This is a genomic window from Rhizobium aureum (assembly GCF_030182495.1).
Taxonomy (GTDB): Bacteria; Pseudomonadota; Alphaproteobacteria; order Rhizobiales; family Rhizobiaceae; genus Rhizobium; species Rhizobium tropici_C.
Genome location: NZ_JAQJCI010000007.1, coordinates 168,374 through 224,136, shown reverse-complemented (window position 1 = coordinate 224,136; position 55,763 = coordinate 168,374). Strand labels below are relative to the sequence as shown.

Genomic DNA, 55,763 nt, shown 5'->3' with positions numbered 1-55,763 from the left:
CTGCGGCGGGCGCAGCCGCCGATATCGGACGATATCGCGCTGATGTCGGGCATCGTACTCGAACTGCTGCGCATCGTCGTTGCCGTCGCCGCCGAGCCTGATGCCGCCGAGGACCGCCGCGTCGCCGGCGAATTGCGGCTGATGCTGCGCAAACGTCTTGAAGAAGCTGCGGCAAAGGGCTGATTCCTGGAGATGGTCTTCGGCGTCTTTGCAAAGAGATGAGTTGTTGCGTCCTGCTTTTTGCCCTCATTTGCCTTATGCTGATTCTCGGAAAACATCAGGAGATCATGAATGGCATTGTCGCGGTTGAAAGCAGGCTTGGTCGTTTCTCTTCTTTGCCTGCTGGCAATGCCTCTATCCTCGCAAGCCGAAGAGCCGCAATTCCGCATCGGTACGGCCATTCTCGGCGACCTGAAATATCAGCCCGGCTTCAAGCATTTCGACTATGTCAATCCGGATGCGCCGAAGGGCGGTGAGGTGAAGCTGTCTGCCAGCGGCACGTTCGATACCCTCAATCCGGTGCTATCGAAGGGCAATATCGTCGATGGTACCGAACTGATCTACGATACGCTGCTGAAGAAGGCCGATGATGAGGCCAATTCCTCCTACGGCCTGCTTGCCGAGGGCGTTTCCTATCCCGATGACGTCTCGAGCGCCACCTTCCGGCTGCGTGCCGAGGCAAAGTGGGCCGATGGAACACCGGTGACGCCCGAGGATGTCATCTTCAGCTTCGAGAAAACCAAAGAACTCAATCTATTGGTGACAGGATATTACACCCATGTCGTGAGCGCCGAAAAGACAGGCGAGCGCGACGTTACCTTCCACTTCGATGAGAAAGGTAACCGCGAGCTGCCCTCGATCCTGGGTCAGCTTACGATCCTGCCAAAACATTGGTGGGAAGCAAATGGCCCTGATGGCAAGCCCCGCGATATCTCGCGCACCACACTTGAGCCGGTCATGGGATCAGGTCCCTACAAGATCGCATCAATGCAACCGGGGTCCTCGATCCGCTATGAACTGCGTGATGATTACTGGGGCAAAAACCTGCCGGTCAATATCGGCGAGAACAATTTCGGCGCGATAAACTATGTCTATTTTTCCGATTATGACGTCGCCTTCGAGGCGTTTCGCAGCGGCGTCATCGATTACTGGCAGGACAATTCGACAAGCCATTGGGTGACCGGATACGATTTTCCGGCCGCCAAGGATGGGCGCATCAAGCGTGAGGAATTGCCCAACACACTGCGCTCGGTCGGCGTCATGCAGGCGCTCGTTCCCAATATGCGCCGCGAACAGTTCAAGGACGAACGTGTGCGCGAGGCGCTGAACTACGCTTACGATTTCGAGGAACTGAATCGGACCCTTTCCTTTGGCAAGTTGACGCGCGTCGACAGCTTCTTTTTCGGTACGAAATTCGCTTCCTCTGGCCTGCCGCAAGGGGAGGAGCTCAATGTCCTGAATAGTGTCAAGGACAAGGTACCTGCCGAGGTCTTTACCACGCCTTATGCCAATCCGGTCGCCGGCGATCCGCAGAAGGCGCGCGATAATTTCCGTAAGGCGATTGCCCTGTTCAAGGAGGCCGGCTGGGTCCTCAAGGGCAATAAGATGGTGAACGCGCAGACCGGTCAGCCGTTTTCGCTGGAGCTCCTCTTGAACAATCCTTCACTGGAAAGGTCGGTGCTGCCGTATATTCAGAATCTGAAGCGCATCGGCATCGATGCCAGCATCAGGACTGTCGATCCCTCGCAGTACGTCAACCGCGTTCGCAGCTTCGATTACGATATGATCTGGGTCGTCTGGGCGGAGACGTTGAATCCCGGCAACGAGCAGCTTGATTTCTGGGGTTCGGCCGCCGCCGGCCGCCAGGGATCCCGCAACTATGCGGGTATTTCCGATCCGGGCGTCGACGCGCTTATTCAGAAGGTGATCTTCGCAAAGGACGTGGCGGAAAAGGAAGCGACGGTCAAAGCGCTCGATCGTGTACTGCTTGCCCATCATTATGTCCTGCCGACCTTCTACGGGACGACGACACGAATCGCTTACTGGGACAAGTTCGAGCATCTGCCCGAATTGCCCTATTATTCGATCGGCTTCCCTGAAGTCTGGTGGTCGAAAAGCGCCAGAAAGTGAGCTTCTCTTGCCATAAGGGGCCTGCTGGCTCCAAATGCTCAGGGCTGATTCGGATAGTTTCAAACTGATATGACTGCGCCGGTCTCGATCCGGCGGAAGGGAATGTGATTTGATCGACAGTTGGATTGAGGCAAGGCGGAGCATACCCCTCTTTGAGGGAGCGGCGGGCTGATGGGCGCCTATATCCTGCGACGCCTCCTGCTGATGATCCCGACCATAGTCGGCATCATGGCCATTTCCTTCACCATCGTGCAGTTTGCGCCCGGCGGTCCGGTCGAACAGGTCATCGCGCAGCTGACCGGGCAGGGCGACAATGCCACCGGCCGCCTGTCCGGCGGCACCGATATGCTGGCTCAGCAATCCCTAGATGACAGCAACTCGAAATATCGCGGCGCGCAGGGTCTTGATCCGGAACTGATCGCCAAGCTCGACAAGCAGTTCGGCTTCGACAAGCCGCCGCTCGAGCGCTTCGGCCAGATGATGTGGAATTATATCCGCTTCGACTTCGGCGAGAGCTTCTTCCGCAACACCACGGTCATCGATCTTATCGGCCAGAAGCTGCCGGTATCGATCTCGCTCGGCATCTGGATCCTGATCTTCTCCTACGCCATCTCCATCCCGCTCGGCATTCGCAAGGCGGTGCAGGACGGCTCGACCTTCGATGTCTGGACGTCGGGCATCATCATCATCGGCTATGCGGTCCCGAGCTTCCTGTTCGGCATCATGCTGATCGTGCTGTTTGCCGGCGGATCCTTCTTCGACTGGTTCCCCCTGCGCGGCCTCGTTTCGGATAATTTCGCCGACCTCAGCTGGTGGCAGAAGATCCTCGACTATCTCTGGCATCTGGTGCTGCCGCTGATTTCGCTCTCGCTCGCCGCCTTTGCCACCACGACGCTGCTCACCAAGAATTCCTTCATTGAAGAGATCAAGAAGCAATATGTCATCACCGCCCGCGCCAAGGGTCTTTCCGAGCGGCGCGTGCTCTATGGCCATGTCTTCCGCAACGCCATGCTCATCGTCATTGCCGGCTTCCCCGGCGCTTTCATCTCCGCCTTCTTCACCGGCTCGCTTTTGATCGAGAATATCTTCTCGCTCGATGGCTTGGGGCGCCTGAGCTATCTCTCCGTTGTCCAGCGCGACTATCCGGTGGTGTTTGCCACGCTCTTCATCTTTTCGCTGCTTGGCCTCGTCGTCAGCCTTATCTCCGACCTGATCTACACCTGGATCGATCCGCGCATCGACTTCGAGCGGAGGGAGGTGTGATGGACGCGACCAATCAGCAGACGCTATCGACTACGGTGAAGCCGCCACGTAAGGGACTGTTCTCGCCGACCAACCTGCGCCGCTGGGAGAATTTCAAGGCCAACCGCCGCGGCTACTGGTCGCTCTGGATCTTCCTCGTTCTGTTCGTTCTCAGCCTTGGAGCCGAGTTCATCACGAATGACCGGCCGATCCTCGTCTCCTACAAGGGCGAGATCCTGACGCCGGTCTTTGTCGATTATCCGGAAGAAAAATTCGGCGGCTTCCTGGCGCAGACGGATTACCGCGCCCAGGATATCCAGGACGAGATCAATGCCAATGGCTGGATGATCTGGCCACCGATCCACTATTCCTATCAGACCGCCAATTCCAACCTGCCGAAGGGATTGTCGGCGCCGACGCCGCCATTCTGGGCGATGAGCAAGGAGACGCGCTGTTCGGGCTATCCCGGCGGTGTTGCCGACCCGAACTGCAACTGGAGCAATTTCAACTGGCTCGGCACCGATGACCAGGCGCGTGATGTGCTCGCCCGCCTGATCTACGGCTTCCGCATCTCGGTGCTGTTTGGACTCGCCCTCACCATCTGCTCGGCCGTCGTCGGCGTCTGCGCCGGCGCGATACAGGGCTATTTCGGCGGCTGGACCGATCTTCTGATGCAGCGTTTCATCGAAATCTGGTCGTCCATGCCAGTGCTCTATATCCTGCTGATCATCGCTTCGGTGCTGCCGCCGGGCTTCTTCATCCTGCTCGGGATTTTGCTCTTGTTTTCCTGGGTGGGGCTCGTCGGCGTCGTGCGCGCCGAATTCCTCAGAGCGCGCAATTTCGAATATGTGCGCGCCGCCCGCGCGCTCGGCGTCAACAACCGCACCATCATGTATCGCCACCTGCTGCCGAACGCGATGGTCGCGACCCTGACCTTCGTTCCCTTCATCCTGTCGGGCTCGATCACCACCCTGACCTCGCTGGATTTCTTAGGTTTCGGCATGCCGCCGGGCTCGCCGTCGCTCGGTGAGATGATCGCTCAGGGCAAATCCAATCTGCAGGCTCCCTGGCTGGGGCTCTCGGCCTTCTTCACCATGTCGATCATGCTGTCGCTGCTGATTTTCATCGGCGAGGCCGTGCGCGACGCCTTCGATCCGAGGAAAACGTTCCGATGAGCGAAAACTACACTCCGTTGCTGTCAGTCCGCAATCTCTCTGTCGCCTTTCATCAGGGCGGGCAGACATCGACCGCGGTCGATGGCGTTTCCTTCGATATCGCCAAGGGCGAAGTCTTGGCGCTGGTCGGCGAATCCGGCTCCGGCAAGTCGGTTTCGGCCAATTCGATCCTGAAGCTCTTGCCCTATCCGGCCGCAAGCCACCCTTCCGGCGAAATCCTGTTCAAGGGCAAGGACCTGCTGAAGGCATCCGACAACGAGCTGCGCGCCGTGCGCGGCAACGACATCACGATGATCTTCCAGGAGCCGATGACCTCGCTCAATCCGCTCCACTCGATCGAAAAGCAGATCAGCGAGATCCTGGCCTTACATCAGGGCATGACCGGCGAGGCTGCCCGCAACCGCACGCTGGAGCTTTTGAACCAGGTCGGCATCCGCGAACCGGAAAAGCGCCTAAAGGCCTATCCGCATGAACTATCGGGTGGTCAGCGTCAGCGCGTGATGATCGCCATGGCGCTTGCCAATCGTCCCGAACTGCTGATCGCCGACGAGCCGACGACGGCGCTCGACGTGACCGTGCAGGCGCAGATCCTCGAACTGCTGCGCGACCTCAAGGGCACGCACGGCATGTCGATGCTGTTCATCACCCACGATCTCGGCATCGTCCGCAAGTTCGCCGACCGTGTCTGCGTGATGACCAAGGGGCGTATCGTCGAGACCGGCACGGTGGAGGAGGTTTTCACCAATCCGCAGCATGACTATACCCGCCATCTGCTGGCCGCCGAGCCGCGCGGCGAGCCGCCGGCGAGCGATGCGAACAAGCCTGTCGTCATGGAAGGCAGCGATATCCGTGTGTGGTTCCCGATCAAGGCGGGCTTCATGCGCAAGGTCGTCGATCATGTGAAGGCGGTCGACGGCATCGATCTGAAGCTCAGGGCCGGCCAGACGCTCGGCGTCGTCGGCGAATCTGGCTCGGGCAAGACGACGCTCGGTCTGGCGCTCGCCCGGCTTATTTCCTCCAAAGGACGCATCGCCTTCGTCGGCAAGGATATAGCCGGCTATTCGTTCCGGGAAATGCGGCCGCTGCGCAACCAGCTGCAGGTGGTTTTTCAGGATCCTTATGGATCGTTGAGCCCGCGCATGTCGGTCGGCGAGATCATCGCCGAGGGGTTGAAGGTGCATGAGCGATCGCTTTCGGCCGATGAGCGCGACAAGCGCGTCTGCTGGGCGCTGGAGGAAGTAGGCCTCGACCCTTCCACCCGCTGGCGTTTCCCGCATGAATTTTCCGGCGGCCAGCGCCAGCGCATTGCAATCGCTCGCGCCATGGTGCTGAAGCCGCGTTTCGTCATGCTGGACGAGCCAACCTCGGCGCTCGATATGAGCGTGCAGGCACAGGTCGTGGATTTGCTGCGCGACCTGCAGAAGAAGCATGATCTTGCCTATCTCTTCATCAGCCACGACCTGAAGGTGGTGAAGGCGCTCGCCAACGAACTGATCGTCATGCGCTTCGGTAAGGTCGTCGAGCAGGGCGCATCCACCGATATTTTCCGGGCGCCGAAAGAGGACTACACCAGGGCGCTGCTTGCCGCTGCCTTCAATATCGAAGCGGTGCCGACCGCCGCCATCCAGCAATAGAGACCACCATCATGCCGGCCAAAAGCCCCGTTCTCGTCGACCTCAAATTCGATCCGGCAACCGTCGCCAGGGCACTCGAAACCGCTTTTGCCGATCGCGGCAGCATCAATCTCGCCGACCCCGCCAGCAAGGGGCTGGATCTGAGGCATGTCGACTATGCGCTGCTGTGGAAGCCGGATGCCGATCTTTTTGAGCGCGCGCCCAATCTCAAGGTGATCTTCTCGGGCGGCGCCGGCGTCGATTCGATGATGTCCATTGCCGGCCTGCCCGATATTCCGATCGTCCGCTTCGTCGATCGCAGCCTGACGGTGCGCATGAGCGAATGGGTCGTGATGCAGTGCCTGATGCATCTGCGCGATGTGCAGGGGCATATGCGCAATCAGCGACAGCATGTATGGGCGCCGCAGCATGGCCCCGAGGCGGCGGATGTTACCATCGGCGTCATGGGACTCGGCGTTCTCGGTTGCGATGCCGCCGCCAAGCTGAAGGTGATGGGTTTCAACGTCATCGGCTGGTCGCGTGGGAAGAAAGAAATCGACGGCATGGAAACCTTCGATGCCGGCGGGCTCGATACGTTTCTGGCGCGTACCGACATTCTTGTCGGCCTCCTGCCGCTGACACCGGAAACGACCGGGATTTACAACATCTCGCTTTTCTCCAGGCTGCACCGCAACGGCCCGCTCGGCAAGCCGGTCTTCATCAATGCCGGCCGTGGCAAGAGCCAGGTTGCGGCCGATATCGCCTTGGCCGTTCGCACTGGCATTCTCGGCGGCGCCTCGCTCGATGTTTTTGCCGTCGAACCGCTCTCGGCTGATGATCCGCTCTGGGACCTGGAAAATGTCATCATTACGCCGCATGATTCCGCCGTGTCTGACGAAAAGGCGTTGATGCGCCATGTCGAGGAGCAGATCGCCCGTTTTGAACGCGGCGAGCCGCTGCAGCATCTGGTGGATCGCGACCGGGGTTACTAAATCCGGTAGGATGCGGAAGTTACGGCGCTTCGCTTTCGCGGGTTGAATGCGGCGCGTTTGCCCTGACATCAATTTTCTTTCAGTGACTGGACTTTCGCTCCACATTTTTTGATAACAAGGCGCGACAATCGCATGCCCGCAGGATAGTTGGCGGCGAGCATGACGTCCGTAGGGCAGGAGACGGGGCAGGAACGACATGACCAAGACGGATATCGCCACCCGTGTCTATAACCACACCTGGAAGCTTGATCCGATCATCCGCAGCCTGATCGATACGGATTTCTATAAGCTTCTCATGCTGCAGATGATCTGGAAACTCTATCCGGAGGTCGACGCCACCTTCTCGCTCATCAACCGCACCAAAAGCGTTCGCCTTGCCGAGGTGATCGACGAAAAGGAATTGCGCGAGCAGCTCGATCACGCCCGCACGCTCCGCCTCTCCAAGAAGGAGATGATCTGGCTCGCGGGTAATACCTTCTATGGCCGCGCGCAGATCTTCGAGCCGGAATTCCTCGCCTGGCTGTCGAATTTCCAACTGCCCGAATATGAGCTTTCGAAGCGCGACGGCCAGTATATTCTCGATTTCCACGGCTCGTGGAAGGAAACGACGATGTGGGAGATCCCCGCACTCGCCATCATCAACGAGCTTCGTTCGCGCACGGCGCTGAAGGCGCTCGGTCCCTTCACGCTCGATGTGCTCTACGCCCGCGCCAAGGCCAAGATGTGGGAGAAGGTGGAGCGTCTGAGGGAACTGCCGGGCCTGCGCATTTCCGATTTCGGCACCCGCCGCCGCCACAGCTTCCTCTGGCAGCGCTGGTGCGTCGAGGCGCTGAAGGAAGGCGTGCCGCACGCTTTCACCGGCACGAGCAACGTGCTGCTCGCCATGGATTCCGATCTCGAAGCCGTTGGCACCAATGCGCATGAACTGCCGATGGTCGCCGCGGCACTTGCGAAAAACGACGAAGAACTCGGCAAGGCGCCTTACAAGGTGCTGCGCGACTGGAACCGCCTCTATGGCGGCAATCTGCTCGTCGTGCTGCCCGATGCCTTCGGAACGGCTTCCTTCCTGCGCAACGCGCCGGAATGGGTGGCCGACTGGACCGGCTTCCGCCCCGACAGCGCGCCTCCCATCGAAGGCGGCGAGAAGATCATCGACTGGTGGAAGAAGATGGGCCGCGATCCGCGCCAGAAGCTGCTGATCTTCTCTGACGGCCTCGATGTCGATGCCATCATCGACACCTACAAGCATTTCGACGGTCGCGTCCGCATGAGCTTCGGCTGGGGCACCAATCTGACCAATGATTTCGCCGGCTGCGCGCCCACCGAACTCAAGGGGCTCAGCCCGATTTCGATCGTCTGCAAGGTGATCGAGGCAAATGGCCGCCCGGCCGTCAAGCTTTCGGACAATCCGCAGAAGGCAACCGGCGAGCCGGCAGAGGTCGAGCGCTATCTGAAATTCTTCGGCGCGGAAGATCGCATCGATCAGGACGTACTTGTCTGATGCTGCTATAGACAAGCCCCGCATGGGGGTTAATGACGGATCGCCGCCTCCATCCGCGCGACGCGGCGAAATAGCGTCCAGCGGCCGTTTTCCCAGCGATATTGATCCGGCGAAATGACGTAGGGCACGTCGCTGAGATCGGCGCTGATCAGCTCCAGCAGCTGCAGGCCCTGGGTATCGTTTTCATGCGTGAAGAACACCTTGTCGCGCGACAGGAAGGCGGCGATCGGCGCGGCGCCGCCGGATTGCTCCTGCACCTGCGCCCAGAAATTCGGCAGGAAAGCGATGCTGGATTCGAACTGGCCGTCCACCTCGACATATTGGAACCGGCTGCGTTTGGCGATCTGAACGCCGGTCTTGGCGAGGAATTTTTGCAGGTTGGCCTGCGCCGTCTCGGCAAGCTCCCGGGCGTCGATGCCCCAATCGTCCAGCGCGGTGGACATGACGTAGCTGACGGTCGTCTCGCCATTGACGACGAAAAGCTTGATCAGGTTTTCCGCTTCGTCGAGATAGACGAATTGCGGCGGGCTGGGTTCATCCCTGACAGCCTGCATCATCTGCTGGCGGGCAACCTCGACGAAATCGCGCGTTTTCAGCACCGGCAGGACCTTGGAGAGCTCGCTATTGTCCTCCGTGGCTTCTGTCATGTTGAGATAGTTGAGCAGCGCTTGGGCGCGCGCCGGCCCTTTCTTTTCGCGCAATGCCAGCAGGGCATTGCTGAGGAATTTCGTCATCCGATCGCCGTTGCGGCTATGCAGCGTCAGGCTTCCGGCGGCGGGATCGTAATCGACGCGGATCAGGTCGCCGAAGAATGGCAGGCGCTCCTGCAGATAGGCCGCAAAGGTTGCCTCGTTCCGCAAGGCGTCATCCGGAATGTTCAGATCGAGCGTCTTGACGGCCGTCGTGGCTTCGGGTTCGGGCAGTCTCGGCCCGCTGCGCGTGTCGGACCGACTGCCCTTACCGAAGAGCCTTTTCAGGAAATTGAACACGCGCGTCCCCGAATACCGACCGGCATGTGTCAGAACCTAGCGCGGCCACCGCTCCGGGGCAATGCCAGGCGGGCGATGGATTTGTCCCGTTAAGCGCCTGCTTGCCCGGACAAAAAACGCGTATAGTCTGCGGGAACGGACCGGATGGTCCGATTGCAGGAAGGGCAGCGCATATGAGAAACTTCGGGGGCGGCAGGCTGTGGATCGGGACCCTGCTATTATGTCTTCTTGCTTTGGCCGCGCCTGTCACATCGCTTGCGCAGAATGCAGCCGCACCCCAGCCGGCGGCACCGCCGCCCGACAAGGTCCGTGAACTGATTCAGTTGATGAATGAGCCCGACGTCAAGCAATGGCTTGCCGCGCAGCTCAACAATCAGCCTCAGCCCAGCTCCATTCCAACCTCCACTGCCGGCGATCCGGAAGCGCCGGGAAGTGACCAGATGTCGGTTTTGTCCGGTCTGCTTGGTCATACGCGCCGCCACCTGGAAGTCGTATCAGGCGCGGCGATGACGCTGCCCTCCGAAGTCATGACGGCATCGGAAAAGCTCGAGGGCGAGGGCAAGGCGGTCGGTCTGCTGCGCATCACCATCCAGATCGTGATCCTTTTCTTCCTCGGGCTCGTGGCCGAGCTCGCGGCCGCGCGCTTCATCAATACCAAGCATATGCAGCGCACCGAACGGGCAGCCGGCGTCGAGACCGAGCTGCAGGCGGCACGATTCCAGTTCCTGGGCGGCGTCGTGCCCGCCATCATTCACGGTCTGGTGACGCTCGTTCCGCTTCTCGCTTTCGACTGGCCGCCGGCCATCGAAAATTTCGCCATTGCCTGCGTCATCGCGATCGTGTCCATCCGATTGGCGATTTCCATCGGCAGGCTTTTGACGGAACTGATCTCCATGCGCCGGACGGATGACGTTCTGGACGAGGATGGTGGTGCTGCCCGCATTGCGGAACGGCGGCTTGTCGCAAAATACTGGTATCGGCGATGCACGCTGTTCACTATCTATTTTGCTTGCGGGTGGGCCGTCATACAGGCTGTCGCGTCGCTCGGCTTTTCCGCCGGCGCGCGAGACCTGATCGGCTACGCGCTCGGCATCGGCCTGTTTGTGATCGCCGTGGAAGCTGTGTGGTCGAGGCCCGCCGTGCCGGGAAAGCGTGGAAGGCGGGCAGTCTCCTGGCTGCTGATGATCTACTTCGCAGCGCTTTGGGGCCTGTGGGTGGCGGGCTTCAACGGCCTGCTTTGGGTGGGCATCTATGCGATATTGCTGCCGCGTGTCCTGTCGGTGTCCACCCGCGCGATCGAGGCGCTGCATGAGGCGGCCGAGGGGATCTTCGGTGCCGGAAAATTGGCGACCGTCCTTCTCGATCGCGGCGTCCGCGCGCTGATCATTACATTCGCAGCCCTCTGGCTCGGCCGGATGCTGGGGGTCGAAGCGCACGCGATGATGAGCGGCAGTGAATCGAATATTGGCCGTATCGCGCGCGGCATTCTCGGCGGCATCGTCATCCTTCTGGTCGCCGATCTCGTCTGGCAGCTGGCGAAAACCTATATCGACGCCAAGCTGATGCAATCGTTGCCAGCCGTCAGCGATTCCGAGGAGATGAGAGCGAGCCGCGCCCGGCTGCAGACGCTGCTGCCGATCTTCCGCAATATCCTGGCCGTCATCATCGGCATCATCGCCGTGATGATGGTGCTGTCCGGCCTCGGCGTTCAGATCGGGCCCTTGATCGCCGGTGCCGGCGTTGTCGGCGTCGCCGTCGGCTTCGGTGCGCAGACGATCGTCAAGGATGTCATCAGCGGCATCTTCTATCTCTGGGACGATGCGTTCCGCATCGGCGAATATATCGAAAGCGGCAGCCATAAAGGCGTGGTGGAATCCTTCAGCCTGCGCTCAGTGAAGCTGCGACACCAGCGCGGCCCGCTGGCGACGATACCCTTCGGCTCCCTCGGCGCAGTCAACAACATGAACCGCGACTGGGCGATCGACAAGATCATCGTCAAGGTCACCTACGATACTGACCTCGTGAAGCTGAAGCGCATCGTCAAGGATATCGGCCAGCGCCTGCTTGAAGACGAGGAGCTGAAACCGAGCATCATCCAGACGCTGAAGATGAAGGGTGTCGAGCAGTTCGGCGATTTTGCGATCGAGATCAGGCTGGCAATCACCGCCAAGCCCGACGAGCTCTCCGTCATCCGCCGCAGTGCGCTCGCCCTGATCAAGCAGTCCTTCGACGAGAACGGTATCCAGTTCGCCTTCCCCACCGTACAGGTGGCGAGCGACAAGGATGCCGCCGCCGCCGCTGCCCGGCAGCTCATCGAGATGCGGGCTGCAAACGTGGATGGCGCACAGCAGGCGAGCTAGAGCAATTCCAGCAAAAGTGCGAAGCGGTTTTGCGTCCGGAATTGCATGAAAACAAAAAGATAGAGCGGTTAAGAGACTCCGTGAAAAGCTAAATCGCTGTAGATCCGATCATGATTTCGGAGCCGCTGTACTGCCGCGCACGATCAGCGTGACGCCGATCATCTCGCGCTCAGCCGGTACGGCATCGTGGAGGACGGCCTGCACCGCGCGTTCCGCGATTTCGGCAAAGGGCTGGGCCATCGTCGTCAGTCCCGGCTCCACCATGCCGCCTTCCGGCACGCCATCGAAGCCTATGACGGAGACGTCTTGCGGCACTGAGAGGCCTCGCGCCCGCAGCCAGTTGATCGCCAGAAGCGCGATGTTGTCGGACATGGCAAGGATCGCCGTCGGCGGCTCGGGTGCAGAAAACAGGTAGTCGAGCCCGGCTTCGACACTCGGCTTGTCGTTGAGCGTCTCATAGATCGGCACGTCCTCGCGCCGAATGCCGAACGCTTCAAGGGCCTGCCAATAACCGAACGCGCGATTGCGCGAGGTGGAATAGATCGCCCGTTCGATCTCGGCGATGCCGACCGGCCCGATATGGTCGTCCGAGAGTTCTGTCGCGAGCACGCCGAAACGCCTGTGGCCGAGTTCCGCCAGATGCCGGGCCGCAACGGCCGCACCTCCGACATTATCGACGCTGATCGAGGGGATGGCGGGATCCTCGTCATTCAAAGCGAGAGCGATGAAGGGCAATTGCCGCTCGCGCGTCAACTGCACCAGTTTCTCGCCGCCTTCCACGCAGAGCAGGATGAAGCCGTCCACCAATGCGCTCTTGATGTTCCAGTCTACCGTCTGCCGGTCCTTGGCCGAAACCAGCGCGAGGCCCGTGCCGCTGGCATCGCAGACCCTGGAAACGGCGGCCAGCAGAGCCCTGGCCCACGGATCGTTGAAGAAATAGGCAATCGGCTCGACCGCGGCGACGCCGATGGCATTGACCTTTCCCGCCCGCAGCAGACGGCCCGTCAGGCTCGGCCCGGCATAGCCGAGCCGCTTGGCTGTCTCGAGCACATGCTCGCGCACCTCTTCACGCACCACTTCGGGTCGGCTGAAAACATTGGAGGCGGTTCCTTGTGATACGCCGGCCGCCTTGGCGACATCCGCGAGCCTGATGGTGCCCTTGGCCAATGAAATCCTCCTTGTGTTTCTGGCGGATACTAGCAATGAAGTTGTATCGGTTCAATTCTTCTTGACAGCAGAGTTTTGAAGCGTACGATTGAACCGATTCAAGAACGCACTGTATGTTCAAATTGAATCGATTCAAAATGAAAGGCAAGCCAATGCTGACCAATTATCTCTTCAAGGATCTTTATGATGAGCGGTGGGGTGATCCCCGCAATCCGAATGCCGTCGACCCCCCTTTAGAACATAAGGGTGAGGCTGATAAGCAGAGCGTGCTGAGCCGGCTGGCGCGGTTTCTCCGCCGCCGGAAACGGCCGTCTGCATGGTCCTTCACCATTCCGAGCGAGACATCAGACGCGGAGAGCGATGCCGAGATCCGGCATCGCCCCTGTGATGAAGACCCGAAATTCCTTGCGATCGCCAAGGCCCTGTCGCGGAATTGCTAGTGCAATGCCGGCCGATACTCGATCACCCTTTCGATGGGCCTCAAAAGTTTTCCTTGTAGGGACGCAGATCGAGCTCCTGCGTCCAGGCCGAAGGATGCTGGCGATGAATGTGCCAGTAGCTCTCGGCAATGGCGTCGATATTCAGCAGCCCATCGGCATCCACATCCGGCCGGCGCGAGCGCAGCCGCTCGCCGTCTATGCCGCCATCGATGATGGTGTGAGCGACATGCAGGCCAAGTGGTCCGAATTCCCGCGCCATGCTCTGGCTGATCATTCGAAGGCCCGCCTTGGCAGCGGCGAATTGCGCAAAGCCGGCCTTGCCGCGCAGGCTGGCGGAGGCGCCGGTGAAAATCACGGTGCCGCGGCCGAGCGGCGCCAGATGCCGCGCCGCCTCGCGGCCAACGAGGAAGCCGCCGAAACAGCAGATGCGCCAGAATTCCTCGAACTGAGCGGCTGTTAGATTACGAAAGCCGATCTGGCGGTTGATGCCGGCGTTGAAGACGACGAAGTCAGGCGCGGCAATATCGTCGCGAGCGGTAAAGGCATGATCGAACAGCCGGACGACGGCGGCTTCATCCGTCGCGTCCGTTTCGATCGCCTCGGCACTGCCGCCGGACGCCTGGATGGTAGCGGCCACCTCATCGATCTTCGCCGCCGTCCGGCCGGCGATGACGACGTGATAGCCCTTGTCTGCGAGAAGCCGGCAGAGTGCCGCACCCAAACCCTGCTCGGCACCTACGCCGACAATAATTGCGCTTGGCGTGCTCATTCAGCGGCCTCCCTGGCATCGAGCGTCGGATAGTCGGTATAGCCCTCAGCGCCGCCGCCGTAGAAGGTGGGGCGATGATAGGGGTTGAGGGGTGCACCGCGCCGGATGCGCTCCGGCAGATCGGGATTGGCGATGAACAGCCGACCGAAGGCGATGGCATTGGCATGGCCGGCGGCGAGCATGGCTTCGGCCGTGTCGGGCCGAAAATTGCCCGCGGCGATCAGCGTGCCTGACCATGCCGGCCTGAACAATTCCGCGGCCGACGGTACGTTCTTGTGGTCGACCTCGGCCTGTCCGGCACCGCTGGCGCGCGGCTCGATCAGATGCAGATAGGCAAGGTTCAGCCGGTCCAGCTCACGAATGACATGGCCGTAGAGACGCAAGGGATCGTCCTCGCCGCTGTCATTGGCAATGCCGAAGGGCGAGAGGCGGACCCCGACGCGATCCGAACCCCAAACTTCGGAAACTGCCTCGACCACTTCGAGCAGCAGCCGCGTACGATTCTCGATCGAGCCGCCATATTGGTCAGAGCGCCGGTTCGTGCGGGCCTGCAGGAACTGTTCGATCAGATAGCCGTTGGCGCCATGGATTTCGACGCCGTCGAAGCCGGCCCGCTTGGCATTGGCGGCGGCCTCGGCATAGACGTCGATCAGGAGCGGCATCAGGTCGATATCGATCGCCTGTGGCGTCTCGAAGGGCACGCGCTGGAAGGAGGCCGTGAAGGCCTCGCCCTTGGCGGCGATGGCGGAAGGAGCAATCGGTGGAGCTCCATCAGGCTGGTGAGAAGAATGGGAGATGCGACCGACATGCCAGAGCTGCAGGAAGATCTTGCCGCCCTTGCCATGAACGGCGTCGGTCACCGCCTTCCAGCCGGAGACCTGCTCGGCCGTGTGGATGCCCGGGGTTGCCGGCATGCCCTGTCCGGCGCGGGAAATCTGCGAGCCCTCGGAAATGATGAGACCGCCCTCGCTGGCGCGCTGGGCATAATATTCTGCATTCAAAGCCGAGGGTACATTGCCCGGCTGGCTCGCCCGCATGCGGGTCAGCGGCGCCATGACGACACGATGTGCAAATTCATAAGGGCCAATGGAAAGCGGCGAAAACAAAGTGGCTGTCATAAAATTCTCCTGCCTGGAGCCAAATTGCTCCCCGGGGCGGAAGGGCCTGTCAGCGGCGATTCGGTCTCGGGAGTTCGAATAAGATGATGATCATCATTTATTCGAACAATCGGACGTGCGCAACTGAATCTGCTGTCAGGCCGGAAGTTTGGAAAGAAAGCGGAGCAGGGCGGCATTGAACTGCGCCGGCCGCTGCACCGGCGCGAAATGGCTGACGCCGGGCAGAAGGATCAACTCTGCGCCGGGAATGTGCCGCACGAGATAATCGGCATGTTCGCGCTTGATGAACTCATCGTGCTCGCTGTGCACGATGGCGACAGGCACATCGATCTCGGCGAGATCTTTGACCGTGTAGTTCGGCTCGGTCCGCTGCATCAGGCCGACCGCTTCGATGAAAGCATCGAACTTGTCCGGTGTAGCGGAAAGGGCTGCGTAATCCTTCGTATGGCGTGAGAAGCAGCGTTCGATAATCGGCGTCGCCACGAATTCCTTGGTGCCGCTCGGGTCCATATTGCAGGCAAAGAAGAAGACGCCGGACACACGTTCCGGATGGGTTTTTCCAAGCACCATGCCGATGCAGGCGCCGTCGCTCCAGCCGGCCATGGCCGCCTTGTCGATCTTCAGCCTATCCATGACGGCGAGAACGTCGGAGGCCATGAGTTCGTAGGTGTATGGCCGCTCGTCGCGCGTGCTGCGGCCATGGCCGCGGCTGTCGATGACGACAACCTGATGGCCTGCGTCGATGAGCGCGGGCACTTGGTAGCCCCAATTGCCGCTGTTTCCGAGCCCGCCATGCAGGAGGATCACCGGAGCTCCGCTGCCGTAGGAGGCATACCAGATATGCGCGCCATCATGATCGACATGCCCTTCCACCTCGGTATGCGGCAGGGGTGCGGCCCCTTCCGCTTCGAAGCGATGAAGCTCGTCGTCGCGAAATTCCATACCCATCTCCCATTGCGCCGTCTCTCCCCGACAGCCACGTGGCGAGACTAGTCGATCCCAATGCGTCTTTTCAACAGGCCACGGTCATATCGTTGCCAGATGCTCGAAAAGATCGCGGGCCGGCGACGGAAGCTCTTCGAGGGAGCGAGCGCAGATCGAAAGCCGGCGCGTCGCCCACCGGTCCGTGAGACGGAGGGCTGCAATTTTCGCGGATCGGCTGCAGCGCCTTGCCGCCTTTTCGGGCACGATGCCGAGACCGATACCCTGGCCTGCCATGTCGCAGATGGCCTCAAATGTCCGCATCCGCACGCGCATTTTCAACCGGGTGCCGAGCCGGGCGGCCTGTGCGTCGATATGATCCTGCAGCGCTCCGCCTGCGAGCCCGACGAAATGCTCATGCAGGATTTCTGCAAAAGCGATCTGCTTTGCCGCCGCCAGCGCATGATCGCTGGATATCACCACCACCAACCGGTCGATCGCGAAGGGCCGCAATATCAGGCCGGAGGTATCGGTCGCGTCCGACAGGATGCCGATCTCGGCCAGCCCCGCCGAAACAGCCCGCACGATCTCGATGCTCTGGCGCTCCTTGAGGTCGATATCCGTCCGTGGGTGTTTTGCCATCCATCCGGCAAGGCGCGGCGGCAGGTATTCGACAATCGCGGCAGTGTTGGCGAGAAGCCGGACTGTCGCGCGCAGGCCGCTTGCGTGCTCGCCAAGCTCGCCGCGCATCTGCATGAGCTGCCGCTGGATCAGCCGGGCATGATGCGCCAGTGCTTCGCCGGCAAGCGTCGGGCTCACGCCGCGCCGCCCACGCTCCAGAAGCTGTACGCCGCCACTTACCTCCATGTCGCGCAGACGCTCGCTGGCGGCCGGCAGCGAAAGACCGGCATCGGTGGCCCCATGCGTGATGCTGCCGGCATCGACGACGGCGAGGAAAAGGCGAAGGTCGGTTAGATCGAAGCGCATGGAGTGGAGATTACCGCATATCCAGCCTTCGGAATAGCCGAAGGCTGGCCTCGCATCATCCGTATTGTGCCCGGCCTCGCGTCTGTTAGGGAAAGGGCATGATGGATCATTCGATATGGCTCGTCGCGGCGATCTTCGCGACTTTCTTTATGGCCGGCATGGTCAAGGGCATCACCGGCATGGGGCTGCCGACCGTGGCGATGGGCGTCTTGGGTACGTTGATCTCGCCGCTGATGGCAGCGAGCCTGCTGATCGTGCCCTCTTTCGTCACCAATGTCTGGCAGCTGCTGGCAGGCCCGAGCTTTGGCGCGCTTGCCCGTCGTTTCCTTCTCTTGGTTCTTGCCATAATCATCGGAACCTTCGCCGGCTCATATCTGCTGGCCGCCGGCGATACCCGCAGGACCGCGGCAGCGCTGGGCATCGCCCTCATCCTCTATGCCGGCCATGCTTTGCTCGCCCGTCAACTGCATGTGCCCGCAAGGTTCGAGCCGCTGCTATCGCCGCTCGCCGGCGCCGTTACTGGCCTGCTCACTGGGGCAACTGGCGTCTTCGTCGTGCCGGCGGTGCCCTATCTGCAGGCGCTTGGCCTGGAGAAGGAAGAGCTGGTTCAGGCGCTCGGCCTTTCCTTCACCGTCTCCACGGTGGCGCTTGCCGGCGCACTCGCCTGGCATGGCGCATTTCGCGTCGACAATCTCGCGCTATCTGCCCTTGCGATCATCCCGGCGCTCGCCGGCATGTGGTTCGGCCAGATCATCCGCAATCGCGTCAGCCCGGCCACGTTCCGCCGCTGGTTCCTGATCTGTCTCCTCGCGCTCGGCGCCGAGATGCTCGTCAAAGCCTCTTTCTGAGGCAGTCTTGCTCGCCTGCGGCTTTGGCCTCGCGGGCAACGGAATGGTCGCTCGGCGACGAGATCGGGATCTGCGCCTCTGCTCAGGAGGTTCGTTTCAAAGAGAGGGCTTGGCCGCGGCCCTGCCTTGTCTATTCCCCTTCCGGCACCTTCAAGATAATTGTTTCATCTGGGCCGATCGGCCTGCCGTCCTGCGCCCGGATGTCGAGCTGCACGGGCTGTCCGCTTGCGCGATCCACCAGCAGTGAATGTTCCTCGGCCGGCGCGAAGAGATGGCGCTCGCCGAACTTCCGCAGCGCCACCATGACCGGGAAGAGATCCTTTCCCATCGCCGTCAGCCGGTATTCCATGCGCGTACCGCCTTCGCTTGTCGGTACAAGCTCCAGAATGCCGCTTGCGACAAGCGTCCGCAGTCGCTCGGTCAAAATATTCTTGGCAATGCCGAGGCTCTTTTGAAACTCGCCAAAGCGCGTCAGCCCGTCGAAGGCGTCGCGCACGATCAGGAGCGACCACCAGTCGCCGATCACGTCGAGCGACCGTGCGCTCGGGCAATAATCACCCTTCAGGCTTTTCCGCGCGACCATCGCCCTAGTCTTTCCGGTCTTTTGTCAGCATAAATAGTTGCATGATTAAACCAACAATGTTACTCGATTTTTGGTTTCATTATTAAACCGAAAAATCGGGAGTTTTGCAATGACGATCGATCAGGACGCGCCGCCGGTCGGCAGCGCGAAGGACATTCTGCGCCCTCATTCCTCACGAGAAGGTTCGTTTGAGGGCGCCGAATACTCGGGAGAGGCCAATTCGCAGCTGACACGGGCAACGATTTTCCTCTTTGCCGTCGCGAGCGGCCTCGCTGTGGCCAATGCCTATTTCGCCCATCCGCTTCTCGATGTCATGGCCGATGATCTCAAGCTGTCGCGCACCGTTGCCGGCCTCATCGTCGGTGCGACGCAACTCGGCTATGGCCTCGGCCTGATCCTGCTAGTGCCGCTCGGCGATCTCGTCGACCGGCGCAAGCTCATCATCGTGCAATCGCTGCTGAGCGTTGCGGCGCTCCTCTGCGTCGGCTTCTCCTCCAGTGCCGCGATGCTGCTCGCTTCCATGGCTGCGGTCGGCTTTCTGGCCGTGGTCACACAGGCGCTGGTTGCCTATGCGGCGAGCCTTGCGCACCCCGCCAAGCGAGGCCATACCGTCGGCATGGTCACGAGCGGCATCGTCCTCGGCATCCTGCTGGCGCGCAGCGCTGCGGGAACGCTGACTGATCTCTCCGGTTGGCGGACCGTCTACATCGTCTCGGCCGTGCTGACGACGGTGATAGCGCTTCTTCTTTGGCGCGCGCTGCCGCGACAGGAGAAGCCGAGAAGCGGCCTCTCCTATGTCGGTCTCATCGGCTCGCTGGGCACTCTGCTGATTGAAGAACCGGTCCTGCGCATCCGCGTCGTGATCGCCATGCTGATCTTCGCCAATATCACCACGCTGCTCGCCCCGCTTGTGCTGCCGCTGACCGCGCCGCCTTACTTCCTGTCCCACACCGAAGTCGGCCTGTTCGGCCTTGCCGGCGCGGCAGGCGCACTCGGCGCCATCAGGGCAGGGCGCTGGGCCGACCGCGGCCATGGCCAGCGCACGACGGGCATCGCACTGGCACTGATGCTCGCTGCCTGGCTGCCGATCTCCATGCTGGATCGCTCGATCTATTGGCTGATATTCGGCGTCCTCGTCATCGACTTCGGCCTGCAGGCAACGCACGTCACCAATCAGGGCATGATCTATCGTGTTCGACCGGACGCGCAGAACAGGCTGACCGCCGCCTACATGGTTTTCTACTCGATCGGTAGCGCCGTCGGCTCTTCGACATCGACGATCATCTATGCCCATGCAGGCTGGACCGGCGTCTGCATATCGGGTGCCGTCATAAGCCTTGTGACGCTGCTCTTCTGGGCGCTGACCTTGCGGGCAACACCTGAGGTGGCGACGCAGAGCGTCGATCGCAGATCCATGGCATGACCTGCTGGGGATGAATGCGGGGCAGGCCCGCGCCGCACACTTTGGCGCTAGAGTTTGGGCAGCAGCGATCTGATCCGCTCGGCATCGTCAGGCGTTGCCGGATTGTAGACGATCATGCTGAGATCCGTCCGGCCGTCGACCGAAAAGGCCGAATACTCGAATGCCAGCGGGCCGAGGATGGGATGGCGTATATGTTTGACGGCTTCGGTATGGGTGCCAGGAACGTCATTTTCGCGCCACATGGCCCTGAATTCCGGGCTGATGCGGCAAAGTTCTGCCACGAAAGGCTCTATCTCACTCGATGCGCCTGCGCGCGCCGCATCGACACGGAATGCGCCCAGGGCGAAACGGGCGACGCTTTCCCAATCGTATTGCACGGCGCGCGCACGCGGATCGAGAAAGATATAGCGCAGAATATTGCGTTCTTCCGGCGGCAGCGATCCGTAATCGATCAGCATCACGGGCGCTGCCCGGTTCCAGGCGATGACGTCCCAGGTGGCGGTCCGGATAATAGCGGGGCTCGGCTCCAGCGCATCGAGCACGCGCTGCAGCCGCGGCGTAACGCCATCATTTTTGCGGTAACGCGCTTCTGGCGGACGCCCAAGGCCAAGCAGGAACAGGTGCTCGCGCTCCACTTCCGTCAGCATCAGCGCGCGGGCGATCCGGTCGAGCACGTCGGCGGAAGGCGCACCGCCACGGCCCTGCTCCAGCCACGTGTACCAGGTCGGGCTGATATTGGCGCGCTGCGCCACTTCCTCGCGCCGAAGCCCGGGCGTGCGCCGCCGTTCGCCGGCAAATCCCAGGGCGGATGGGTCGAGTTTCGCGCGGCGGTCCCTCAAATAGGTCCCGAGCACGTTTTCAGTTTCGATAAGATCGGTCATCCTGTTAGTGTCTTTACCATGATAAGGTCACTACTTTACCAGAATAAACGATGGGCACAGATTTGTCTCCGACGAAAAAAGGAGACAGTGCTTATGCGTGTATTCGTTACCGGCGCGACTGGAAATGTCGGCTCGAATGTCGTCAGGGAATTGATCGGTGCGGGCCATCAGGTGCTTGGTCTTTCACGTTCCCAGGAAAAGGCCGTAGCGCTTGCCGCCGCCGGCGCGGAAGTTCTTCACGGCACGATCGAGGATGCGGAAATCCTGAAACGCGGCGCTTCGCAATCGGATGGCGTCATCCATCTTGCCTTCAACCACGACTTCTCGAGATTCGCGCAGAATTGCGAAGATGACCGGCGCGTCATCGCAACGCTTGCCTCGGCGCTCGCCCGCTCGGCCCGGCCGCTGGTCATTACATCAGGCACGCCGATCGCCAACACGGTGCCGGGCGAGCCCGCCAAGGAAGACAATCCGATCGTCCACTCCGACAGGCATCCGCGTGCCGCCACCGAGGAGGCGGGGATATTGGCCAGCGAAATCGGCGTCAATGTCTCGTTCGTGCGGCTGCCGCAGGTGCATGATCCGGTCAGCCAGGGGCTCATTACTCCCCTGATCGAAATATTCAGGCAAAAGGGCGCCTGCGCCTATGTCGGAGACGGGCTCAATCGCTGGCCAGCGGCCCATTTTTCCGATGTCGCTCGCCTTTATCGCCTCGTCGTCGAACGCGCCGAACCGAATGCCAGATATCATGCGGTTGCCGAGGAAGGCGTGCCGATGCGCGATATCGCCGAGACGATCGGCCGGCGCCTGAAGCTGCCGGTCAAATCCATCGACAAGGCGGAGGCGCAGGACTATTTCGGCTGGCTCTCTATGTTCACCACGTACGACATGCCGGCCTCCAGCGCCAAGACCCGACAGAAACTGGGTTGGGAACCCAACGGCCCGACGCTGCTTCAGGATCTTGCCGAGCTGCAGGTTTCCGCGGCTTGATGTTGATGCTGTCTGCCACGATCTGAAGATGGCCGATGGCCTGACGGACCACGCATTCGAAAACCCGGCCGATCCTTCAGCCGGGTTTTCGTCGATTTCAGACTGCGACCGGAAATTTCCAGGGTCAGATATAGGGCGTCCCGACAAGCGCGGCGTTGATGCCGATAAAGCCGCGGTCGATGATGTCTAGCAGGGCGGCTTCGGGCTTTCCATTCTCGCGAAAGACACGCAGTGCCTCGCCATAGGCGGCCACCAGCGTCGCCATCAGCATTGCGCCCGCGAGATGTGCATCCGCATCGGAGCGCGGCCGTCCCACCGCATCGGATAGAATTCTCGAGAGATCGTCGGCAAGTGTCACCTGCAGCCCGCGCGCATGCGCCGTCAGCGTCGGGCTCTCTGCGACCATGCGCCAGAACTGGATGGGCCGTTCTGTAATCCTGAACAGGGGATGCTGTGCTTCCACCAGTTCCCGCATCAGCGCCTGGAAGGCGCGGACTGGTGGCACGCGGCCGCGATCGGCAATTGCCTTCTGCACCAGTTCCCGCACTTCGTCCTCGCGATCGAAGACGAGATCCTCCTTGCGGCGGAAGTAGTTGAACACAGTCTTCCTGGCGACTTCCGCTTCGTCAGCGATGTCGGTGACGGAAACCTTGTCGAAGCCACGTTCGACGAACAGGCGCGTTGCGACGTTGGAGATCGCCTGACGCGTCATCTCCTTCTTGCGGTCCCGGAGTTTGATTCGGTTTGACATAAAGATAATTATACCATAAGTAAACTTATACTGAGTGTAAAAATTTCACTACCATGACGAAATTCGTGAAATCGGCACGGGTTTTATCGCCGTTCTTGTGACCGGACCGTCACCTGCCCGAATGGGTGCGCATTTTCCAACAACTCGCGCCGGCTGAGACTGCCCAAAGCCGGAATGTCTGACGCCCTTGCAGCGCCGTTCGCTTGAGGAGTTCTGCCTTGATTTATGATGCTCTGATTGCCGGCGGTGGACCCGTCGGCTTATTTCTCGCCTGCGAGCTGCGTCTCGCCGGTCTCTCCGTATTGGTGCTGGAGCAGGCCGAGGATCCGCGCTCGCCCTTGAAGCGCCTTCCCTTCGGCATGCGCGGCCTTTCCTCCCCAACCATCGAAGCCTTCTATCGTCGCGGCCTGCTAGACGATGTCGCTGCGCCCAAACCCGCAAAGGACGGTTCGGGCGATCGTGCCTCGCCTGCTGCGCACTGGATGCACCAGCCGCGTCGGCCGGGCGGCCATTTCGCCGGCATCCAGTTCTTTTGCGATAAAATCGACGCCTCCAAGTGGCCCTATCGTCTGCCGAGCCCGGCTGGCACCAGCATGATGGTCGAGATGGAAGCCCTTGAAGCTGTCCTCGCCGCTCGCGCCGAGGCGATGGGGGTCGAAATCAAGCGCGGTTTCGGCGTCGAGGAGTTGGATCAGTTCGACGGGGACGTCACTGTTCGAGCCGGCGGCGAGACCTTTCGCGGATCCTGGCTCGTCGGCTGCGACGGCGGCCGCAGCACCGTCCGCAAGGCCGGCGGCTTCGAATTCGTCGGCACCGATCCCGAATTCACCGGCTATTCCGCCGAGATCGAGATGGCGGACCCTGACAAGCTTCGTCCCGGCCGCCATTACACCGCGATGGGCATGTACACCTATACGCCGCCCGGGACGATCACGATGGTCGACTTCGATGGCGGTGCCTTCCACCGGACCCAGCCGATTACGCTTGAGCATGTGCAGAAGGTGCTGCGCCGCATCTCCGTCACCGACGCCACTCTAACGGCGCTCAAGCTTGCCACCACGTGGACGGACCGCGCCTACCAGGCGACGGCTTACCGTAAAGGGCGAGTCTTGCTCGCCGGCGATGCCGCACACATCCATTCCCCTCTGGGCGGTCAGGGCCTTAACCTCGGGCTCGGCGATGCGATGAATCTGGGATGGAAGCTTGCCGCGACCATCCGCGGCGAAGCGCCGGACGGCCTGCTCGATACCTATTCGAGCGAGCGGCATCCGATCGGAGCCCAGGTGCTCGACTGGTCGCGCGCGCAGGTCGGGCTCATGCGGCCAAGCCGGAGTTCACGCGCGCTTGAAGCCATCATCCGCGATCTGATCGATACGCGCGACGGCGCCACCTATTTCGCCGAACGCGTCTGGGGCATTTCCCTCCGCTACGAACTTGGCGGCAGCCACCCGCTCGTCGGCCGCAGCGCTCCTGATTTCGAATTGGCCGACGGCAGAAGGCTCGGCGATCTCCTGAGAGCGGGTAGGGGCCTGCTGCTGTATTTCGATGCCTGCGCACCGTTCGAGGCGCTGGCAAGCCGCTGGGCAGACCGGATCACCTATATCGCCAGCGACGCCAAGGATCGGCTCGGCTTGAGCGCCCTGCTCGTCCGGCCGGACGGTGTCGTCGCCTGGGCTGGCGAAACTGCTCCCAATCCAGAAGACGTCGCCCGGGCGGCATCGCAATGGTTCGGCGAACCCGGCAAGGAGCCTGCATCTGTCTGAGGAGAGCGGTGTCTGATTGAAGCATAAGACAAGGCTGTGCGGCGGCCAGAGGCTGCAGCCTCGCGTTTATGTCTTGGGGACAGACTGCGACCTATGTCTTCGGTATGGACACAAGGAAAATGGCGGACAGGGAGGGATTCGAACCCTCGGTACGCTTTCACGTACACACGCGTTCCAGGCGTGCGCCTTAAACCACTCGGCCACCTGTCCTTTGGCGTTTCGCACCCGGTCAGGAAGCAAATCGTCGGAACGGCCGCGATATATACCGATGAATTCCCGGCAATCAACCCGAATCTGACAGATTTTTGACTTGTCGGCGCAAAACTCTGCATCTCATCCCCATTGCGCTTATTTCGCGGTCAACTTATCTAAGAAAGAGACGAGGCGGCGTAAGACTGGCTGGCCTGAAAAGGCTGGGCGTAGTTGAGTATCCGGAGGAGGTTCATGCGTTTCCTGTTGCGTTTTGCCAGCCTTGTTGCGCTTGTGGTGGCGGTCATCGCCGGCACCATCGATTCCATTCAATCCGTTGCTGCTTCCACTGTCGTGCTGACCCCGATGGGCGACGCATGGAACGATGTCAGCCCTTCGTCGCTGGCAAGCGTTCGCTCGGCAATTGCCTATTACCTCCATCCCCGCTTCTACGATCTGGCGATGCAGTGGCTGCTGTTTCAGCCGGCTTTCGCCGTCTTCCTGGTCCTCTCGCTGCTGCTGTGGATGGTCGCCTACAAGCGCCGGCCGGCCGCCGGCCGCTTCAGCGCATGAGGGGATCGAGAGGCGGTCTTCGGCCTGTGCCATTCAGGGAATTCGGCATTGTCTGAGGGTGTTCGGCAACGGGCCGATAGCATCGTCGCAAGGGGCAAAGTTCGCGATTGCGCAGCGCCGGATTGCCATCCTTCTGATCAATAAAATTGCAGTTTCAGGCCGAAATTGTTTAAAAAACGGGTCGTTTGGATCGGATTTCACCAATTCCCACAAATCTTTACCAACTGAAAAATTTCTCGTGAATTTTTCGTGCAGCCATGCAAGGATGCGCGCCAGCTTGGCCTCGGGGGAGGCCGGCAGTTCCGCAGACATGCCCGGTCAACGGGCTTGCGGGAGGACCCAACAAGATAGAAACAATAGGGCTGCAACTCATGAAAAAATCCCTTTTGACCCTTTTCGCACTGGCTGCCATGTCGGCAACGGCGCTTGCGGCCGATATCAAGCCGGCAATCGTCTATGGAACCGGCGGCAAGTTCGACAAGTCCTTCAATGAGGCTGCCTATAACGGCGCCGAAAAGTTCAAGAAGGAAACCGGTATCGCTTATCGCGACTTCGAGCCGACGGGTGACACCCAGGGCGAACAGGCACTGCGCAACTTCGCCAGCAAGGGCTTCAATCCGGTCATCGCCGTCTCCTTCGCCTGGACCTCCGCGCTTCAGAAGGTTGCTGCCGAATATCCGAAGACCCAATTCGTCCTGATCGACGACAGCCTCGACCTGCCGAACGTCCGCTCGGTCAAGTTCAAGGAAAACGAAGGCTCCTATCTCGCTGGCGTCATGGCCGCCATGGCTTCGAAGACCGGCAAGGTCGGCTTTGTCGGCGGCATGGATATCCCGCTGATCCGCAAGTTCGAATGCGGTTATGAGTTGGGCGCCCGCGCCACCAACGCGAAGATCGAAGTCTTCCAGAACATGACCGGTACCACGGGTGCGGCCTGGAATGACCCGGTTCGCGGCGGCGAACTCACCAAGAACCAGATCGACCAGGGCGCTGATGTCGTTTACGCTGCTGCCGGCGCTACTGGTCTCGGCGTGCTGCAGACGGCTGCCGACAACAAGAAGCTCTCGATCGGCGTCGACAGCAACCAGAACTACCTGCATCCGGGCTCCGTTCTGACCTCCGTCGTCAAGCGCGTCGATCTCGCAGTCTACAATGCCTTCAGCGATGCCAAGAACGGCAAGTTCACGCCCGGCACCCAGGAGCTTGGCTTGAAGGAAGATGGCGTGGGCGTTGCCATGGATGACAACAACAAGCCGCTCGTCACCCCGGAAATCAAGGCTGCCGTCGACAAGGCAAAGGCTGATATCGTTGCTGGTACCGTCAAGGTCCACGACTACACGACCGACAACGCCTGCCCGAAGAGCTGATATGAAACAAGGGCGTATGACGTAGCAAACCGTCATACGCCCTTTTCTTATCCGGAATCCGGTTTCTGGAGCCCCCTATAGTGAGCCAATCACCCGCCATCGAACTCGTGGGCATCGACAAAAAGTTCGGTGCCGTTCACGCAAACAAAGATATCAACCTGACCGTCGCCAAAGGCTCGATCCACGGGATCATCGGCGAAAACGGAGCAGGGAAATCGACACTCATGTCGATCATCTACGGTTTTTATCATGCCGACGCCGGCGAGATCCGCGTCAACGGCACGCCGATCTCGATCCGCGACAGCCAGACGGCGATATCGGCCGGCATCGGCATGGTGCACCAGCACTTCATGCTGGTCGATAATTTCACCGTCCTCGAAAACGTCATGCTGGGCGCCGAAGGCGGCGCATTGCTTGCCAAGGGCGTCGCCTCCGCGCGCGCCGAACTCAACCGGCTGGAGAAGGATTACGGCCTCGAGGTCGATCCGGACGCGCTCATCGAAGAGCTGCCCGTCGGCCAGCAGCAGCGCGTCGAGATCCTGAAGGCAATGTATCGGGGCGCCGAGATCCTCATCCTCGATGAACCCACCGGCGTTCTGACACCTGCCGAAGCCGACAATCTGTTTCGTATTCTCCGGGTCCTGCGCGACCAGGGCAAGACGATCATCCTGATCACCCATAAGCTGCGCGAAATCATGGCGATCACCGATACGGTGTCGGTCATGCGCCGCGGCGAGATGGTGGCGACCCGCAAGACGGCGGAAACCACCGTCGAGGAACTGGCCGAGCTGATGGTCGGCCGCCGCGTGTTGCTGCGCGTCGAAAAGGGCGCTCCCAATCCCGGCGAAATCCTGCTCTCGGTGCGCAATCTCACCGTCAAGGACGGCCGCGGCGTCACCATGGTCGACAATGTCTCCTTCGATGTCCGCGCCGGCGAGATCGTCGGCATTGCCGGCGTCGCCGGCAACGGCCAGTCCGAATTGCTGGAGGCGATCGCCGGTATCCGCAAGCCGGCCTCAGGCGAGATCCTTCTGCACGGCAAGCCGATCGGCAATGCCGATCCTGCTGCACTGCGCGACCTGGGCCTTGCCCATATTCCGGAAGATCGCCATCACATGGGCCTCGTCCTCAAGTTCGAGGAATATGAGAACTCGATGCTCGGCTACCACCGCGACAGCAAATACGGACGCGGTGGCATGCTCGATCTCGATGCCATGCGCAAGGATGCGATCGAAAAGATCGAGAAATACGATATCCGCCCGCCAAACGCCCGGCTGAAGACCGCTAATTTCTCCGGCGGTAACCAGCAGAAGATCGTCGTCGCCCGCGAGATCGAGCGCGATCCGAAGGCGCTGCTGATCGGCCAGCCGACGCGCGGCGTCGATATCGGCGCCATCGAATTCATCCATCGCCGCATCATCGAGATGCGCGATGCTGGCAAGGCGATCCTGCTGGTATCGGTGGAGCTGGATGAGATCCGCGCGCTTTCGGACCGTATCCTCGTCATGTTCGCCGGCCATATCGTCGGTGAGAAGTCGGCTGAAGCCGGTGAACAAACACTCGGCCTGATGATGGCCGGCATTGCCGCGTGAGGCGTATATGAGCACGGCTTCCGTTCCGCTCCCCAATTGGATTACCTACGGCCTGATCCCCCTTCTCAATCTGATCGTCGCTTTCCTGATCTCGGGCCTTGTCGTCTGGTTCATCGGCGAGAGCCCGCTCGATGCGCTTGTCCTGCTTCTGCAGGGTGCGCTCGGCAGCGGCGAGGGCATCGGCTTCACCCTCTATTATGCCACGAGCTTCATCTTCACCGGCCTTTCGGTCGCCGTTGCCATTCATGCCGGTCTGTTCAACATCGGCTCGGAAGGCCAGGCCTATGTCGGCGGTCTCGGCTGTGCTCTCGTGGCGCTGGCGCTCGACAACTATGTGCCCTGGTACGTGACGATGCCGTTTGCGGTCATCGGTGCGGCGATCTTCGGGGCTCTCTGGGCCTTCATCCCGGCCTGGCTGCAGGCCAAGCGCGGCAGCCACGTCGTCATCACGACAATCATGTTCAACTTCATCGCGTCGGCGATGATGAATTTCCTGCTGGTGCATGTGCTGATCGTGCCGGGCAAGATGGCGCCTGAAACCCGTACCTTCCTGCCGGGCGGTCAGTTGCCCAAGCTCGATTGGCTGATGGACGTTTTCGGCTCGACCATCGGTGCCGCTCCGCTCAACGTGTCCTTCCTGATCGCGCTGGTGATGTGCTTCCTCGTCTGGGTGCTCGTCTGGCGCACCAAGCTCGGCTATGAGATGCGCACGCTCGGCTTGAGCCCGACGGCCGCGGTTTATGCCGGCATTCCCTATGCCCGCACCGTCATCATCGCCATGCTGATTTCGGGCGGCCTCGCCGGCATGATGGCGCTCAATCCGGTCATGGGCGCGTCCGCGCGCTTGCAGGTGGAGTTCGTGCTCGGTGCTGGCTTCGTCGGCATCGCCGTATCGCTGATGGGACGCAACCATCCGCTCGGCATCATCCTGGCGGCAATCCTGTTCGGCATTCTCTATCAAGGTGGCGATGCGCTGTCCTTCGATATGCCGAACATCACGCGCGACATGATCGTGGTGATCCAGGGCCTCGTCATCCTGTTTGCCGGTGCACTTGAATATATGTTCCGGCCGGCACTCGTGCGCATCTACCAGACATTCGCCAGGGCGTGAGGATCAGACCATGGAATATTACGATCTTCTCATCAGCATTCTTGGCTCGACCATCCGCCTGTCGATCCCGCTGATCTTCACCGCGCTTGCCGGCCTCTTTTCCGAGCGCGCCGGCATCTTCGATATCGGCCTCGAGGGCAAGATGCTGGCTTCCGCCTTTGCGGCCGCCTGCGTCGCCTCGATCAGCGGCTCGCCCTGGGCCGGCCTCGGCGCCGGTATCGTCGTCTCGGTCATTCTCGGTCTGCTGCATGGCTTCGCATCGATCACCAATCGCGGCAACCAGATCGTCTCGGGTGTTGCGATCAACTTCCTGACGGCCGGCTTGACCATCGTTCTCGGTCAGGCCTGGTTCGGGCAGGGCGGCCGTACGCCGACCTTGCCCGGCACGGCTCGTTTTTCCGGCATTACCCTTCCCGGTGTCGATGCCATCCGCGATATTCCGTTCATCGGGCCGCTCTATGCCAATGTCATCTCCGGCAACAATATCCTGACCTATCTCGCCTTCCTTACCGTGCCGATTTCCTGGTGGATTCTCTATCGCACCCGCTTCGGTCTGCGGCTGCGTGCTGTCGGTGAAAATCCCGGCGCCGTCGATACCGCCGGCATATCGGTCGAATGGCTGCGCTATCGTTCGCTGATCGTGGCCGGCATTCTCTGCGGCTTCTCCGGTACCTATCTCGCCATCGCCCAGTCGGCCGCCTTCATCAACAACATGTCGGCGGGCAAGGGTTATATCGCTCTCGCGGCGCTGATCTTTGCCAAGTGGAAGCCGGTGCCGGTCATGTTCACCTGCTTGCTCTTCGGCTTCCTCGATGCCTTCGCCAATTTCATGCAGGGCAAGGCGGTTCCGGGCATCGGCGAGGTGCCGGTGCAGATTTTCCAGGCGCTGCCCTATATCCTCACCTGCATCCTGCTTGCAGGCTTTATCGGCGTCGCCAAGCCCCCGAAGGCCGGTGGCGTGCCCTATACCAAGGAGCGCTGAACCATGTCGCATGATCTGTTCGAGGCCGCACGCGGAGCGATGGCCTTTGCGCATGCTCCCTATTCCAAATTCCCCGTCGGCGCGGCAATCCGTGCTGAGGACGGCAAGATCTATACTGGCGCCAATATCGAGAACCTATCTTTCCCGCAGGGCTGGTGCGCCGAACCGACAGCGATCAGCCAGATGATCATGGGCGGCGCCAAGAAGATCGTCGAGATCGCCGTCATCGCCGAGAAGCTGCCGCTCTGCCCGCCCTGCGGCGGCTGCCGCCAGAAGATTGCCGAATTTGCCAGCAAGGAGACACGCATCTATCTTTGCGACGAAACCGGTGTGAAGAAGACCATGACCATGGACGAGATGCTCCCCTTCAGCTTTGAAACCGAGATACTCGGATGAGCGCGGCCGTCGAGATCCTCACCGAAAAGCTCGGCGACCTGAAGCCGCGCTACGGCATCATTCTCGGCTCCGGCCTGGGCGCTCTCGTCGATCAGGTCACTGACGCCCTGCGAATCCCCTATGCCGACCTGCCCGGCTTTCCGGTCAGCGCCGTCTCCGGCCATGCCGGCACGCTGGTCGCGGGCAAGCTCGGTGATGTGCCTGTCGTCATGCTGTCCGGCCGGGTGCATTACTACGAAAAGGGCGATGCCAATGCCATGCGCGCGCCGATCGAGACCCTGAAGGCCCTCGGCGTCGACACGCTGATCCTGACGAATTCGGCCGGATCGCTGCGGGAAGAAATGCCGCCGGGGTCGGTGATGCAGATCACCGATCACATCAACTATTCCGGTATGAACCCGCTGATCGGCGAAGAGAGCGACAGGCGTTTCGTCGGCATGACGAGCGCCTATGATACAGACCTCATCATGCGCATGCGCAAGGCGGCGGAAAAGGCCGAGATCAAGCTGTCACACGGCGTCTACATGTGGTTTTCCGGACCGAGCTTCGAAACGCCGGCAGAAATCCGCATGGCGCGCATCCTGGGTGCCGATGCCGTCGGTATGTCGACGGTGCCGGAAGTCATCCTGGCGCGTCTTTTCGGTTTGAGGGTTGCCGCTGCCTCCGTCATCACTAACTATGGTGCTGGCATGACCGGCGGCGAGCTCTCGCATGAGGAGACAAAGGACATGGCTCCGGTCGGCGGCGCACGCCTTGCTGCCATTTTGAAAGAAATGATCGCTGACGAAGGAGATCCACAATGACGGGCCATTCCCTCAGAGAAACGGCAGCTGTTGCGCTTTCCCTTCTCGATCTCACCAATCTCAAGGATGACTGCACGCCGGCGCAGATCGAGGCACTCTGCGCCCGTGCGCAATCGCCTTATGGCAATACGGCCGCCATCTGCATCTGGCCGCGTTTTGTCGCGCAGGCGCGTGGCATTCTCGGAACCGATCATGTCGTGAAGATCGCGACCGTCGTGAATTTCCCCGGTGGCGATATGGAGGTGGCCGATGTTGCTGCCGAAGCGCGCGAAGCGATTGCCGATGGTGCCGACGAAATTGACCTGGTCATTCCCTATCACGCGTTTCTGGCGGGTAATGAGCGGGCCGTCACCGAGATGGTTGCCGCTGTGCGAGCCGAATGCAAGGGACCAATTCTCCTGAAGACCATTCTCGAAACCGGCGAAATCAAGGATAGCGCGCTGATCCGGCGTGCCTCCGAACTGGCGATCGAGGCTGGCTCCGATTTCATCAAGACCTCGACGGGCAAGGTTGCTGTCAATGCAACGCTTGAGGCTGCCGATATCATGCTGAGGGCAATCCGTGCCAGCGGCCGCAAGGTCGGCTTCAAGCCGGCGGGTGGCATCGGCTCCGTTGCCGACGCAGCGCTTTATTTGAGCCTTGCCGAAACCATCATGACACCCGATTGGGCCATGCCCTCGACTTTCCGCTTCGGTGCATCGAGCCTCCTCGATGATATTCTGAACGTGCTGGCCGGCGGAGAGTCCAAGGTGGCTTCGTCGGGCTACTGATCCATGATCCCGCAGGAGATCATCCGGCAGAAGCGCAACGGCGCCACTCTTTCGCCCGCCGATATCGACGCATTTATCGGCGCGTTGGGCCGTGGCGAACTGGCCGAAAGCCAGATCGGCGCCTTCGCCATGGCCGTTTGGTTTCGCGGCATGACGCGGGAAGAAACGGTGGCGCTGACGCTCGCCATGGCCCGCTCCGGCGATACGCTCTCCTGGGACGGCATCGGCAGGCCGGTCGCCGACAAGCACTCGACGGGCGGCGTCGGTGACAATGTCTCGCTGATGCTCGCACCCATCGCCGCCGCCTGCGGCCTCGCCGTGCCGATGATCTCGGGCCGCGGTCTCGGCCACACCGGCGGCACGCTCGACAAGCTGGAATCCATTTCCGGCTATGGAATTACCCCGGATGCCGCCCGTTTTCGCAAGGTGGTCGAAGAAGTCGGCTGCGCCATCATCGGCCAGACCGGCGCGCTGGCGCCCGCTGACGGCAAGCTCTATGCGGTGCGCGATGTCACCGCGACCGTCGATTCCGTACCGTTGATTACCGCCTCCATCCTGTCGAAGAAACTGGCGGCCGGGCTGGAAACGCTGGTGCTCGACGTCAAGATCGGCAGCGGCGCCTTCATGACTTCGCAGGAAGAGGCCGAGACGCTGGCGCGCTCGCTGGTGGAAGTGGCGAATGGTGGTGGGGTGAAGACTTCGGCCCTGATTACCGACATGAACCAGCCTCTGGCCGATGCAGCCGGCAACGTGGTCGAGCTTCGCAACTGCCTGGATTTCCTGAAGGGCAATAAGGCGGGCACGCGGCTCGAAACGGTCGTGCTGGCCTTCGCATCCGAAATGCTGATGCAGGCCGGCATTGCTGCGAACGTTGCCGAGGCGGAGGGCAGGGCGCGCGAGGCTTTGGCATCCGGCAAGGCGGCGGACATCTTCGGCCGCATGGTGCACGCGCTTGGCGGCCCCGAGGATCTGCTTGAACATCCAGATCGCCATTTGGTGAGCGCGCCGGTACGGAAGCCGGTTCTCGCCGCTGCCGACGGCTGGCTTGGCGGCTGCGATGCGCGGGGGATCGGCGTGAGCGTGATCGACCTCGGCGGCGGCCGCCGTCGCCCGCAGGACAAGATCGATCATCGCGTCGGCTTCAGCGATATCCTGCCCCTCGGCACGAAAGTGAGCAAAGGCGACCGTATCGCGACTGTTCACGCGGCGGATGAGGCCAGCGCGGAGAAGGCTGTCGCCGATCTCTCAGCCAATTATCGCCTCGTCGACGAAGCACCGGCTGCGTCACCCGTTATCATCGGCAGGATCTGACGCCGACAGCGCCACGGGTGCAGTCGGCGGCTTTGCATGGACCTAGACCACTTACTGCTTCAACAGCAAATTGCCGTTCTGGACTCCATAGGAGTTCAGTTTCTTCATGAAGCTCATGCCGATCAGCGTCGTACCGAGCGCACCGTCCTTCGCCACCACGGCATCGACATCGCGGACCCGGATCGTGCCGATCTCCAGACGGTCGAGTTTGACATGGGCGACCTTAGAGGTGCCGTTCGCGGTTTGGATCGGGTAGCGATAATCGAGATCGGCGCTGCTGAAGCCAAGGCTGCGCGCAGTGCTTTCGTTCATCGCGACATAGGTTGCGCCGGTATCGATCATCCCGTGCACGGACCGGCCATTGATCGTGAAATCACCCTCATAGTGTCCGCCGGCATTGGCACGCAGCTGGACGCTGCCATAGGAAACAGGAATCTCGGCTTTCGGCGGCGCCAGCGAGACCGCTTCGACAGGCACAGGCCTTGCGGCGTGCTCGTTATAGCTATCCACCAGCATTGGCACCTGGGTTGCCGCAACAGCAATGATACCGGCAATGATAAGAACGCGAACGAGCATCGGCAAGGCCCCTCCTGCGGGCCATGCCATCTATAAGCCAAGTATGCTGAAAGGACGCTAAAGCAATCAATAAAAAGCCCGGCAGTTGAATAACGGCCGGGCCTTATAAGAGTATAGCAGCAGATTTACTTCGTGCCGTACATGCGGTCGCCGGCATCGCCGAGGCCGGGCACGATATAGCCCTTCTCGTTCAGATGGCTGTCGATCGCAGCGGTAAAGACCGGGACGTCCGGATGCGCCTTGCGGAAATTGGCGATGCCTTCGGGAGCCGCCAGCAGGCACAGGAAGCGGATATTGTGCGCGCCGCGCTCTTTCAGCTTTTCGATTGCGGCAATCGAGGAATTGCCTGTTGCCAGCATCGGATCGACGACGATAATCAAGCGCTCTGAGATATCCTCGGGCGCCTTGAAGTAATATTCGACCGGCTGGAGCGTTTCGTGATCGCGGTAGACGCCGATATGCGAGACGCGGGCCGACGGCACGAGATCGAGCATGCCTTCGAGCAGGCCGTTGCCGGCGCGCAGGATCGAGGCGAAGACCAGCTTCTTGCCTTCGAGGATCGGCGCATCCATCGGCTGCAGCGGCGTTTCGATGGTCTCGATCGTCAGTTCGAGGTCGCGCGTCACCTCGTAACAGAGCAGCGTCGAAATCTCGCGCAGCAGCCGGCGGAAGCTTCCCGTTGACGTGTCCTTCTTGCGCATGATTGTGAGCTTGTGCTGCACAAGCGGGTGATCGATGACAGTGACGCCGTCCATGGTTTCAGCCTTCCAGTAATTCCGTGATATGAGATGGTTCTTTCACGGAAATCGCCTCTGGTGCAAGAAAATAGGCCGCTTTTGGAGATTTCATCCCCAATATGGGGCCTTAACTGCGCATTTAGAGCTTCGCAAGCAATGCCGTCCGCGTCGCTTCGTCCACGAAGGCCGCCTCGATCGCCGTGCGTGTCATCGCATCGATCTCGTCATCGCTAAAGCCGAAAGCTGACGACGCCATCTCGTATTCGCGCTTCAGCGACGTATGGAAGAAGGGCGGGTCGTCGGAGCTGATCGTGACCTTCACGCCGGCGTCGCGCAACTTACGCAGCGGATGCGACTGGAAATCCGGGAAGACGTTGAGTGCGACGTTGGAGCCGGGGCAGACTTCCAGCACGGTGCCAAGATCGGCAAGGCGCTTGACGAGATCCATATCCTCAATGGCTCGCACGCCATGGCCGATACGCTGCGGGCGCACCAGATCCACCGCGTCGGCGACGCTAAATGCGCCGCAGACCTCGCCGGCATGAATGGTGATGCCGAGGCCCGCCTCACGCGCGATATCGAAGGCGCGGGCGTAATCGGCGACGTAGCCCATGCGCTCTTCGCCGGCCATATTGAAGCCTGTTATCAGCGGATTGTCGCTCTTGGCGGCATATTCCGCCGCCTTCACGACGCGCTCAGGCCCAAAGTGGCGTTCGCCGGTTACGATCAGCCGAGCCTCGATGCCGGTCTTTGCCTTGGCGGCACGGATGCCGGCCGAAACGCCGGCCATATAGGCGTCGGCGCCGAGGCCGATGCGGTCGCCATGGTCGGGCGAGACGATGAGCTCGCTATAGATGGTGCCGATGCCTGCAAGTTCTTCCAGATAGGTTTCCGTCAGTAGCGCATAGTCTTCCTCGGTGCGATAGACTTCGGAAACCTTGTCATAGCAGACGAGGAATTCGGCAAAGTCCTTCCAGAGGTAAATACCGTCTTTGAGGAAGGCGCTGGTGTCGACTCCGTATTTTTCCGCTTGTGCGAGCGTCAATGCAGGTGGGGCGGCGCCCTCCAGATGGCAGTGCAGCTCCACTTTCTTCAAATGCGATGTCAAAGGAAACTCCTCCCATGCGGCCCTGCCGCAATGCCCAGATGTTGCGCAACCGTCTCGCCGATATCGGCATAGGTCTGGCGGATACCGATGGAACGGGATCGAATGCCCGGCCCATAAGCCATGACGGGCACGCGCTCGCGCGTGTGATCGGTGCCGCGCCAAGTCGGGTCGCAGCCATGATCAGCCGTCAGAATGACGAGATCGCCGGCCTTCAGCTTCTCGTGAACCTCAGGCAGCCGCGCATCGAAGGCTTCGAGTGCTGCGGCATAGCCCGGCACGTCGCGGCGATGGCCGTAGACCATGTCGAAATCGACGAAATTGGTGAAGACCAGATCGCCGTCCTGGGCTTCGTCCATGGCCTTCAGCGTCGCATCCATCAGCGCCATGTTGCCATTGGCCTTGATGATCCTGGAGATGCCCTGATGCGCGAAGATATCACCGATCTTGCCGACTGCGTGCACGGTCCGCTCGGCCTTGACCAGACGATCGAGCAGCGTCGGCTCCGGCGGCAGAACGGAAAAGTCGCGGCGGTTGCCGGTTCGTTCGAATGTGGCTGCGGTCTCGCCGACGAAGGGGCGGGCGATGACACGGCCAATATTGTAGGAATCGAGCAGCGTGCGCACGATCCTGCAGAGGCCGATCAGCCGGTCGAGGCCGAAATGGTGCTCATGCGCGGCGATCTGGAAGACGGAATCGGACGAGGTGTAGCAGATGGGCTTGCCGCTGCGTATGTGTTCTTCGCCGAGCTTTGCAATGATATCCGTGCCCGAGGCATGGCAGTTGCCGAGAATGCCCGGCAGATCGGCCGCCTCGCAGATGGCTTTCACCAGTTCCGGCGGGAAAGCATCGCCCTCGGCCGGAAAGTAACCCCAATCGAACATGACAGGCGTTCCGGCGATCTCCCAATGGCCTGACGGCGTGTCCTTGCCGCGGGAGACTTCGCTGGCGCAGCCATAGAGGCCGTAGAGCTTTTCCGGCAACGGCATGCCGGCGGGATAGCTGCCCGTTGCCGCCTTGGCGATCTCCAACAGGCCGAGGCCGGACATATTGGGCAGTACGAGCGGCCCCTGGCGCAAGCCTTCGCGGTCGGCAACGCCCGCCGCGCAGAATTCGGCGATATGGCCGAGCGTATCCGCGCCTTCATCGCCATAGCTTGCCGCATCCGGGCCGCCGCCGACGCCGAAAGAATCCAGAACGAAGAGAAAGGCGCGCGCCATACATCACCCGATAAGAATGTCGTCGCCCCGGAGGAGGTCTTCCGGGACATTGGACGTCACCCATATAACGGAGGCATCGAGTTGGCAATTTTCCGTTTGGAATGGCCCGCCGGGACTCCGTCTCGATGAGAGGCGCTCAGCAATCGCTGCAGCTGATCGAATTGCCGACGCGCTGACGATAGTAATATTGCCGGCTGATGGTGATCTGGTTCGTGCCGCTCGGCAGGAAATTGGTACCGAAACTGATGAGCTGGTAGGGAAGGGAAAGCTCGCTGCGGACCAGAAAGGTGCTTGCCTGGTTCATGTTGGCCGGCACAGTTATCACCGTGCCGGAAGAATAGGGGGGCGTTCCGTCCTGTGCCCAGGACCATGCCACCGTTGCCTTGCCTGTCGCGTCGACAGCAATGCCTGTGATCTTCAACGTCATGCCGGTCGTGGCGTAGGGCGCGAAGATCGCGCCCGCGACAGAGGGCATGGTGGCAAGCACCGATTTGGTAACGCTCGACTGCTGCGAGACGATATCGGCGATCGATCCCGCAGAGCGGCTCGCGCGCTTGGAGACATTGAGCCCGACGGTGAGCTCGAAGGCGCCGAGGTAAAGCATCAGTAAAACGGGAAAAAGGATGGCGAATTCGATCGCGCCGACGCCGCGCTCATCGCGGGCAAAGCGCCGCAGAACGCCCGACGACATCGTATCCTTTTCGATCATGGTCGCAGGGCGGCTCACGGATAGTTCTCGTTCTGGAAGGCGGCGGTCGCGACGATGAGATAGACTGAGGCCGAGCCATCGGTTGGGCGGACATTGGTAAGATAGGGGCGCAGCAGATCCGTAATGACCTGCCAGCGGTAATAGGCGCGTACCATGTTGAGCGACTTGGCGCCGCCGGGCGCGAAAGTAAAGCCGGAAGTATTGAGATCGGAATAGGGATCGGTCGACGACTTCCGAGGGATCGTCGTCGGCATGGATGCGAAGCTCGAATAGCTCTCCACATCGAGATAGAGGTTTGCCGGCGTCTGCAGTTCGGATGCGGAGCAGGTGATGAGCACGGCAATCTCGTTGCAGAATGCCTGACGGAACTGCTGTGACGTCGTATAGGAGGTCTTGTTGGGATCGGCCGTGATCTGCCCGGTTCTGATCTGACGCGCCAGGGTGTCGACGGCGTTTGAAACGACCTGTTCGGCGGTAAAGGCGACGAAGGTCTCGATAATGGCAAAGACGATCAGGAAATAGGGAATGGCAAGCATGGCGAATTCGATGGCAGCGGCGCCATCCCGAGAACGCAGCAATTCTCGCAAGCCGCGTCGGGCGCGTGGCCTGGCAGGGGCTATATTGGTAAGAAAAGCGTTATCTGATGTCATGGGAAATCCGCGGCGAATTATATGCCGAGGACAGTAGAATTGCTTTCTTGATAATCCGTTTCTCTTCTCTATTCATATTTAGAGGAAGCCGGGATTATTACTTGCAACGCAATCCTTCGAAAGTACTTTCGAATATTTATGAAATCGAATGGAATTATTGTCCGGTCGCAGGGGCCGTGGTTGCCGTGTTGTTCTGCTGGGCATGCTGTTCGCAATTGGGCGTGCAGGATAATACGGCGCGATCCGTCTGCCGGAAAACGCGGACCGTATTGCCTTCATCGATCGACACCAGGATCTGCTCATCGACGATGGCATTGCCGTCGGTATCGAGCAGAATGATATTCGTCGTCCCGAAGCTGCGGCCGGTCAGCACGATGGTCTTCGGATCGGCAACGGTTGCGTCGGCGACCTGCGAATTGCCGACGATGACCTTGCTGACAGGGCGATCAAGCTTCAAGACGCGCGCGTGATCCATATAGACGCGCAACAGGCTTTCTCCAGCAGCGTTCGAAAGCTGTGGCATCAAGCCGGCCATGGCGACGATGCCGGCGAGGAATGCGGTTTTGCCGCCGAATGGCATGGCTTGGCCTCTTGGAAAGAGTATGGCGAAAGGTTTTGTTGGACAGAATGGGAAAGAATGGTGAATGAACGATTAAGGCCGACGCCGGCCGTATATTTATGATGCAGGCGTCCCGTAAATGGCTTTCATCTTCGCCGTTGATGTCTCATATGCCCTGCTTTGAGACGAATCGTATAATCTGCTAATATTCCTGCTTCTAATAATTCTCTTTTAGTTGAAGAAGTTCTTTAAAAATGCATGGCAAGACATGAATTCAATATTTACTATTCTTTTTTCACTTCGTTATTCAAGATTCATTAACCCAATTCCTTAAAGCGATGGAAACGGCGGACGACTACCGTGCAGTTCATCCGATCAACGGCAACAGTTGACGGACGTGCTGTCAACAAAGTGGAGTTAAACTCATGTCCAAGCTTTTTTCGCGCTTCCTGAAGGATGAATCGGGTGCGACCGCAATCGAATACGGCCTGATCGCCGCCCTGATCTCCGTCGCCATCATCACTGCTGCCACGACGCTCGGCAATTCGCTCAGCAGCACTTTTTCCGGCATCGCCAACAAGATGAACAACGCTGCTGCGCTGCACTAATCAAAAGTGGCGTGCATCGAAGGCGTAGAGCCCTGAAAACCGCCCAGAACAATGGGCGGTTTTTAAATTTCGGAAATTAGGATGGCCAATTAAGATGCTTGAAGCCGCGACATTGCTGATTTTCCCGCTTTGCATGTCGGTTGCCGCCATCTCCGATCTTCTGACCATGACGATACCGAACCGGATATCGCTCATCCTTCTCGGCACTTTCGCCGTCCTCGCGCCGTTGCTTGGCTTGCCTCTGGCTGAGATCGGGATGAATATTGGTGCCGCAGCTGTGGTCTTCTGCTGCTGCTTCATGATGTTTGCACTAAATGTCATGGGCGGCGGCGACGCGAAGCTGCTGGCTGTATGCGCGCTCTGGTTCGGTCTCGATCCTTCCCTTCTTGCTTTTCTGGTTTACGTCTCGTTCCTTGGTGGCGTGTTGACGGTCGTCGTCCTCCTGTTGCGCTCTCAAGCCTATGCCATTACGGCAATAGGTTTGCCACTGCCGAACTCATTACTTGGTGGCGAGAAGATTCCGTACGGCGTTGCCATTGCCATTGGCGGCTTCCTTGCCTTTCCAGCCTCGCCGCTCGTTATCGCGGCAACGCAGCGGGTGTTCTAAACAGCAACGAGAGCGCACAATTTCTTCCAATGTGAAGGATGCCTAATATAAATAAAGTAATTATGGTTAAGTAATCATAAATGTAACAGACCATTAACCATAATTACACCAATTGCCGGTCATTCTACAGGGCGAAGAATCCTGTTCCTCAAGGAATGACCATGAAACCCGCTCGCATAATGATACTCGCAGTGGCAGCCGCCGCGGCCGGGATGGCTGGCCTGCTGGCGATGCGCCTGGCTGGTTCGCGCGATATCGTGCCCCAGCAGGTTGCGGCGATCGTGGAAAAGGAAGCAACCACCAATGTGCTGGTTGCGAGCGCCAATCTGCCCGTCGGCTCCCGTCTCAACGAAAAATCAGTTCAATGGATGGCATGGCCGGAAAACGGCGTCGTCAAAGGTTTCATTACCCAGAGCGAGCGGCCCGATGCCTTGAAGGATATAAATGGCGCGGTCGTTCGCCTGCCGATATTCGAGGGCGAACCGATCCGCGAGGAAAAGGTCGCGGATTCCAGTAGCCGCATCCTCTCTTCATTGCTGCCGGCCGGTAAACGAGCCGTCGCCACCGAGATTTCCGTTGCCACCGGTGCCGGCGGTTTCATCCTCCCGAATGATCGCGTCGATGTGATCATGGTCCGCAAGGGCTCGCAGCAGCAGCTCGTCACGGAAACGGTGCTGAGCAACGTGCGCGTCTTGGCTGTCGACCAGCAGATCGAGGAAAAGCAGGATGGAAGCAAGGCTGCGGTCGGTGCCACCGCGACGCTCGAACTGACGCCGGACCAGACGAAGGTTCTGGCCGTCGCGCACCAGATGGCCGACCGCCTGACGTTGGCATTGCGCTCCGTCGCCGATGCGCAGCAGTCCGATACGACAGCGGCCGATTATCTTCTGGCCGGCGACAATGGCGGCGGACTTGTCCAAGTCATCAAGTCGGGAGCGATCGTGACCGATGGCCCGGCCGGGCCGAAACCACAATGAGAAGGGGCGACATCATGTTCAGGACAAGCAACAAAGCCAGCCTTTCTCTCACTGCAATCCTCTCCTTCTCGGTCGCCTTTGCTGGTCTGCCTCTGGCGGATCTTCCGGCTTTTCTGCGCACGCCCGTAGCCTTTGCTGATGGCTCTGACAGTATCGTCACCATCGCTGGCCTTGGCACGAGGCGCACATTGAAGCTTGGCCTCAACAAGGCACTCGTCGTCGATCTGCCGGCCGACGCGCATGATATCCTTGTTTCCGATCCCAAGATGGCGGATGCGGTGACGCGCACCTCGCGCCGCATCTACCTTTTCGGCAAGACCGTCGGCCAGACCAACATCTTCGTCTTTGGCGCCGACGGCAAGGAGATCGTCAGCCTCGATCTGCAGATCGAGCGCGACATTGCCGGGCTGCAGGCCAATCTCAAACGCTTCATCCCGGACTCCGACATCAATGTTGAGATCGTTTCCGACAATATCGTGATGACCGGCACGGTGCGCACACCGCAGGATGCCACGCGGGCCGAGCAGCTCGCCCAGGCCTTTCTGAAGGGGGGTGAAGCGACCACTCGAAACCAGACTGCCTCGGGCAGCGGCGACAACAACGCGGTCGCCATTTTCGCCGAAGTGCGGCAGACCTCGCAGATCGTCAATATGTTGCAGATCGAAGGCGAGGATCAGGTGACGCTCAAGGTGACCGTCGCCGAAATCAAACGCAGCGTGCTGAAGCAGATCGGCTTCGACAATCTTGTCAGGAATTCATCCGGCCTGACGGTAGCCCAGCTTGGCAGTCCTGTCTCCGACGGCACTGCGGCAGCCGGCGGCGGCGGTCTGGCCAGCTTGTTCAAAACCGCCATCGGCAAATACGATATCAGCACCTATCTCAATGCTCTTGAGCAGGCTGGCGCCGTCCGTACGCTGGCTGAGCCGACGTTGACGGCGATCTCCGGCCAGGCGGCGACTTTCAATTCGGGCGGTCAGACGCTGTACGCCGTCACGAACAAGGATGGGACCGTCACGGTCACACCCTTCACCTATGGCATCAGTTTGGCCTTCACGCCTGTTGTGCTGTCTGCCGGAAGAATCGCCCTGCATGTGCAGACCCAGGTTTCCAATCCGGTTGGTACGGCCAACGCCGGCACGGCAACCTATAACCAGCGCGCCGCTGATACTTCGGTGGAGTTGCCGTCTGGCGGTTCGATCGCTTTGGCCGGTCTCTTGAGTGATACCATTCAGCAGACCACCAACGGCACGCCGGGCGCCTCGAAGATTCCAATCCTTGGCGCGCTGTTCCGTCAAAAAAGCTTTCAGCGTGACGAAACCGAGCTGGTCATCATCGCGACACCCTATCTGGTGCGGCCCGTGGCCCGCGGTCAGCTTGCTCGTCCCGACGACAATTTCTCGCCGAGCAACGATGTGAGCGGCTTTTTCATGAACCGTGTCAATAAGATCTACGGCCGCAGGGACGGGCCGCCGGTCGCCGATGCCGATTTCCACGGCACTGTCGGCTTCATCTACAAGTGAGGGATCAGGATGCGCGCCTTTTCGACCGGTTCAATCGCACATCAAACAACGGGTGGCCTTGCCCGTAACGCGCCTCGCTCGCTCCGTCCCAGCTTCTCGGCCCTGGCATTGATCGCGCCGGCCTTGATCGTCACAGCTGTCCTTGGCGGTTGTGCCGGCTCCCCGGACGGCATGAGTACAAGCGCTATCAAGGACGATTATCGCCAGCGCCACCCGATCGTGCTGACGGAGAAGGAACACGATATCGACATACCGGTGGCAACCAGTGACCGGCAATTGACCGTAGGCATGCGCGATACCGTCCGCGGCTTTGTGCAGGACTATCGTGCGCATTCAACTGGTACGGTCGAAATCCTGTCGCCGCGTGGGTCCATGAATTCGCAGGCTGCATCAAGCTTGCGTCAACAGATTCGGAGAGAATTTGTCGCGAACGGCATTCGCTCCAATCGTATCGTCGAAAGCTATTATGCTGCCGGCGATATAGGTGACGCTGCTCCGATCCGCCTTCGCTTCACCGCTACGACCGCAGCCACCAACACCTGTGGTCAATGGCCTGACGATCTCGCCGACAATGCCATCGACAATCAGAATTACTACAATTTCGGCTGTGCGACCCAGCATAATCTGGCGGCGCAGGTCGCCAATCCAACGGATCTAATCGCACCGCGTGCGGTGTCGCCGATCGATACCGATCAGCGCAGCAAGATAATCGACAATTACCGCAACGGCTCGGTCCCGATCAGCACCGCTACCCTTGGCGGCTTCAGCGGAGCTAGCCAATGAGCAAGACGATTGTCCGCCGGCGGAATGGGATAACATCATGAACGCCATCGAATACGATATCGGCTCGACCGCCGCGGACGCCGAAGACGTCTCGCGCCCGGGCAATCTCGACAATCTGCGGCCGTTGCCGCGTATTTCGGTGCATGCCTTCTGCGAAAGCGAGCAGCTGCAGCGGGTGATGGACCAATGCGCCAACGATCGGCGCATGTCCAAGGTCAGCTTCCGGATCACCAGCGGCAGCGCCGCGGCAGCGGCAAACATGTTCGCTTCGGCGCCGACCCCCAATCTGATCATTCTCGAGACACGCGCCAATGCGCGCAGTCTGCTGGCCGAGCTCGAGCCGCTCGCCGCGGTCTGCGATCCGAGCACCAAGGTCATCATCGTTGGCTATCATAACGACATCGGCCTCTACCGCGAGCTGATCCGCAACGGCATCTCGGAATATATCGTGCAACCCACCGATATGGTCGATCTGATGACGGCGATGGCGGCGATCTTCATCGATCCCGATGCCGAACCCGTCGGCCGCAGCATTGCCTTTATCGGTGCCAAGGGCGGGGTGGGTGCATCCACCATCGCGCATAATTGCGCCTTCGGTATCTCCAGCCTTTTCTCCACCGAAACCATCCTTGCCGATCTCGATCTGCCCTATGGCACGGCCAATATCGACTTCGATCAGGATCCGGCGCAGGGGATTGCCGAGGCCGTCTATGCACCGGAGCGCCTGGATGAGGTCTTTCTCGATCGGTTGCTGACGAAATGCTCTCAGCACCTGTCGCTGCTGGCTGCGCCCTCCATGCTGGATCGTGCCTATGATTTCGATGGTCAGGCCTTCCTGCCGGTGCTCGACGTTCTCCAGCGCAGCGCCCCGGTGGCGGTCCTAGACGTGCCCCATCTCTGGACGGAATGGACGCGCTCGGTGCTTGCCGCCGTCGATGAGGTCGTCATTTGCGCGGCCCCGGATCTTGCCAATCTGCGCAACGCCAAGAACCTGATCGACGCTCTGCGCAAGCTGCGGCCCAACGACAAGGGACCGCACCTCATTCTCAATCAAGTAGGCATGCCGAAGCGCCCGGAAATCAACCCTTCGGAGTTCTGCGCTCCGCTAGAGGCGGATCCGATCGCCGTCATCCCCTTCGACATCAATCTGTTCGGCAATGCCGCCAATAGCGGCCGGATGATTTCGGAGACGGATCCCAAATCGCCGATCGCCGAGACCTTTTCGCAGATATCACACATCGTCACGGGTCGCGTCGCTTTGAAGAAGGCGAGAAAGGGCGGTCTGCTTGGCCTCCTGAAACGGAAGTAGTCGTTTGATTTCGCATGAATTTCCCGAGAGCGAGCCTTCGTGAAAGTCATGCTGCAGTAGAATTGGATCGAAAGCATGTTTGGCAAGCGCGGAAATGAAGGTCCTGCAAAAGGCGGCGGCACGATGCCTCCGCCGGCGCCGGCACGTGCGCCGGCCGCAGCTGCGCCGGCGGCACCAGCCGTGCTGATAGAACCGTCGCGCGATTCTTCACAGCAGCGCCAGCAGGTCGTCCCCCCGCCGATGCAGACGCCCAGCCGTCGCAGGCCGGCCCGCACCGAAGAATATTACGATACGAAGTCGCAGGTCTTCTCCGCCCTCATCGACACGATCGACCTCTCGCAGCTTTCCAAGCTCGGGCCGGAAGCGGCGCGCGAGGAAATCCGCGATATCGTCAACGACATCATCACGATCAAGAATTTCGCGATGTCGATCTCCGAGCAGGAGGAACTGCTCGAGGATATCTGCAACGACGTACTCGGCTATGGTCCGCTGGAGCCGCTTTTGGCCCGCGACGACATCGCCGATATCATGGTTAACGGCGCCGGCCAGACGTTCATCGAAGTTGGGGGCAAGACCGTCGAATCGGAAATCCGCTTCCGCGACAATGCGCAGCTTCTTTCCATCTGCCAGCGCATCGTCAGCCAGGTCGGCCGCCGCGTCGATGAATCGAGCCCCATCTGCGATGCGCGCCTGCCCGACGGTTCGCGTGTCAACGTCATCGCACCGCCGCTCGCGATCGACGGGCCTGCACTGACCATTCGTAAATTCAAGAAGGACAAGCTGACGCTCGATCAGCTCGTCCGCTTCGGCGCCATCACGCCGGAAGGCGCAACGCTGCTGCAGATCATCGGCCGCGTGCGCTGCAACGTCGTCATTTCAGGCGGTACGGGCTCGGGCAAGACGACGCTGCTTAACTGCCTGACCAACTATATCGACCGCGACGAGCGCGTCATCACCTGCGAAGACACCGCCGAACTGCAGCTGCAGCAGCCGCATGTCGTGCGCCTCGAAACCCGGCCGCCGAACATCGAAGGCGAGGGTGAGATCACCATGCGTGATCTCGTCAAGAACTGCCTGCGCATGCGTCCCGAGCGCATCATCGTCGGCGAAGTGCGCGGACCCGAGGTCTTTGATCTGCTGCAGGCGATGAACACGGGCCATGACGGTTCCATGGGAACCATCCACGCCAATACGCCGCGCGAATGCCTGAGCCGTATCGAATCGATGATCGCCATGGGCGGCTTCAGCCTGCCGGCCAAGACCGTGCGCGAGATCGTCTCCACCTCCATCGACGTCATCATCCAGGCTGCGCGCCTGCGTGACGGTTCGCGCCGTATCACACAGATCACCGAAGTCATCGGCATGGAAGGCGATGTCATCATCACGCAGGATCTGATGCGCTACGAGATCGAGGGCGAAGACGCAAACGGCCGCATCATCGGCCGGCATGTGTCCACCGGCATCGGCAAGCCGCATCTCTGGGATCGCGCCCGCTACTACAATGAGGAGCGGCGCCTGGCAGCCGCGCTCGACGAGATGGAACAGAAGGCGCAATAGGACTAACGATGTTCGGTGTCGATCCAATGGTGCTGTTGATTGTCCTGCTGACGGCGGTGTCGGCTGCTGCCGTCTGCTACGGCATTCTCTATTCGCGGATCGAGGCTCAGAAGAAGGCCGCAAGCCGCGTCAATCGGGTCAAGCAGGCCGAAACCGATCGTGTGAAGGTCAAGGCGGCGCGCGACCGCGTTCAGGAGATGTCCAAGCGGCGCAAGTCCGTCCAGGATTCGCTTAAGGATCTGGAGCGTCGCCAGTCCGAAAACACCAAGAAAAAGCAGTCGCTGAAAGCGCGCCTGTCGCAGGCCGGTTTGTCGCTGACGCCATCGCGCTTCTACGTTTTCAGCGTGCTGTTCGGCCTGTTTGCGGTGCTGGTCTTTTTCATTGTCGGCGCTCCGCCCCTGGTCATCCTTGGACTGTTCTTTGCCGTCGCTTTCGGTCTGCCGCGCTGGGTTCTCGGCTTCCTCATCAAGCGCCGGCAAAACAAATTTCTCGAAGAATTTCCGAACGCGCTCGATCTTATCACCCGTTCCCTTCGCTCGGGCCTGCCGCTCAACGATGCGGTGCGACTGGTGGCCGCCGAGGCGCGCGATCCGGTCAAGTCGGAATTTCGCCGGGTGGTCGAAGCGCAGCAGGTCGGTCTGAGCATGTCGGATGCCTGCGCGCGCATGACAAACCACATGCCGCTGCAGGAAGTGAATTTCTTCTCGATCGTCATTACCATTCAGGCCCAGGCCGGCGGCAATCTGTCGGAAGCCCTAGGCAACCTCTCGAAGGTGCTGCGCGACCGCAAGAAAATGAAGGCGAAGGTCAAGGCGCTGTCGATGGAGGCAAAGGCATCCGCCGTCATCATCGGCGCGCTGCCTTTCATCGTCATGCTGCTCGTCTATCTGACCTCGCCGCAATACATGATGATCCTGTTCACCGATCCGCGCGGCCATCTGATCTTGCTCGCAGCCGGTATCTGGATGTCCGTCGGAATCTTCATCATGCGCAACATGGTCAATTTCGAGATCTGAGCGGAAGGAGCCGCGTAGCCCATGTCCGATCTGGCCGCCAAACTGACCGATCCCGGCACCCTCCTCGCTGTCGTCGTTGCCATTGCCGTCTTTGCCACCTTCTATACGATCGCCATACCGCTGCTCGAGCGCGGCGATCTCAATAAGCGCATGAAGGCCGTATCGACGGAGCGCGAGCAGATCCGCGCACGCGAACGGGCTCGGCTTAGCGCCGATGGCGGCAAGGCATCGCTGCGCAGCCATAACAATCGAAACGCCAGACAGATCGTCGAGCGCTTCAACCTGCGAAATGCGCTGGTTGATGCCAATACCATGAATCGCCTGCGGGCCGCTGGCCTGCGCTCCGAAAACGCGTTGAACATATTTCTGGTGGCGCGGTTCTTTCTGCCGTTCCTGTTCCTGGCGGCTGCGATCGTGCTGGTTTTCGTTCTCGGCTGGTTTGCCTCAAAACCATTGCCGATCCGTCTGCTCGGCGTCATCGGCACCGCCTATCTCGGTTTCTATGCGCCGAATATCTATGTTTCCAACCGGATGACCAAGCGCCAGAAGTCGATCAAGCGCGCCTGGCCGGATGCTCTCGACCTGATGCTGATCTGCGTGGAGTCGGGCATATCGATCGAAGCCGGCATGCATCGCGTGTCCGAGGAAATGGCCGAGCAATCCCCGCCGCTCGCCGAGGAAATGGTGCTGACCACAGCCGAACTTTCCTTCCTACAGGATCGCCGCACGGCCTTCGACAATCTTGCCGCCCGCACCCAGATCGAGCTCGTCAAATCGGTGACGCAGGCGCTCATTCAGGCCGAGCGCTATGGCACGCCGCTCTCACAGGCGCTGCGCGTCATGGCGCAGGAAGGCCGCGACGAGCGCATGAACGAGGCGGAGAAGAAGGCGGCCGCCCTGCCGCCGAAGCTGACCGTGCCGATGATCATCTTCTTCCTGCCGGTCTTGATGGCCGTCATTCTCGGCCCGGCAATCCTCCAGGCCATGGACAAGTTCTGATCCGCCGGCTTGCTTCCGCGTGCGGGCATGGTTAATCTTCGATCCGACGTTGTGGACGGCCGGAAGCGAAATCCCCGGCGCGCCCTGGAGGCTGCCGTCCACCAGCGAATAGATGTCCAGCCGTATCGGGAGGTGTCGCATGTCGTCCATGGCAGTGTTTCTTAGCGTTATCGCTGCGGTCTTCATCGGGGCCGCCAGTCCCGGTCCGAGCTTCGTGCTTGTCTCCCGAATTGCCGTTTCCCGCTCGCGAAAAGCGGGTCTTGCCGCCGCTCTCGGCATGGGGACGGGCAGCGTCATATTCGCGACCTTGGCCCTGTTCGGCTTGAGTGCCCTGCTGATGAAGGTCGAATGGCTGTATCTGGCGCTGAAGGTCGCAGGCGGTCTCTATCTGATCTATGTCGGCGTCCGCATCTGGCGCGGCGCGGCGGATGACCTTCCGATCGATTCACCTGCGACGCCGAAGGCATCGGGCGCAGCGCGCAATTTTCTCTTTGCGCTCGGGACCCAGCTCAGCAATCCGAAGACCGCCATCTTTTATGGCAGTATCTTTGCAGCCCTCCTGCCGGCGGCTCCTGCGCCCTGGCTGCTGGCCGCCGTTCCGCTGGCGGTCTTTCTGGTCGAGACCGGATGGTACACGGTGGTGACGATCGCCTTCTCGTCGAACCGCCCGCGCGCAATTTATCTCGGTGCCAAGCTCTGGATCGACCGCGTGGCCGGCGTCGTGATGGGCGCGCTCGGAGCGCGGCTGGTGGCCGAGGGCCTGCCACGTCATCTCTGGCGTTAGGGGTCGAGGTGGCCGAGCGTTTCTTCGGCCGTATTATTCGACGGTTTTCCTGGCGTCGCCGCTGGCCGCAAGCTTCTGCCAGGAATTCCGCTGCGCCAGCATGCCCCTGAGATAGGCGACATTGGCGTTGGCCTGCTGCGGCGTCAGCTCCTGGCGCGCGATCTGTTCCGCCTCGGCAAAACGGCCCTGCAGGCCGACGACCAGCGCCAGGTTCTGGCGCACGCGGCTATCGGAGCCCGGCTGCGAGACGGCCGAGCGAAGATAGTTTTCGGCGTTCTTGAGGTCTCCGGTTAGCACGTAGGACATGCCGAGATTGGAAAGAATTGTCGGCTCGTTGGGTGCCAGCACCAGCGCATCGCGATATTTGGCGCGCGCATCTGTGGAGCGTCCAAGCTGGTCGAGGATGGCACCTTGCGCGGAAACCAGGCGCCAGTCCGGCCGGTCCGGCAGCTGTGCGCGGTCGATGGTCGCCAGCGCTTCGTCGAGCTGGCCCGCCGCCGCCTGTGCCTTGCCATAGGCGGCCAACACACCGCGATCGGTCGGATTGGCGATTGCCACCTGCTGCATGACGGCGAGCGCCTGGTCGTTGCGGCCGCTCATGCGCAAGGCATTGGCGTAGTTCACGCCGGCATCACGATCCTTGGGATTGGCATCATAAGCCTTGCCATACGTCGCGGTCGCCTGAGCGAGTTCGGTACTGTTCATCGTGTCGAGAGATTTCGATGTCTTGGGGACCGAGCCCGTCGTCATCCTGTCCTGTCCGGTCGTTGAGCAGCTTGCGAGCGAAAGCGCCAGAAGTGCGGCGGAAGCTCCCCGCAAAAGAAAGGTTCTGAATGAAAACGCAGCTGAAACGGCGGGCATTTCGATTATCCCTGAATTCCTTAAATCTTGCGCGAGGCCTAGAATCGGAACAGGGAAAGGTTCGACGCAATGTTCGCTCCAGCAATAATCTGTTAACCCTAACAGACGGTTAACTCTCGATTCTCTGAAGTCTCCAATTCCCTGAAGTTATCGGTCAAAGGATAGTCATGGCCCCCTACCAATACATCGAGCGTGCGACGCCCTTCAATTCGAAGGGTGGTGCGACGCTGCCGATCTTTGCCGTCACCCCGGCACATATCGAGACCGGCACCATCGATCCCATCGCGCTCGATTGGGCCCGCAGGGCCGGCTACAAGGCGGAAAGCGGCTCGCTGCTGTTGATTCCGACGGCCGACGGACATCTGGGCGGAGCCTTGTTCGGGCTCGGCTCCAATCCCTCCGAACAACCTTTCCTGACGGGAAGGCTTGCGCGCAGCCTGCCGGCAGGCGATTGGCATATCGAGACGGCGCCGCTGACGGCGAACCGGCTTTCGCTCGGCTTCGGTCTCGGCAGCTATCGTTTCGAGCGCTACAAGTCCGAGAAGGCGACGGCGCCGACGCTGATGATCCCGCGCGATGCCGATGCCGCCGATATCAAACGTCAGCTGGCCGGCGTGTTTCTGGCGCGCGATCTCATCAATACCCCGACCAACGACATGGGACCGGAGCAACTCGAAGCCGCTTTCCGGGCGCTGGCCGAACACTACAAGGCTGATATGTCCGTCATCATCGGCGATGACCTCCTGAAGGAGAATTTCCCGCTCGTGCATACTGTGGGACGCGCCAGCGCCGATGCGCCGCGCCTGCTGGAACTGCGCTGGGGCAAGAAGGGGCATCGCCGCATCACGCTGGTTGGTAAGGGCGTCTGCTTCGACACCGGCGGCCTCGATATCAAGCCGGCATCCTCGATGCTGCTGATGAAGAAGGACATGGGCGGTGCCGCGAACGTCATGGGCCTGGCGCTGATGATCATGGACGCGAAGCTCAAGGTCGACCTGCGCGTCATCATTCCCGTCGTCGAGAACTCGATTTCCTCCAACGCCTTCCGCCCTGGCGACATCTATACGAGCCGCAAGGGCCTCACCGTGCAGATCGACAATACCGATGCCGAGGGACGGCTGATCCTGGCCGATGCGCTGGCCTATGCCGATGAGGACGCGCCGGACCTGATGATCGACATGGCGACGCTGACGGGTGCTGCCCGCGTCGCGCTCGGCCCCGACCTGCCGCCCTTCTTCACCGACGACGACGACCTTGCCCGCGACCTGACCGAAGCGAGCCTGGAGACGGACGATCCGCTGTGGCGCATGCCGCTCTACATGGGCTACGACAAGGATATCCGTACGAAATTCGCCGATATCACCAATGCTCCATCGGGCGGCATGGCCGGCTCCATCACGGCCGCCCTATTCCTCAAGCGGTTTGTCACGAAGACGCCGAGCTGGGTTCATTTCGATATCTACGGCTGGGCGCAGAGCGAACGGCCGCATTCGCCCGGCGGCGGCGAGGCGCAGGCGATCCGGGCGCTGTATCATCACATAAGGCAGAGTGTGCGGTAGGTCGTCGTTGCAGGTAGGCGAGCTTCTCTATCTATCGCCCACCTGACACCCCCCTCTGTCGCTGCCGCGACATCTCCCCCCTTGTGGGGGAGATGTCGCGAAGTGACAGAGGAGGGCACTCTCAACGAACTCTGTGGTCACTGCTCCGAAGAGTAACCAATCAAAACTCCCTTGAAACCGCCATGATCTTGGCCGAAACTGGAACGGCAGCGTAACGAATCCCGGGATTTGCCCCTTGCCGCTTGAACTCACCGCCTCGCAGGCTCTCGGCCTCTGGCATGGCGTGACGCTCGCTCAGGTGCGCCGCGAGGATCATGATTTGACCTTGCGGCAGATGGCGATCCTGCTTCAGATCTATCTCGTGCCGCCGCCGCATACCGTGCGTGGTCTTGCCGCGACACTCGGCGTCACCAAGCCGGTCATCACCCGGGCGCTTGACACCATGGGCGTCATGGGATTGGTCGACCGCGTGCGCGACGAGCGTGATCGCCGCAACGTCATCATCAAACGGACGGTCACCGGCGCGCTCTATCTGGAAAAACTCGGCGATCTCGTCATCGAGCACGGCCGCAAACTGTAACCTCAGGAAATTTCGTCATGACGCTCGACCGCCGCCTCAATGCCTTCAGGGCCGATCTCGCCGAGGCTTCTCTGAGAGGTAAAGTCGAGGCCGAGCGCTTCGTCGAGGGGATTAGCGCACGCGTTGCCGTCCCCGTCATTGCGCTGCGGCCGAAGCCGGATCTCGCCTCGGGCATCGATACCGAGTTCTTGATGGGTGAAGAGGTGACGATATTCGAACGCCGCGATGGCTGGTGCTGGGTGAAGGCACTGTCCGATGGTTATGTCGGCTACCTTCCGGAAACGTCGATCAAGGAAGGCGCGGCTGTGCCAACCCATGTCGTCATTCCACAGCGCACTTTCCTCTATCCCGAGCCGGAGCTGCGCAAGCCGCATGCGGCAATCCTCTCCATGGGCAGTCTCGTGCATGTGACCGGCACGGCAGAGGCGCGGGGCAATCACTATGTCGTCTTGGAGGATGGCACCGCCATCTTCGCCAAGCATGTCCAGCCGATCGGCGACAACCGGGGCGGCGATTTTGTCGACGTCGCCTTGCGCTTTATCGAAACGCCCTATCTCTGGGGCGGCCGCTCGGGTCTCGGCATCGATTGCTCGGGCCTCGTGCAGCTGGCGCTGTCGATGACAGGCCGCGCGGCACCGCGCGATACCGACATGCAGGCGGCCGCCCTCGGCCAGCCGATCACTCGCGACGAACTGAAGCGCGGCGATTTCGTTTTCTGGAAAGGGCATGTGGCCATCATGGAAGATCCGGAAACCATCGTTCATGCCAACGGCCATACCATGACTGTCGCCCGGGAGAATTTTGCTGCCGCCGTCGAACGCATCGGCTGGCTCTACGAGCGGCCGACCGGCTATCGCCGTTTCGTCGACTGACGGCGCACCGCAACCCTATAGCCGCAGCGCCGCCGGCCTCTTATGGCGTATGCGGGCGCGCGATCCAGATCCCGGCGACAATGACGATGCCGCCGAGGGCCTGTATCAGCGTGACGTTTTCGCCGAACAGAAACCAGGCGAAAAGCGCGGCTGCGATCGATTCCAGGAAAATGACGAGTGAGGAGAAAACGGTTGGCAGCCGCCCGAGCGCTACCGAAAGCAGGCCTTGCCCGCCGGCATGGCTGATGAGGCCGAGCGCCAGAAGCACGCACCATCCCGAAATCGACTGCGGCACTATCCGCGGCTCGAAGAAGAAGGCGACGAGGAACAGGATCGCCGAGGTTATGACGCTGAGTTCGAAGGTGACGCGCGCCGCATTCGTCCTTGGTCGCGCCGCACCGACTGCCAGGAAATAGAGACCGAAGAAGGCGCCGGTGATGATGGCGAGCGCGTCTCCGACAGCGCGGCTCGGATTGAATGCAAGGCTTTGCGCCACCAGCGCCGTGCCACCGGCAAGGCAGACGAGAAGCCCGATCAGCGTGGTGCGATCGACCCTCTGCCGCAGGAGAAGCCAGCCGAAGATAACGACCCAGAGCGGCGCCATGGTCGCAAAGAACGTGGCATTGGCGATCGTCGTCCGCATGATGGCGAGGTGCCAAAAGAACAGGTCACCCGTAAAGGCGATACCGGCGAGAATGGTCGGCAGCGTAAAGCTGGCACGAGGTGCTCTAACCTCCGAAGCCTCCGCATATCGCATCCAGATCCACAGGATAGGCAGAGCCAGGAAGACGCGCCAGAACGCGCTGGCGAAAGGCCCGACATCGGCGAGACGCACGAGGCTTGGGGAGATGCTCATGGCCAATGCCGCAAGGAGCATCGCCACGACCCCGAAAAGGAACTCTTTCGAGCCGTCGGACCCTGCCTTGCCGGCAGCCGGGCGGTTTGCATTCGTCCGCTCGCCAAGGTCTGCTGCGCGCATATCGTATTCAGTGTCCGGTTGTGACATTCTCGTGCCTTTGCAAGTCAGGTGATGTGTGGCGCAAAGCTAGTACAGGCGGAAAGAGTATTTGGCTCCATTTTGACGGTTTCCATGCAATTTTGTTTCCTCTTCGCGGTAAGGATGTTTTGAAATGCGCAAATCCGCCGATCTCGATGAATTCGACCTGGCAATTCTCGACCTTCTTCAGAAGGACAGCACCGTTCCGCAACGCAAGATCGGTGAATTGGTCAATCTCTCCGCGCCCGCCGTGCAGCGGCGCATCAAGCGCTTGCAGGAGAGCGGCGTCATTCAGGCGAATATCGCCGTCATCGATCCGGCAGCGATGGGCTTGCCGATCACCATCATCGTCGAGGTCCATATCGCAAACGAGCGTTACGACCTCATCAATGCGATAAAGCGCAGCTTCCTGGAGGCGCCGGAAGTTCAGCAATGCTACCAGGTCACCGGTGAAGCGGATTTCGTGCTTGTCGTCGTCGTGGCCAGCATGTCCGCCTATGAGGCGCTGACGCGGCGTCTGTTCTACGACAATCCGAATGTCACGAAATTCAAATCGCTCGTTGCCATGGATCGGGTGAAGATCGGCCTTTCCCTGCCATTGAGGCGAGATTAAAGCGTGATACCGAAAAGTGTAGGCGGTTTTCGGACGACATCACGCTCTAATTCTTTGATTCTATGGCGGCTTCAGATTTGAGGTCGACTCGACCTAAAATCATCCGGCTCTAGCCGGCTGTCCGCATGGCACTTGCTCATCCCGGTCGCTTCGGCCAGTTCGTCACGCCGCCGCTCCAATCCTCGAAGGCTTTGGAGAGACGAAGCACCAGCATGTCGGCGAAACGCGGACCGACGATCTGCAGGCCGATGGGCATGCCGGAGCGGGAGAAGCCGCAATTGATCGACGAGGCCGGCTGCTCCGACATGTTCCATGGAACCGTGAAGGCGATGTGTTCGAAGGGCAGCGCGGGATCGTTGGTGGGCGAGGCCCATTCGGCTGGATAGGAGACGATCGGATTGGTCGGCGAAAGCACGGCGTCGACTTCGGTGAAGAGCCTGCCGCAGCTCTTGCGCATCTCGATCGTCTGGTTGAAGCCGCGAACGGCATCGACGCCGCTGACATCGGCGCCGCCCTTCGCCCAGCTATGGATATAGGGCAGGATCGAGTTGCGGCGTTCCTCGCTCAACCCCATGATGTCGCCCCAGAAACGCGCCCGCCAGAAAACATCGAGTCCGTCGAGCATCTGACGGGTCAGCACCGGTGCAACGTCGATGATGATCGCGCCCGCTTCCTCGAAGCGTCTGGCGGCGGCAAGGACCGCGTCGCGTACCTCGTCCTCTACGGCCAGGCCGCATCCAGCATCCAGCATCAGGCCGATCTTCATTCCGCTGACGTCGACGCCGAGATCCATCCAATCGATCTCGTTCGGCGGCAGGCTGGTGCCGT

Annotated in this window: 56 protein-coding genes and 1 tRNA gene (2 of these 57 running past the window's edge); 36 read left to right on the top strand and 21 right to left on the bottom strand. The window is 60.7% G+C overall.

The window, feature by feature from the left end:
• From PH552_RS18875 to pncB, 7 genes are all read left to right on the top strand, one after another.
• Positions 1–183 carry the end of a TetR/AcrR family transcriptional regulator gene (locus PH552_RS18875; protein ID WP_112341837.1) on the top strand. Its footprint begins 453 nt before the window's first position, so 183 of the gene's 636 nt are visible here — the last part of the coding sequence; its start codon lies off the left edge, out of view; its stop codon occupies positions 181–183.
• 108 nt (positions 184–291) lie between these two features.
• Entirely contained in the window at positions 292–2,130 is a 1,839-nt protein-coding gene (locus PH552_RS18870; protein ID WP_285166226.1) for an extracellular solute-binding protein, read from the top strand.
• A 171-nt stretch (positions 2,131–2,301) separates the two neighbouring features.
• Positions 2,302–3,393 carry a microcin C ABC transporter permease YejB gene (locus PH552_RS18865; protein ID WP_112341839.1) on the top strand — a complete coding sequence of 364 codons (1,092 nt, stop codon included), beginning with the start codon at positions 2,302–2,304 and terminating at the stop codon, positions 3,391–3,393.
• Positions 3,393–4,547 carry an ABC transporter permease gene (locus tag PH552_RS18860; protein ID WP_112341840.1) on the top strand — a complete coding sequence of 385 codons (1,155 nt, stop codon included), beginning with the start codon at positions 3,393–3,395 and terminating at the stop codon, positions 4,545–4,547. The genes PH552_RS18865 and PH552_RS18860 overlap by 1 nt, the downstream gene beginning before the upstream one ends.
• On the top strand, positions 4,544–6,181 hold the full coding sequence (locus PH552_RS18855) for an ABC transporter ATP-binding protein (RefSeq protein WP_113250901.1): 1,638 nt from the start codon (positions 4,544–4,546) through the stop codon (positions 6,179–6,181). Before PH552_RS18860 ends, PH552_RS18855 begins: the two co-directional genes overlap by 4 nt.
• A gap of 11 nt (positions 6,182–6,192) precedes the next feature.
• Entirely contained in the window at positions 6,193–7,152 is a 960-nt protein-coding gene (locus PH552_RS18850; RefSeq protein WP_113250902.1) for a 2-hydroxyacid dehydrogenase, read from the top strand.
• 196 nt (positions 7,153–7,348) lie between these two features.
• Positions 7,349–8,653 carry a nicotinate phosphoribosyltransferase gene (gene pncB, locus PH552_RS18845; protein WP_113250903.1) on the top strand — a complete coding sequence of 435 codons (1,305 nt, stop codon included), beginning with the start codon at positions 7,349–7,351 and terminating at the stop codon, positions 8,651–8,653.
• Positions 8,654–8,682: 29 nt separating this feature from the next.
• Here the strand turns inward: pncB and PH552_RS18840 are convergent, their stop codons facing one another.
• Positions 8,683–9,642: a DUF1444 domain-containing protein gene (locus tag PH552_RS18840; protein WP_113250904.1), complete on the bottom strand. Its 960-nt coding sequence runs from the start codon at positions 9,640–9,642 to the stop codon at positions 8,683–8,685.
• A 173-nt stretch (positions 9,643–9,815) separates the two neighbouring features.
• Here PH552_RS18840 and PH552_RS18835 point away from each other — a divergent pair, with 173 nt between their 5' ends.
• The gene (locus PH552_RS18835; protein ID WP_113250905.1) at positions 9,816–12,002 is read left to right on the top strand and encodes a mechanosensitive ion channel family protein; all 2,187 of its coding nucleotides are present in this window, start codon (positions 9,816–9,818) and stop codon (positions 12,000–12,002) included.
• A gap of 108 nt (positions 12,003–12,110) precedes the next feature.
• On the opposite strand, the gene PH552_RS18830 is transcribed toward PH552_RS18835, so the two are convergent.
• Positions 12,111–13,169, bottom strand: a complete 1,059-nt coding sequence (locus tag PH552_RS18830; RefSeq protein ID WP_112341846.1) for a LacI family DNA-binding transcriptional regulator — start codon at positions 13,167–13,169, stop codon at positions 12,111–12,113.
• Between the two features lie 137 nt (positions 13,170–13,306).
• Here PH552_RS18830 and PH552_RS18825 point away from each other — a divergent pair, with 137 nt between their 5' ends.
• Positions 13,307–13,609, top strand: a complete 303-nt coding sequence (locus PH552_RS18825; RefSeq protein ID WP_245430311.1) for a hypothetical protein — start codon at positions 13,307–13,309, stop codon at positions 13,607–13,609.
• A gap of 40 nt (positions 13,610–13,649) precedes the next feature.
• Here PH552_RS18825 and PH552_RS18820 read toward each other — a convergent pair whose 3' ends face one another.
• The 4 genes from PH552_RS18820 to PH552_RS18805 form a co-directional block, all read right to left on the bottom strand.
• Positions 13,650–14,378: an SDR family NAD(P)-dependent oxidoreductase gene (locus tag PH552_RS18820; RefSeq protein ID WP_112341847.1), complete on the bottom strand. Its 729-nt coding sequence runs from the start codon at positions 14,376–14,378 to the stop codon at positions 13,650–13,652.
• On the bottom strand, positions 14,375–15,496 hold the full coding sequence (locus tag PH552_RS18815) for an alkene reductase (RefSeq protein WP_112341848.1): 1,122 nt from the start codon (positions 15,494–15,496) through the stop codon (positions 14,375–14,377). Before PH552_RS18815 ends, PH552_RS18820 begins: the two co-directional genes overlap by 4 nt.
• A 135-nt stretch (positions 15,497–15,631) precedes the next feature.
• Positions 15,632–16,438, bottom strand: coding sequence for an alpha/beta fold hydrolase (locus PH552_RS18810; RefSeq protein WP_112341849.1), 807 nt, complete (start codon positions 16,436–16,438; stop codon positions 15,632–15,634).
• Positions 16,439–16,522: 84 nt separating this feature from the next.
• A complete protein-coding gene (locus PH552_RS18805) occupies positions 16,523–17,404 on the bottom strand; it encodes a LysR family transcriptional regulator (RefSeq protein WP_285166225.1) in 882 nt (293 codons plus the stop codon).
• A 98-nt stretch (positions 17,405–17,502) separates the two neighbouring features.
• Here PH552_RS18805 and PH552_RS18800 point away from each other — a divergent pair, with 98 nt between their 5' ends.
• The gene (locus PH552_RS18800; protein WP_112341851.1) at positions 17,503–18,252 is read left to right on the top strand and encodes a sulfite exporter TauE/SafE family protein; all 750 of its coding nucleotides are present in this window, start codon (positions 17,503–17,505) and stop codon (positions 18,250–18,252) included.
• 130 nt (positions 18,253–18,382) lie between these two features.
• On the opposite strand, the gene PH552_RS18795 is transcribed toward PH552_RS18800, so the two are convergent.
• Entirely contained in the window at positions 18,383–18,835 is a 453-nt protein-coding gene (locus PH552_RS18795; RefSeq protein ID WP_112341852.1) for a winged helix-turn-helix transcriptional regulator, read from the bottom strand.
• A 109-nt stretch (positions 18,836–18,944) separates the two neighbouring features.
• On the opposite strand from PH552_RS18795, the gene PH552_RS18790 reads away from it, so the two are divergent.
• Entirely contained in the window at positions 18,945–20,258 is a 1,314-nt protein-coding gene (locus PH552_RS18790; RefSeq protein ID WP_285166224.1) for an MFS transporter, read from the top strand.
• Between the two features lie 47 nt (positions 20,259–20,305).
• On the opposite strand, the gene PH552_RS18785 is transcribed toward PH552_RS18790, so the two are convergent.
• Positions 20,306–21,139: a helix-turn-helix transcriptional regulator gene (locus PH552_RS18785; RefSeq protein ID WP_285166223.1), complete on the bottom strand. Its 834-nt coding sequence runs from the start codon at positions 21,137–21,139 to the stop codon at positions 20,306–20,308.
• Between the two features lie 93 nt (positions 21,140–21,232).
• Between PH552_RS18785 and PH552_RS18780 the strand changes: the two genes are divergently transcribed.
• Complete coding sequence (locus tag PH552_RS18780; protein WP_285166222.1) at positions 21,233–22,129, top strand: SDR family oxidoreductase; 897 nt, start codon at positions 21,233–21,235, stop codon at positions 22,127–22,129.
• Between the two features lie 124 nt (positions 22,130–22,253).
• Here the strand turns inward: PH552_RS18780 and PH552_RS18775 are convergent, their stop codons facing one another.
• On the bottom strand, positions 22,254–22,880 hold the full coding sequence (locus PH552_RS18775; protein WP_183765446.1) for a TetR/AcrR family transcriptional regulator: 627 nt from the start codon (positions 22,878–22,880) through the stop codon (positions 22,254–22,256).
• 218 nt (positions 22,881–23,098) lie between these two features.
• Here PH552_RS18775 and PH552_RS18770 point away from each other — a divergent pair, with 218 nt between their 5' ends.
• Positions 23,099–24,643, top strand: a complete 1,545-nt coding sequence (locus PH552_RS18770; protein WP_285166221.1) for an FAD-dependent monooxygenase — start codon at positions 23,099–23,101, stop codon at positions 24,641–24,643.
• A gap of 120 nt (positions 24,644–24,763) precedes the next feature.
• On the opposite strand, the gene PH552_RS18765 is transcribed toward PH552_RS18770, so the two are convergent.
• A tRNA-Ser gene (locus PH552_RS18765) sits at positions 24,764–24,853 on the bottom strand.
• Between the two features lie 234 nt (positions 24,854–25,087).
• Between PH552_RS18765 and PH552_RS18760 the strand changes: the two genes are divergently transcribed.
• Positions 25,088–25,405, top strand: coding sequence for a hypothetical protein (locus tag PH552_RS18760; RefSeq protein WP_183765439.1), 318 nt, complete (start codon positions 25,088–25,090; stop codon positions 25,403–25,405).
• 33 nt (positions 25,406–25,438) lie between these two features.
• On the opposite strand, the gene PH552_RS18755 is transcribed toward PH552_RS18760, so the two are convergent.
• A complete protein-coding gene (locus tag PH552_RS18755) occupies positions 25,439–25,717 on the bottom strand; it encodes a hypothetical protein (protein WP_183765436.1) in 279 nt (92 codons plus the stop codon).
• Between the two features lie 59 nt (positions 25,718–25,776).
• Here PH552_RS18755 and PH552_RS18750 point away from each other — a divergent pair, with 59 nt between their 5' ends.
• From PH552_RS18750 to deoA, 8 genes are all read left to right on the top strand, one after another.
• Entirely contained in the window at positions 25,777–26,772 is a 996-nt protein-coding gene (locus tag PH552_RS18750; RefSeq protein ID WP_112341859.1) for a BMP family lipoprotein, read from the top strand.
• A gap of 80 nt (positions 26,773–26,852) precedes the next feature.
• Complete coding sequence (locus PH552_RS18745) at positions 26,853–28,364, top strand: ABC transporter ATP-binding protein (protein WP_112341860.1); 1,512 nt, start codon at positions 26,853–26,855, stop codon at positions 28,362–28,364.
• Positions 28,365–28,371: 7 nt separating this feature from the next.
• On the top strand, positions 28,372–29,475 hold the full coding sequence (locus PH552_RS18740; protein WP_285166220.1) for an ABC transporter permease: 1,104 nt from the start codon (positions 28,372–28,374) through the stop codon (positions 29,473–29,475).
• Positions 29,476–29,485: 10 nt separating this feature from the next.
• Positions 29,486–30,457, top strand: a complete 972-nt coding sequence (locus tag PH552_RS18735) for an ABC transporter permease (RefSeq protein WP_113250935.1) — start codon at positions 29,486–29,488, stop codon at positions 30,455–30,457.
• A gap of 3 nt (positions 30,458–30,460) precedes the next feature.
• The gene (locus PH552_RS18730) at positions 30,461–30,853 is read left to right on the top strand and encodes a cytidine deaminase (RefSeq protein WP_183765433.1); all 393 of its coding nucleotides are present in this window, start codon (positions 30,461–30,463) and stop codon (positions 30,851–30,853) included.
• Positions 30,850–31,656 carry a purine-nucleoside phosphorylase gene (locus PH552_RS18725; RefSeq protein ID WP_113250936.1) on the top strand — a complete coding sequence of 269 codons (807 nt, stop codon included), beginning with the start codon at positions 30,850–30,852 and terminating at the stop codon, positions 31,654–31,656. The genes PH552_RS18730 and PH552_RS18725 overlap by 4 nt, the downstream gene beginning before the upstream one ends.
• On the top strand, positions 31,653–32,426 hold the full coding sequence (gene deoC, locus PH552_RS18720) for a deoxyribose-phosphate aldolase (RefSeq protein ID WP_113250937.1): 774 nt from the start codon (positions 31,653–31,655) through the stop codon (positions 32,424–32,426). The genes PH552_RS18725 and deoC overlap by 4 nt, the downstream gene beginning before the upstream one ends.
• 3 nt (positions 32,427–32,429) lie before the next feature.
• Positions 32,430–33,737: a thymidine phosphorylase gene (gene deoA, locus PH552_RS18715; protein WP_113250938.1), complete on the top strand. Its 1,308-nt coding sequence runs from the start codon at positions 32,430–32,432 to the stop codon at positions 33,735–33,737.
• Positions 33,738–33,788: 51 nt separating this feature from the next.
• On the opposite strand, the gene PH552_RS18710 is transcribed toward deoA, so the two are convergent.
• The 7 genes from PH552_RS18710 to PH552_RS18680 form a co-directional block, all read right to left on the bottom strand.
• Entirely contained in the window at positions 33,789–34,313 is a 525-nt protein-coding gene (locus tag PH552_RS18710; protein WP_113250939.1) for a TIGR02281 family clan AA aspartic protease, read from the bottom strand.
• Positions 34,314–34,438: 125 nt separating this feature from the next.
• The gene (upp, locus tag PH552_RS18705; RefSeq protein ID WP_015338410.1) at positions 34,439–35,068 is read right to left on the bottom strand and encodes a uracil phosphoribosyltransferase; all 630 of its coding nucleotides are present in this window, start codon (positions 35,066–35,068) and stop codon (positions 34,439–34,441) included.
• A 121-nt stretch (positions 35,069–35,189) separates the two neighbouring features.
• A complete protein-coding gene (locus PH552_RS18700; RefSeq protein WP_113250940.1) occupies positions 35,190–36,158 on the bottom strand; it encodes an adenosine deaminase in 969 nt (322 codons plus the stop codon).
• Positions 36,155–37,375, bottom strand: coding sequence for a phosphopentomutase (locus PH552_RS18695; RefSeq protein ID WP_113250941.1), 1,221 nt, complete (start codon positions 37,373–37,375; stop codon positions 36,155–36,157). Before PH552_RS18695 ends, PH552_RS18700 begins: the two co-directional genes overlap by 4 nt.
• A 136-nt stretch (positions 37,376–37,511) precedes the next feature.
• A complete protein-coding gene (locus PH552_RS18690) occupies positions 37,512–38,084 on the bottom strand; it encodes a TadE/TadG family type IV pilus assembly protein (protein WP_113250942.1) in 573 nt (190 codons plus the stop codon).
• A gap of 14 nt (positions 38,085–38,098) precedes the next feature.
• Positions 38,099–38,734, bottom strand: coding sequence for a TadE/TadG family type IV pilus assembly protein (locus PH552_RS18685; RefSeq protein WP_112341871.1), 636 nt, complete (start codon positions 38,732–38,734; stop codon positions 38,099–38,101).
• A gap of 154 nt (positions 38,735–38,888) precedes the next feature.
• On the bottom strand, positions 38,889–39,314 hold the full coding sequence (locus tag PH552_RS18680) for a pilus assembly protein N-terminal domain-containing protein (RefSeq protein ID WP_112341872.1): 426 nt from the start codon (positions 39,312–39,314) through the stop codon (positions 38,889–38,891).
• 404 nt (positions 39,315–39,718) lie between these two features.
• On the opposite strand from PH552_RS18680, the gene PH552_RS18675 reads away from it, so the two are divergent.
• The 10 genes from PH552_RS18675 to PH552_RS18630 all read left to right on the top strand — a co-directional run bounded on the left by PH552_RS18675 (position 39,719) and on the right by PH552_RS18630 (position 49,453).
• The gene (locus PH552_RS18675; RefSeq protein WP_113250943.1) at positions 39,719–39,901 is read left to right on the top strand and encodes a Flp family type IVb pilin; all 183 of its coding nucleotides are present in this window, start codon (positions 39,719–39,721) and stop codon (positions 39,899–39,901) included.
• Between the two features lie 94 nt (positions 39,902–39,995).
• Entirely contained in the window at positions 39,996–40,508 is a 513-nt protein-coding gene (locus PH552_RS18670) for an A24 family peptidase (RefSeq protein ID WP_113250944.1), read from the top strand.
• Positions 40,509–40,669: 161 nt separating this feature from the next.
• Positions 40,670–41,485 carry a Flp pilus assembly protein CpaB gene (gene cpaB, locus PH552_RS18665; protein WP_113250945.1) on the top strand — a complete coding sequence of 272 codons (816 nt, stop codon included), beginning with the start codon at positions 40,670–40,672 and terminating at the stop codon, positions 41,483–41,485.
• 14 nt (positions 41,486–41,499) lie between these two features.
• A complete protein-coding gene (locus PH552_RS18660; protein WP_113250965.1) occupies positions 41,500–43,005 on the top strand; it encodes a type II and III secretion system protein family protein in 1,506 nt (501 codons plus the stop codon).
• A gap of 9 nt (positions 43,006–43,014) precedes the next feature.
• Entirely contained in the window at positions 43,015–43,788 is a 774-nt protein-coding gene (locus tag PH552_RS18655; protein WP_113250946.1) for a CpaD family pilus assembly protein, read from the top strand.
• Positions 43,789–43,825: 37 nt separating this feature from the next.
• Positions 43,826–45,097: a CpaE/TadZ family protein gene (locus PH552_RS18650; RefSeq protein WP_113250947.1), complete on the top strand. Its 1,272-nt coding sequence runs from the start codon at positions 43,826–43,828 to the stop codon at positions 45,095–45,097.
• Between the two features lie 75 nt (positions 45,098–45,172).
• Positions 45,173–46,654: a TadA family conjugal transfer-associated ATPase gene (locus PH552_RS18645; protein ID WP_183765419.1), complete on the top strand. Its 1,482-nt coding sequence runs from the start codon at positions 45,173–45,175 to the stop codon at positions 46,652–46,654.
• 8 nt (positions 46,655–46,662) lie between these two features.
• Positions 46,663–47,670 (top strand): type II secretion system F family protein, encoded by a 1,008-nt coding sequence (locus PH552_RS18640; RefSeq protein ID WP_183765416.1) that lies wholly within the window; start codon positions 46,663–46,665, stop codon positions 47,668–47,670.
• A 21-nt stretch (positions 47,671–47,691) separates the two neighbouring features.
• Positions 47,692–48,669 carry a type II secretion system F family protein gene (locus PH552_RS18635; RefSeq protein ID WP_112341881.1) on the top strand — a complete coding sequence of 326 codons (978 nt, stop codon included), beginning with the start codon at positions 47,692–47,694 and terminating at the stop codon, positions 48,667–48,669.
• A gap of 139 nt (positions 48,670–48,808) precedes the next feature.
• The gene (locus PH552_RS18630) at positions 48,809–49,453 is read left to right on the top strand and encodes a LysE family translocator (protein ID WP_113250950.1); all 645 of its coding nucleotides are present in this window, start codon (positions 48,809–48,811) and stop codon (positions 49,451–49,453) included.
• A gap of 33 nt (positions 49,454–49,486) precedes the next feature.
• Here the strand turns inward: PH552_RS18630 and PH552_RS18625 are convergent, their stop codons facing one another.
• Positions 49,487–50,314, bottom strand: coding sequence for a tetratricopeptide repeat protein (locus PH552_RS18625; RefSeq protein WP_112341883.1), 828 nt, complete (start codon positions 50,312–50,314; stop codon positions 49,487–49,489).
• 167 nt (positions 50,315–50,481) lie between these two features.
• On the opposite strand from PH552_RS18625, the gene PH552_RS18620 reads away from it, so the two are divergent.
• The 3 genes from PH552_RS18620 (at position 50,482) to PH552_RS18610 (ending at position 53,325) form a co-directional block, all read left to right on the top strand.
• Entirely contained in the window at positions 50,482–51,873 is a 1,392-nt protein-coding gene (locus tag PH552_RS18620; protein WP_113250951.1) for a leucyl aminopeptidase family protein, read from the top strand.
• Between the two features lie 235 nt (positions 51,874–52,108).
• Positions 52,109–52,453 carry a MarR family transcriptional regulator gene (locus PH552_RS18615; protein ID WP_113250952.1) on the top strand — a complete coding sequence of 115 codons (345 nt, stop codon included), beginning with the start codon at positions 52,109–52,111 and terminating at the stop codon, positions 52,451–52,453.
• A gap of 17 nt (positions 52,454–52,470) precedes the next feature.
• Positions 52,471–53,325 carry a C40 family peptidase gene (locus tag PH552_RS18610; RefSeq protein ID WP_285166219.1) on the top strand — a complete coding sequence of 285 codons (855 nt, stop codon included), beginning with the start codon at positions 52,471–52,473 and terminating at the stop codon, positions 53,323–53,325.
• 40 nt (positions 53,326–53,365) lie between these two features.
• Here PH552_RS18610 and PH552_RS18605 read toward each other — a convergent pair whose 3' ends face one another.
• Positions 53,366–54,304, bottom strand: coding sequence for a DMT family transporter (locus PH552_RS18605; protein ID WP_246698659.1), 939 nt, complete (start codon positions 54,302–54,304; stop codon positions 53,366–53,368).
• A 151-nt stretch (positions 54,305–54,455) separates the two neighbouring features.
• On the opposite strand from PH552_RS18605, the gene PH552_RS18600 reads away from it, so the two are divergent.
• Positions 54,456–54,935 (top strand): Lrp/AsnC family transcriptional regulator, encoded by a 480-nt coding sequence (locus PH552_RS18600; protein WP_113250955.1) that lies wholly within the window; start codon positions 54,456–54,458, stop codon positions 54,933–54,935.
• A gap of 136 nt (positions 54,936–55,071) precedes the next feature.
• On the opposite strand, the gene PH552_RS18595 is transcribed toward PH552_RS18600, so the two are convergent.
• Positions 55,072–55,763, bottom strand: partial view of an amidase gene (locus PH552_RS18595; RefSeq protein WP_113250956.1) — the final stretch only. It continues 700 nt past the right edge of the window; 692 of the gene's 1,392 nt are visible here — the last part of the coding sequence; the start codon falls outside the window, past its right edge — the gene reads right to left on this strand; the stop codon is at positions 55,072–55,074.

What these genes read in the sequence shown, in the direction of transcription:
- PH552_RS18775 (WP_183765446.1), bottom strand. Translation starts at nt 22,880, where the DNA reads ATGTCAAACCGAATCAAACTCCGGGACCGCAAGAAGGAGATGACGCGT.
- PH552_RS18750 (WP_112341859.1), top strand. Translation starts at nt 25,777, where the DNA reads ATGAAAAAATCCCTTTTGACCCTTTTCGCACTGGCTGCCATGTCGGCA.
- pncB (WP_113250903.1), top strand. Translation starts at nt 7,349, where the DNA reads ATGACCAAGACGGATATCGCCACCCGTGTCTATAACCACACCTGGAAG.
- PH552_RS18670 (WP_113250944.1), top strand. Translation starts at nt 39,996, where the DNA reads ATGCTTGAAGCCGCGACATTGCTGATTTTCCCGCTTTGCATGTCGGTT.
- PH552_RS18870 (WP_285166226.1), top strand. Translation starts at nt 292, where the DNA reads ATGGCATTGTCGCGGTTGAAAGCAGGCTTGGTCGTTTCTCTTCTTTGC.
- PH552_RS18645 (WP_183765419.1), top strand. Translation starts at nt 45,173, where the DNA reads ATGTTTGGCAAGCGCGGAAATGAAGGTCCTGCAAAAGGCGGCGGCACG.
- PH552_RS18625 (WP_112341883.1), bottom strand. Translation starts at nt 50,314, where the DNA reads ATGCCCGCCGTTTCAGCTGCGTTTTCATTCAGAACCTTTCTTTTGCGG.
- PH552_RS18785 (WP_285166223.1), bottom strand. Translation starts at nt 21,139, where the DNA reads ATGACCGATCTTATCGAAACTGAAAACGTGCTCGGGACCTATTTGAGG.
- PH552_RS18630 (WP_113250950.1), top strand. Translation starts at nt 48,809, where the DNA reads ATGTCGTCCATGGCAGTGTTTCTTAGCGTTATCGCTGCGGTCTTCATC.
- PH552_RS18740 (WP_285166220.1), top strand. Translation starts at nt 28,372, where the DNA reads ATGAGCACGGCTTCCGTTCCGCTCCCCAATTGGATTACCTACGGCCTG.
- PH552_RS18835 (WP_113250905.1), top strand. Translation starts at nt 9,816, where the DNA reads ATGAGAAACTTCGGGGGCGGCAGGCTGTGGATCGGGACCCTGCTATTA.
- PH552_RS18805 (WP_285166225.1), bottom strand. Translation starts at nt 17,404, where the DNA reads ATGCGCTTCGATCTAACCGACCTTCGCCTTTTCCTCGCCGTCGTCGAT.
- PH552_RS18860 (WP_112341840.1), top strand. Translation starts at nt 3,393, where the DNA reads ATGGACGCGACCAATCAGCAGACGCTATCGACTACGGTGAAGCCGCCA.
- PH552_RS18810 (WP_112341849.1), bottom strand. Translation starts at nt 16,438, where the DNA reads ATGGAATTTCGCGACGACGAGCTTCATCGCTTCGAAGCGGAAGGGGCC.
- PH552_RS18780 (WP_285166222.1), top strand. Translation starts at nt 21,233, where the DNA reads ATGCGTGTATTCGTTACCGGCGCGACTGGAAATGTCGGCTCGAATGTC.
- PH552_RS18795 (WP_112341852.1), bottom strand. Translation starts at nt 18,835, where the DNA reads ATGGTCGCGCGGAAAAGCCTGAAGGGTGATTATTGCCCGAGCGCACGG.
- PH552_RS18600 (WP_113250955.1), top strand. Translation starts at nt 54,456, where the DNA reads ATGCGCAAATCCGCCGATCTCGATGAATTCGACCTGGCAATTCTCGAC.
- cpaB (WP_113250945.1), top strand. Translation starts at nt 40,670, where the DNA reads ATGAAACCCGCTCGCATAATGATACTCGCAGTGGCAGCCGCCGCGGCC.
- PH552_RS18675 (WP_113250943.1), top strand. Translation starts at nt 39,719, where the DNA reads ATGTCCAAGCTTTTTTCGCGCTTCCTGAAGGATGAATCGGGTGCGACC.
- PH552_RS18710 (WP_113250939.1), bottom strand. Translation starts at nt 34,313, where the DNA reads ATGCTCGTTCGCGTTCTTATCATTGCCGGTATCATTGCTGTTGCGGCA.
- PH552_RS18865 (WP_112341839.1), top strand. Translation starts at nt 2,302, where the DNA reads ATGGGCGCCTATATCCTGCGACGCCTCCTGCTGATGATCCCGACCATA.
- PH552_RS18660 (WP_113250965.1), top strand. Translation starts at nt 41,500, where the DNA reads ATGTTCAGGACAAGCAACAAAGCCAGCCTTTCTCTCACTGCAATCCTC.
- PH552_RS18760 (WP_183765439.1), top strand. Translation starts at nt 25,088, where the DNA reads ATGCGTTTCCTGTTGCGTTTTGCCAGCCTTGTTGCGCTTGTGGTGGCG.
- PH552_RS18735 (WP_113250935.1), top strand. Translation starts at nt 29,486, where the DNA reads ATGGAATATTACGATCTTCTCATCAGCATTCTTGGCTCGACCATCCGC.
- PH552_RS18605 (WP_246698659.1), bottom strand. Translation starts at nt 54,304, where the DNA reads ATGCGCGCAGCAGACCTTGGCGAGCGGACGAATGCAAACCGCCCGGCT.
- PH552_RS18730 (WP_183765433.1), top strand. Translation starts at nt 30,461, where the DNA reads ATGTCGCATGATCTGTTCGAGGCCGCACGCGGAGCGATGGCCTTTGCG.
- PH552_RS18610 (WP_285166219.1), top strand. Translation starts at nt 52,471, where the DNA reads ATGACGCTCGACCGCCGCCTCAATGCCTTCAGGGCCGATCTCGCCGAG.
- PH552_RS18850 (WP_113250902.1), top strand. Translation starts at nt 6,193, where the DNA reads ATGCCGGCCAAAAGCCCCGTTCTCGTCGACCTCAAATTCGATCCGGCA.
- PH552_RS18820 (WP_112341847.1), bottom strand. Translation starts at nt 14,378, where the DNA reads ATGAGCACGCCAAGCGCAATTATTGTCGGCGTAGGTGCCGAGCAGGGT.
- PH552_RS18825 (WP_245430311.1), top strand. Translation starts at nt 13,307, where the DNA reads ATGAAAGGCAAGCCAATGCTGACCAATTATCTCTTCAAGGATCTTTAT.
- deoC (WP_113250937.1), top strand. Translation starts at nt 31,653, where the DNA reads ATGACGGGCCATTCCCTCAGAGAAACGGCAGCTGTTGCGCTTTCCCTT.
- PH552_RS18725 (WP_113250936.1), top strand. Translation starts at nt 30,850, where the DNA reads ATGAGCGCGGCCGTCGAGATCCTCACCGAAAAGCTCGGCGACCTGAAG.
- PH552_RS18855 (WP_113250901.1), top strand. Translation starts at nt 4,544, where the DNA reads ATGAGCGAAAACTACACTCCGTTGCTGTCAGTCCGCAATCTCTCTGTC.
- PH552_RS18640 (WP_183765416.1), top strand. Translation starts at nt 46,663, where the DNA reads ATGTTCGGTGTCGATCCAATGGTGCTGTTGATTGTCCTGCTGACGGCG.
- deoA (WP_113250938.1), top strand. Translation starts at nt 32,430, where the DNA reads ATGATCCCGCAGGAGATCATCCGGCAGAAGCGCAACGGCGCCACTCTT.
- PH552_RS18695 (WP_113250941.1), bottom strand. Translation starts at nt 37,375, where the DNA reads ATGGCGCGCGCCTTTCTCTTCGTTCTGGATTCTTTCGGCGTCGGCGGC.
- PH552_RS18655 (WP_113250946.1), top strand. Translation starts at nt 43,015, where the DNA reads ATGCGCGCCTTTTCGACCGGTTCAATCGCACATCAAACAACGGGTGGC.
- PH552_RS18650 (WP_113250947.1), top strand. Translation starts at nt 43,826, where the DNA reads ATGAACGCCATCGAATACGATATCGGCTCGACCGCCGCGGACGCCGAA.
- PH552_RS18815 (WP_112341848.1), bottom strand. Translation starts at nt 15,496, where the DNA reads ATGACAGCCACTTTGTTTTCGCCGCTTTCCATTGGCCCTTATGAATTT.
- PH552_RS18635 (WP_112341881.1), top strand. Translation starts at nt 47,692, where the DNA reads ATGTCCGATCTGGCCGCCAAACTGACCGATCCCGGCACCCTCCTCGCT.
- PH552_RS18680 (WP_112341872.1), bottom strand. Translation starts at nt 39,314, where the DNA reads ATGCCATTCGGCGGCAAAACCGCATTCCTCGCCGGCATCGTCGCCATG.
- PH552_RS18790 (WP_285166224.1), top strand. Translation starts at nt 18,945, where the DNA reads ATGACGATCGATCAGGACGCGCCGCCGGTCGGCAGCGCGAAGGACATT.
- PH552_RS18800 (WP_112341851.1), top strand. Translation starts at nt 17,503, where the DNA reads ATGATGGATCATTCGATATGGCTCGTCGCGGCGATCTTCGCGACTTTC.
- upp (WP_015338410.1), bottom strand. Translation starts at nt 35,068, where the DNA reads ATGGACGGCGTCACTGTCATCGATCACCCGCTTGTGCAGCACAAGCTC.
- PH552_RS18755 (WP_183765436.1), bottom strand. Translation starts at nt 25,717, where the DNA reads ATGTCTGCGGAACTGCCGGCCTCCCCCGAGGCCAAGCTGGCGCGCATC.
- PH552_RS18685 (WP_112341871.1), bottom strand. Translation starts at nt 38,734, where the DNA reads ATGACATCAGATAACGCTTTTCTTACCAATATAGCCCCTGCCAGGCCA.
- PH552_RS18690 (WP_113250942.1), bottom strand. Translation starts at nt 38,084, where the DNA reads ATGATCGAAAAGGATACGATGTCGTCGGGCGTTCTGCGGCGCTTTGCC.
- PH552_RS18620 (WP_113250951.1), top strand. Translation starts at nt 50,482, where the DNA reads ATGGCCCCCTACCAATACATCGAGCGTGCGACGCCCTTCAATTCGAAG.